The 54,627-nt window shown below is 68.8% G+C and carries 56 protein-coding genes and 2 pseudogenes (1 of these 58 running past the window's edge); 36 read left to right on the top strand and 22 right to left on the bottom strand.

The genetic code is table 11. From position 1 onward, the window contains the following. Positions 1-51: 51 nt before the first annotated feature. Positions 52-501, bottom strand: coding sequence for a peptidoglycan-binding domain-containing protein (locus E0H73_RS07315; RefSeq protein WP_131352726.1), 450 nt, complete (start codon positions 499-501; stop codon positions 52-54). 190 nt (positions 502-691) lie between these two features. On the opposite strand from E0H73_RS07315, the gene E0H73_RS07310 reads away from it, so the two are divergent. Beyond that, positions 692-1,663 carry an aldo/keto reductase gene (locus tag E0H73_RS07310; RefSeq protein WP_131352725.1) on the top strand — a complete coding sequence of 324 codons (972 nt, stop codon included), beginning with the start codon at positions 692-694 and terminating at the stop codon, positions 1,661-1,663. On the opposite strand, the gene E0H73_RS07305 is transcribed toward E0H73_RS07310, so the two are convergent. Both E0H73_RS07305 and E0H73_RS07300 read right to left on the bottom strand, forming a co-directional pair. Next, positions 1,651-2,028: a MerR family transcriptional regulator gene (locus tag E0H73_RS07305; RefSeq protein ID WP_202867240.1), complete on the bottom strand. Its 378-nt coding sequence runs from the start codon at positions 2,026-2,028 to the stop codon at positions 1,651-1,653. The two genes, E0H73_RS07310 and E0H73_RS07305, sit on opposite strands and share 13 nt — an antisense overlap. A gap of 42 nt (positions 2,029-2,070) precedes the next feature. Next, entirely contained in the window at positions 2,071-3,294 is a 1,224-nt protein-coding gene (locus E0H73_RS07300) for an MFS transporter (protein WP_202867239.1), read from the bottom strand. Positions 3,295-3,414: 120 nt separating this feature from the next. Here E0H73_RS07300 and E0H73_RS07295 point away from each other — a divergent pair, with 120 nt between their 5' ends. Then, positions 3,415-4,308 (top strand): LysR family transcriptional regulator, encoded by an 894-nt coding sequence (locus tag E0H73_RS07295; protein ID WP_165555525.1) that lies wholly within the window; start codon positions 3,415-3,417, stop codon positions 4,306-4,308. Here the strand turns inward: E0H73_RS07295 and E0H73_RS07290 are convergent. The 3 genes from E0H73_RS07290 to E0H73_RS07280 are packed head-to-tail and all read right to left on the bottom strand — an operon-like array spanning position 4,277 to position 6,265. Beyond that, entirely contained in the window at positions 4,277-4,957 is a 681-nt protein-coding gene (locus E0H73_RS07290) for a DsbA family oxidoreductase (protein WP_131352723.1), read from the bottom strand. The two genes, E0H73_RS07295 and E0H73_RS07290, sit on opposite strands and share 32 nt — an antisense overlap. Then, complete coding sequence (locus E0H73_RS07285; protein ID WP_202867238.1) at positions 4,954-5,433, bottom strand: pyridoxamine 5'-phosphate oxidase family protein; 480 nt, start codon at positions 5,431-5,433, stop codon at positions 4,954-4,956. The genes E0H73_RS07290 and E0H73_RS07285 overlap by 4 nt, the downstream gene beginning before the upstream one ends. A 10-nt stretch (positions 5,434-5,443) precedes the next feature. Further along, positions 5,444-6,265, bottom strand: coding sequence for a phytanoyl-CoA dioxygenase family protein (locus E0H73_RS07280; protein WP_131352722.1), 822 nt, complete (start codon positions 6,263-6,265; stop codon positions 5,444-5,446). Positions 6,266-6,336: 71 nt separating this feature from the next. On the opposite strand from E0H73_RS07280, the gene E0H73_RS07275 reads away from it, so the two are divergent. Beyond that, positions 6,337-7,173, top strand: coding sequence for a helix-turn-helix transcriptional regulator (locus E0H73_RS07275; RefSeq protein WP_131352721.1), 837 nt, complete (start codon positions 6,337-6,339; stop codon positions 7,171-7,173). Here E0H73_RS07275 and E0H73_RS07270 read toward each other — a convergent pair. Both E0H73_RS07270 and E0H73_RS07265 read right to left on the bottom strand, forming a co-directional pair. Beyond that, the gene (locus E0H73_RS07270) at positions 7,159-8,412 is read right to left on the bottom strand and encodes an acyl-CoA thioesterase/bile acid-CoA:amino acid N-acyltransferase family protein (protein ID WP_165555524.1); all 1,254 of its coding nucleotides are present in this window, start codon (positions 8,410-8,412) and stop codon (positions 7,159-7,161) included. The genes E0H73_RS07275 and E0H73_RS07270 overlap by 15 nt on opposite strands. A 1-nt stretch (position 8,413) precedes the next feature. Further along, positions 8,414-8,992, bottom strand: a complete 579-nt coding sequence (locus E0H73_RS07265; RefSeq protein WP_131352719.1) for an ArsR/SmtB family transcription factor — start codon at positions 8,990-8,992, stop codon at positions 8,414-8,416. A 58-nt stretch (positions 8,993-9,050) separates the two neighbouring features. Between E0H73_RS07265 and E0H73_RS07260 the strand changes: the two genes are divergently transcribed. Then, the gene (locus E0H73_RS07260) at positions 9,051-9,629 is read left to right on the top strand and encodes a dienelactone hydrolase family protein (RefSeq protein ID WP_131352718.1); all 579 of its coding nucleotides are present in this window, start codon (positions 9,051-9,053) and stop codon (positions 9,627-9,629) included. Here E0H73_RS07260 and E0H73_RS07255 read toward each other — a convergent pair. Next, a pseudogene (locus tag E0H73_RS07255) lies at positions 9,604-10,827 on the bottom strand (MFS transporter); the annotation flags it as partial. The gene E0H73_RS07260 and the pseudogene E0H73_RS07255 sit on opposite strands and share 26 nt — an antisense overlap. Before the next feature lie 20 nt (positions 10,828-10,847). On the opposite strand from E0H73_RS07255, the gene E0H73_RS07250 reads away from it, so the two are divergent. The 4 genes from E0H73_RS07250 to E0H73_RS07235 are packed head-to-tail and all read left to right on the top strand — an operon-like array spanning position 10,848 to position 13,390. Then, on the top strand, positions 10,848-11,636 hold the full coding sequence (locus E0H73_RS07250; protein WP_131352716.1) for a cytochrome P450: 789 nt from the start codon (positions 10,848-10,850) through the stop codon (positions 11,634-11,636). 24 nt (positions 11,637-11,660) lie between these two features. Further along, positions 11,661-11,855, top strand: a complete 195-nt coding sequence (locus E0H73_RS07245; RefSeq protein ID WP_131352715.1) for a ferredoxin — start codon at positions 11,661-11,663, stop codon at positions 11,853-11,855. A gap of 53 nt (positions 11,856-11,908) precedes the next feature. Continuing rightward, a complete protein-coding gene (locus E0H73_RS07240; protein WP_131352714.1) occupies positions 11,909-12,256 on the top strand; it encodes a VOC family protein in 348 nt (115 codons plus the stop codon). 3 nt (positions 12,257-12,259) lie between these two features. After that, the gene (locus tag E0H73_RS07235) at positions 12,260-13,390 is read left to right on the top strand and encodes an epoxide hydrolase family protein (RefSeq protein WP_131352713.1); all 1,131 of its coding nucleotides are present in this window, start codon (positions 12,260-12,262) and stop codon (positions 13,388-13,390) included. Positions 13,391-13,468: 78 nt separating this feature from the next. On the opposite strand, the pseudogene E0H73_RS47910 reads toward E0H73_RS07235, so the two are convergent. Then, a pseudogene (locus tag E0H73_RS47910) lies at positions 13,469-13,795 on the bottom strand (GNAT family N-acetyltransferase); the annotation flags it as partial. A 128-nt stretch (positions 13,796-13,923) separates the two neighbouring features. Here E0H73_RS47910 and E0H73_RS07225 point away from each other — a divergent pair. Next, positions 13,924-14,415 (top strand): winged helix-turn-helix transcriptional regulator, encoded by a 492-nt coding sequence (locus E0H73_RS07225; RefSeq protein ID WP_131352712.1) that lies wholly within the window; start codon positions 13,924-13,926, stop codon positions 14,413-14,415. On the opposite strand, the gene E0H73_RS07220 is transcribed toward E0H73_RS07225, so the two are convergent. Next, entirely contained in the window at positions 14,412-15,287 is an 876-nt protein-coding gene (locus tag E0H73_RS07220) for a helix-turn-helix domain-containing protein (RefSeq protein ID WP_238163871.1), read from the bottom strand. The two genes, E0H73_RS07225 and E0H73_RS07220, sit on opposite strands and share 4 nt — an antisense overlap. Positions 15,288-15,452: 165 nt before the next feature. Here E0H73_RS07220 and E0H73_RS07215 point away from each other — a divergent pair, with 165 nt between their 5' ends. Beyond that, on the top strand, positions 15,453-16,283 hold the full coding sequence (locus E0H73_RS07215) for an SAM-dependent methyltransferase (RefSeq protein WP_131352711.1): 831 nt from the start codon (positions 15,453-15,455) through the stop codon (positions 16,281-16,283). 67 nt (positions 16,284-16,350) lie between these two features. Here the strand turns inward: E0H73_RS07215 and E0H73_RS07210 are convergent, their stop codons facing one another. Next, on the bottom strand, positions 16,351-16,902 hold the full coding sequence (locus tag E0H73_RS07210) for a helix-turn-helix domain-containing protein (RefSeq protein ID WP_131352710.1): 552 nt from the start codon (positions 16,900-16,902) through the stop codon (positions 16,351-16,353). A 69-nt stretch (positions 16,903-16,971) separates the two neighbouring features. Here E0H73_RS07210 and E0H73_RS07205 point away from each other — a divergent pair, with 69 nt between their 5' ends. The 6 genes from E0H73_RS07205 (at position 16,972) to E0H73_RS07180 (ending at position 21,175) form a co-directional block, all read left to right on the top strand. Beyond that, positions 16,972-17,658: an AzlC family ABC transporter permease gene (locus tag E0H73_RS07205; RefSeq protein WP_131352709.1), complete on the top strand. Its 687-nt coding sequence runs from the start codon at positions 16,972-16,974 to the stop codon at positions 17,656-17,658. Beyond that, complete coding sequence (locus E0H73_RS07200; RefSeq protein WP_131352708.1) at positions 17,655-17,978, top strand: AzlD domain-containing protein; 324 nt, start codon at positions 17,655-17,657, stop codon at positions 17,976-17,978. The genes E0H73_RS07205 and E0H73_RS07200 overlap by 4 nt, the downstream gene beginning before the upstream one ends. A gap of 109 nt (positions 17,979-18,087) precedes the next feature. Next, positions 18,088-18,744, top strand: a complete 657-nt coding sequence (locus E0H73_RS07195; protein WP_131352707.1) for a hypothetical protein — start codon at positions 18,088-18,090, stop codon at positions 18,742-18,744. Positions 18,745-18,764: 20 nt separating this feature from the next. Then, positions 18,765-19,475 (top strand): tyrosine-protein phosphatase, encoded by a 711-nt coding sequence (locus E0H73_RS07190; protein ID WP_238163870.1) that lies wholly within the window; start codon positions 18,765-18,767, stop codon positions 19,473-19,475. 55 nt (positions 19,476-19,530) lie between these two features. Further along, positions 19,531-20,421: an ABC transporter permease gene (locus E0H73_RS07185; protein ID WP_131352705.1), complete on the top strand. Its 891-nt coding sequence runs from the start codon at positions 19,531-19,533 to the stop codon at positions 20,419-20,421. Further along, positions 20,414-21,175: an ABC transporter ATP-binding protein gene (locus E0H73_RS07180; RefSeq protein WP_202867237.1), complete on the top strand. Its 762-nt coding sequence runs from the start codon at positions 20,414-20,416 to the stop codon at positions 21,173-21,175. The genes E0H73_RS07185 and E0H73_RS07180 overlap by 8 nt, the downstream gene beginning before the upstream one ends. Here E0H73_RS07180 and E0H73_RS07175 read toward each other — a convergent pair. Both E0H73_RS07175 and E0H73_RS07170 read right to left on the bottom strand, forming a co-directional pair. Beyond that, complete coding sequence (locus tag E0H73_RS07175) at positions 21,172-22,182, bottom strand: glycosyltransferase family 2 protein (protein ID WP_131352703.1); 1,011 nt, start codon at positions 22,180-22,182, stop codon at positions 21,172-21,174. The genes E0H73_RS07180 and E0H73_RS07175 overlap by 4 nt on opposite strands. A 6-nt stretch (positions 22,183-22,188) precedes the next feature. Beyond that, positions 22,189-23,673 (bottom strand): LCP family protein, encoded by a 1,485-nt coding sequence (locus E0H73_RS07170; protein ID WP_131352702.1) that lies wholly within the window; start codon positions 23,671-23,673, stop codon positions 22,189-22,191. A 282-nt stretch (positions 23,674-23,955) separates the two neighbouring features. On the opposite strand from E0H73_RS07170, the gene E0H73_RS07165 reads away from it, so the two are divergent. From E0H73_RS07165 to E0H73_RS07155, 3 genes are all read left to right on the top strand, one after another. Next, the gene (locus E0H73_RS07165; protein WP_131352701.1) at positions 23,956-24,819 is read left to right on the top strand and encodes a S1 family peptidase; all 864 of its coding nucleotides are present in this window, start codon (positions 23,956-23,958) and stop codon (positions 24,817-24,819) included. Between the two features lie 62 nt (positions 24,820-24,881). Continuing rightward, on the top strand, positions 24,882-26,978 hold the full coding sequence (locus E0H73_RS07160) for a spermine/spermidine synthase domain-containing protein (RefSeq protein ID WP_131352700.1): 2,097 nt from the start codon (positions 24,882-24,884) through the stop codon (positions 26,976-26,978). 59 nt (positions 26,979-27,037) lie between these two features. Continuing rightward, positions 27,038-27,664, top strand: a complete 627-nt coding sequence (locus tag E0H73_RS07155) for a class I SAM-dependent methyltransferase (RefSeq protein WP_131352699.1) — start codon at positions 27,038-27,040, stop codon at positions 27,662-27,664. Here E0H73_RS07155 and E0H73_RS07150 read toward each other — a convergent pair. After that, a complete protein-coding gene (locus E0H73_RS07150; RefSeq protein ID WP_131352698.1) occupies positions 27,654-28,403 on the bottom strand; it encodes a phosphocholine cytidylyltransferase family protein in 750 nt (249 codons plus the stop codon). The genes E0H73_RS07155 and E0H73_RS07150 overlap by 11 nt on opposite strands. A 66-nt stretch (positions 28,404-28,469) precedes the next feature. Here E0H73_RS07150 and galE point away from each other — a divergent pair, with 66 nt between their 5' ends. The 4 genes from galE to E0H73_RS07130 all read left to right on the top strand — a co-directional run bounded on the left by galE (position 28,470) and on the right by E0H73_RS07130 (position 33,568). Beyond that, positions 28,470-29,426: a UDP-glucose 4-epimerase GalE gene (galE, locus tag E0H73_RS07145; protein WP_131352697.1), complete on the top strand. Its 957-nt coding sequence runs from the start codon at positions 28,470-28,472 to the stop codon at positions 29,424-29,426. A 25-nt stretch (positions 29,427-29,451) separates the two neighbouring features. After that, positions 29,452-29,781: a hypothetical protein gene (locus E0H73_RS07140; protein ID WP_131352696.1), complete on the top strand. Its 330-nt coding sequence runs from the start codon at positions 29,452-29,454 to the stop codon at positions 29,779-29,781. 99 nt (positions 29,782-29,880) lie between these two features. After that, the gene (locus E0H73_RS07135; RefSeq protein WP_131352695.1) at positions 29,881-30,300 is read left to right on the top strand and encodes a Crp/Fnr family transcriptional regulator; all 420 of its coding nucleotides are present in this window, start codon (positions 29,881-29,883) and stop codon (positions 30,298-30,300) included. 46 nt (positions 30,301-30,346) lie between these two features. Then, positions 30,347-33,568, top strand: a complete 3,222-nt coding sequence (locus E0H73_RS07130; RefSeq protein WP_131352694.1) for an AAA family ATPase — start codon at positions 30,347-30,349, stop codon at positions 33,566-33,568. Here E0H73_RS07130 and E0H73_RS07125 read toward each other — a convergent pair. Together E0H73_RS07125 and E0H73_RS07120 are read right to left on the bottom strand one after the other, a co-directional pair. Beyond that, positions 33,543-34,331: an SDR family NAD(P)-dependent oxidoreductase gene (locus E0H73_RS07125; RefSeq protein WP_131352693.1), complete on the bottom strand. Its 789-nt coding sequence runs from the start codon at positions 34,329-34,331 to the stop codon at positions 33,543-33,545. The genes E0H73_RS07130 and E0H73_RS07125 overlap by 26 nt on opposite strands. Beyond that, on the bottom strand, positions 34,331-35,011 hold the full coding sequence (locus tag E0H73_RS07120; RefSeq protein WP_131352692.1) for a TIGR03089 family protein: 681 nt from the start codon (positions 35,009-35,011) through the stop codon (positions 34,331-34,333). Before E0H73_RS07120 ends, E0H73_RS07125 begins: the two co-directional genes overlap by 1 nt. A gap of 66 nt (positions 35,012-35,077) precedes the next feature. Here E0H73_RS07120 and E0H73_RS07115 point away from each other — a divergent pair, with 66 nt between their 5' ends. After that, the gene (locus E0H73_RS07115) at positions 35,078-35,317 is read left to right on the top strand and encodes a twin-arginine translocase TatA/TatE family subunit (protein WP_131352691.1); all 240 of its coding nucleotides are present in this window, start codon (positions 35,078-35,080) and stop codon (positions 35,315-35,317) included. Here E0H73_RS07115 and E0H73_RS07110 read toward each other — a convergent pair. Next, positions 35,258-36,172: a LysR family transcriptional regulator gene (locus tag E0H73_RS07110; protein WP_131352690.1), complete on the bottom strand. Its 915-nt coding sequence runs from the start codon at positions 36,170-36,172 to the stop codon at positions 35,258-35,260. The genes E0H73_RS07115 and E0H73_RS07110 overlap by 60 nt on opposite strands. 70 nt (positions 36,173-36,242) lie before the next feature. Here E0H73_RS07110 and E0H73_RS07105 point away from each other — a divergent pair, with 70 nt between their 5' ends. The 5 genes from E0H73_RS07105 to E0H73_RS07085 all read left to right on the top strand — a co-directional run bounded on the left by E0H73_RS07105 (position 36,243) and on the right by E0H73_RS07085 (position 41,842). Then, positions 36,243-37,076 (top strand): SDR family NAD(P)-dependent oxidoreductase, encoded by an 834-nt coding sequence (locus E0H73_RS07105; protein WP_131352689.1) that lies wholly within the window; start codon positions 36,243-36,245, stop codon positions 37,074-37,076. 92 nt (positions 37,077-37,168) lie between these two features. After that, positions 37,169-38,506 carry a hemolysin family protein gene (locus E0H73_RS07100; RefSeq protein ID WP_131352688.1) on the top strand — a complete coding sequence of 446 codons (1,338 nt, stop codon included), beginning with the start codon at positions 37,169-37,171 and terminating at the stop codon, positions 38,504-38,506. Beyond that, positions 38,503-39,588: a hemolysin family protein gene (locus E0H73_RS07095; protein ID WP_131352687.1), complete on the top strand. Its 1,086-nt coding sequence runs from the start codon at positions 38,503-38,505 to the stop codon at positions 39,586-39,588. The genes E0H73_RS07100 and E0H73_RS07095 overlap by 4 nt, the downstream gene beginning before the upstream one ends. 82 nt (positions 39,589-39,670) lie before the next feature. Further along, positions 39,671-40,735: an NAD(+)/NADH kinase gene (locus tag E0H73_RS07090; RefSeq protein ID WP_131352686.1), complete on the top strand. Its 1,065-nt coding sequence runs from the start codon at positions 39,671-39,673 to the stop codon at positions 40,733-40,735. Positions 40,736-40,744: 9 nt separating this feature from the next. Beyond that, complete coding sequence (locus tag E0H73_RS07085) at positions 40,745-41,842, top strand: mannose-1-phosphate guanylyltransferase (protein WP_131352685.1); 1,098 nt, start codon at positions 40,745-40,747, stop codon at positions 41,840-41,842. A 747-nt stretch (positions 41,843-42,589) separates the two neighbouring features. Here E0H73_RS07085 and E0H73_RS07080 read toward each other — a convergent pair. The 3 genes from E0H73_RS07080 to cofD all read right to left on the bottom strand — a co-directional run bounded on the left by E0H73_RS07080 (position 42,590) and on the right by cofD (position 45,341). After that, complete coding sequence (locus tag E0H73_RS07080; protein WP_238163869.1) at positions 42,590-43,267, bottom strand: DUF3105 domain-containing protein; 678 nt, start codon at positions 43,265-43,267, stop codon at positions 42,590-42,592. Between the two features lie 125 nt (positions 43,268-43,392). Then, entirely contained in the window at positions 43,393-44,367 is a 975-nt protein-coding gene (locus E0H73_RS07075) for a coenzyme F420-0:L-glutamate ligase (RefSeq protein WP_131352683.1), read from the bottom strand. Further along, positions 44,364-45,341, bottom strand: coding sequence for a 2-phospho-L-lactate transferase (gene cofD / locus E0H73_RS07070; protein ID WP_131352682.1), 978 nt, complete (start codon positions 45,339-45,341; stop codon positions 44,364-44,366). Before cofD ends, E0H73_RS07075 begins: the two co-directional genes overlap by 4 nt. Before the next feature lie 114 nt (positions 45,342-45,455). Here cofD and E0H73_RS07065 point away from each other — a divergent pair, with 114 nt between their 5' ends. The 4 genes from E0H73_RS07065 to E0H73_RS07050 all read left to right on the top strand — a co-directional run bounded on the left by E0H73_RS07065 (position 45,456) and on the right by E0H73_RS07050 (position 51,870). Continuing rightward, positions 45,456-46,712, top strand: a complete 1,257-nt coding sequence (locus E0H73_RS07065) for a hypothetical protein (RefSeq protein WP_131352681.1) — start codon at positions 45,456-45,458, stop codon at positions 46,710-46,712. 350 nt (positions 46,713-47,062) lie between these two features. Next, positions 47,063-47,314 (top strand): WhiB family transcriptional regulator, encoded by a 252-nt coding sequence (locus E0H73_RS07060; RefSeq protein ID WP_020389877.1) that lies wholly within the window; start codon positions 47,063-47,065, stop codon positions 47,312-47,314. Between the two features lie 171 nt (positions 47,315-47,485). Next, positions 47,486-50,398, top strand: coding sequence for a glycosyltransferase family 2 protein (locus E0H73_RS07055; protein ID WP_131352680.1), 2,913 nt, complete (start codon positions 47,486-47,488; stop codon positions 50,396-50,398). After that, positions 50,395-51,870 (top strand): DUF5719 family protein, encoded by a 1,476-nt coding sequence (locus E0H73_RS07050; RefSeq protein ID WP_131352679.1) that lies wholly within the window; start codon positions 50,395-50,397, stop codon positions 51,868-51,870. The genes E0H73_RS07055 and E0H73_RS07050 overlap by 4 nt, the downstream gene beginning before the upstream one ends. Here the strand turns inward: E0H73_RS07050 and E0H73_RS07045 are convergent, their stop codons facing one another. Further along, complete coding sequence (locus E0H73_RS07045; protein WP_131352678.1) at positions 51,871-52,254, bottom strand: DUF3499 domain-containing protein; 384 nt, start codon at positions 52,252-52,254, stop codon at positions 51,871-51,873. A 31-nt stretch (positions 52,255-52,285) separates the two neighbouring features. Here E0H73_RS07045 and E0H73_RS07040 point away from each other — a divergent pair, with 31 nt between their 5' ends. The 3 genes from E0H73_RS07040 to E0H73_RS07030 form a co-directional block, all read left to right on the top strand. Continuing rightward, the gene (locus tag E0H73_RS07040) at positions 52,286-52,732 is read left to right on the top strand and encodes a metallopeptidase family protein (RefSeq protein WP_238163868.1); all 447 of its coding nucleotides are present in this window, start codon (positions 52,286-52,288) and stop codon (positions 52,730-52,732) included. 101 nt (positions 52,733-52,833) lie between these two features. Next, entirely contained in the window at positions 52,834-53,922 is a 1,089-nt protein-coding gene (locus E0H73_RS07035; RefSeq protein ID WP_131352677.1) for a Gfo/Idh/MocA family protein, read from the top strand. Further along, positions 53,915-54,627, top strand: partial view of a ThuA domain-containing protein gene (locus E0H73_RS07030; protein WP_131352676.1) — the 5' portion only. Its footprint extends 31 nt past the window's final position; 713 of the gene's 744 nt are visible here — the first part of the coding sequence; the start codon lies at positions 53,915-53,917; its stop codon lies beyond the right edge, outside the window. Before E0H73_RS07035 ends, E0H73_RS07030 begins: the two co-directional genes overlap by 8 nt.

Genomic DNA, 54,627 nt, shown 5'->3' with positions numbered 1-54,627 from the left:
TCAGGCACAGACTTGCGGCCCACTCGGTGCGGGCCGCAAGTCTGTATGTGGTCAGTTGCCGGCCATCTGGTTGTTGCCGTGGACCAGCATCGAGTTCAGCGCGGCGCGGGTCGCGTTGTTCAGCTGGCCGGTCTGCGGAAGGTGCGCGTCGCGCTGCAGATACGTGATCGCGTTGATGGTCTGAGCGTTCTCGTACCCCGTGATGGATCCGTTGTAGTAGTTGAGCTGCGCGAGCTGCTGCTGCAGCAACTTCACGGCGACCGATGGGACCACAACGGGAGTCGCCGGGGTGTTCGCCGGCGTCAGGCCGTGGCCGCCGCTGCCCGGCTGGTACTGGCCGGACGAGCTGGAGCTTGCCGGCGGGGTCGCGGCGCTTGCCTGCGCGGGGCCCTGGAAGCCGATGACGGCGGCGGTGGCGATCCCCGCCACCGCGACGCAGCTGGCGGCGACGGTAGCGATGATCCAGGCCTTCGGCCTGCCGGCTGCGGTCGTGCTGGGCATTTCGGTTCTTCTTTCTCCTGTTGGTCCGGCTGTTCCGTCCCGATAAAGCAACAGTGCGCCCGTCCGGCCGCCCCCACGATCCACCGACCGGCCGACCCCCCGGCTGATCCCCCATCCCCCGATCGGTGGATCTGAGGGGCTGCGGAAAAGGGCTTGAGCTGGTGTGCACTCCAGGTCATAGCGTCAACACATGGACTACAGAAATCTTGGAGCAACCGGGCTGAAGGTCAGTGAGCTGTGTCTTGGCGCGATGATGTTCGGCGGGCAGACGGACGAGCAGGACAGCATCGAGATCCTGAACAAGTTCACGGATGCGGGCGGAACGTTCATCGACACCGCTGATGTGTACGGCGCCGGCAGATCGGAGGAGGTGCTCGGCGGCTGGCTGAAGACGCAGCGGCGGGAGGACCTCGTCATCGCGACCAAGGTCTGGGGCCCGATGGGCTCACAGCCGAACGACCGCGGCCTGTCCCGCAAGCACATCCTCGATGCCGTCGACGCGAGCCTGCGCCGTCTCGGCACGGACTACATCGACCTCTATCAGCTGCATCGATGGGACGACAGCACGCCGCTCACCGAGACGTTGTCGACCCTCGACACCCTGGTGCGGTCCGGCAAGGTCCGCTACATCGGCGCCAGCAACTTCCACGCCTGGCACCTGCAGAAGGCGATCGAGCTGTGCCGGCAGAACGGCTGGGCGTCCTTCGCCAGTCTGCAGCCGCTCTACACGCTGCTCGACCGGAGTCCTGAGTGGGAGCTGCTTCCGGTCTGCCAGAACGAAGGACTTGGTGTGATCACCTGGTCCCCGCTGCGTTCCGGCTGGTTGTCGGGCGCCTTCCGCCGTGGCATGACCGCGCCGCCCCCGAACAGCAAGGCCGCAGGACCTGGAACGCATGCCTGGGACCGGTACGCCAACGACCACACCTGGGGTGTGATCGACGAGCTGGATGCCGTCGCGAAGGACGCCGGAAAGACGATGCCGCAGGTGGCCGTCCGCTGGCTGATGCAGCGTCCCGGCGTCACCGCGCCCATCATCGGCCCGCGGCTGCCGAGGTACCTCGACGATCTCCTCGGCGCGGTCGGATGGTCACTGACCCCGGAACAGCTGGAACGGCTCGACACCGCCAGCCGGCCGGACCTGCCCTACCCCTACTTCCTCTGAGCGGAGTCACCGGCTCCACGGTAGTGGTCGAGCTTGTCGTCCAGAACGCCCAGCGCTAGGTTCATCTTCGCGATCTCGTCGCGCAGCCGGTCGCGGTGGCTCTCGAGAAGTTCGACCACGCCGGCGTTGCCGTTCGTGCGGTTCCGCAGGCTGCCCATGAACCGCTGGAGGTCGGTGATCCCCAGGCCGGCCTGGCGCAGGCAGATCAGCAGCCGCAGCCAGGCCACGTCGTGGTCGCTGTAGATCCGTTTGCCTCCGGTCGTACGCCGTACCGGGCCGAAGAGGCCGAGGCGTTCGTAGTAGCGCAAGGTGTCCAGGCTGAGGCCGGTGCGCTCGGACGCCTCGGCCGGTGCGTATGACGTCATGCGCTCCATCATCCGATCTGGAGTGCGCTCCAGGTCAAGCGATCATTTGTGCCGGCGCGCGGTGACGACGGCGGCGATCGCCCCGAGGGACAGGACGGCGGCAAAGCCGATCATCGCGGGCTGGAGGGCGACCTGGCGGATCACGATGCTGAACGCGATCGACGGGAGGCCCATGCCGAGGTACGCGATGACGAAGAACGTTGCCAGTACGCCGGCGCGTGACGCCGGGGCCGCCGCACCGACGGTTTCGGCGACCGCGCTCTTGAACAGCAGGCCGGCCCCGCTGCCGCTCAAGGCCGCTGCGACGAGCGCCAGCCACAGCATCGGGTGGTAGAGCGAGACGGCGGTGAGAGCGAGCCCGATCGGGAAGGTGATCGTGCCCGTCACGAGTGCGACGGCCTGGCTCGCGCGGAGCAGGGCAAGTTGCGCAAGCGCCGAGGCCGCGAACGCCGTGAACGGCGCCAGCCCCGCGACGAAGTACGACGTGATGCCGAGCTGACCGCGGACGATGATCGCGCCGAGCGACGAGAACAACCCCATCACCGCGAAGGCGAAGAACCCCACGGCAGCCGCGGATCCGAAGGCCGCACCCGCTCCGGGTCGCAGCGCGAACCGGGCCGGCCGATCGTTGCCTCTAGCCTCGATGTCCACCGTCTCCGGCGTCGACAGGACCAGCAGGAGCAGCACAATCATCAGCGCACCGAAGACCGCGTACGACGTTCGCAGCGGAGCCGGTGCCCATTGCGCAAGCGCACCAGCCACCAAGGGACCGAGTGCGAGACCGCCAAGGTTCGACGCCGTCGCCACCAACGCAGGCATGGACGACCGCGGCTCGTCGGGGTGAACGGCGTGATGGAGGTCGGTCAGATAAACAGTCGCCGTGGAAGCCATCAGCCCGACCGCGACACCCGTGAGGACGCGTCCGACCAGTAGGGCCGGCAGCCCTGGCCAGATCGCGAGTACGGCGGCCGACAGAATGCCGGTGAGTAGCGCGGGGACGATGATGCGCCGACGGCCGAGGCGGTCGGAGAGGTGACCGAGTAGGTGGAAGCCGGCCGCGGCGCCGACCACCATCACGGCGAACGCGACGGTCACCGTGGTCGCGCCGAAGTGATCACGGTCCTGATAGATCGGCCAGAGCGGCGTCGGTACGGTCCCGAACGCCATCAGGGTCAGGAACGCGGTGGCGACGAACCAGAATCCGGTCCGGTGCCGGGCTCTCGTCGTACGGGCGATCGTTGGTGCGGCGGTAGTCATCGCGGACATGGCCTCTCTGCAGGGACATCGGTCTACTGAGACCGAACAGGGCCGTGCTGCCCGGGCATACCAGCTCTGGTAGGACAGTTCCAGATGGATTCCATCTCTCGCAGAGATACAGTCGGGAGCATGGAGTTTCGGCATCTGCGGCACTTCGTCGCGCTCGCGGAGGAGCGAAGTTTCACCCGGGCGGCGGAGCGCGAGCACATCGTGCAGTCCGGCCTGTCCACGTCGATCCGCGCGCTGGAGAAGGAAGTCGGTGCGCCGCTCTTCGTTCGGGGTACTCGACCGGTTCGGCTGACAGCCGAGGGACTCGCGATGCTGCCAGCGGCGCGGCTGGCGTTGGAGGCGGCGGTCAACGCGCGGCAAGCGGTGCAGGACACGCAAGGCGTGCTGGCCGGGGAACTGCGGATCGGCGCACTGCAGACGGCCGGGCATACGCTGCCGGTCTCGTCCTGGCTGGCCACGTTCGCCGTTGATCACCCGGCGGTGCGGATCCGCGTGCAGCAACTGCCTGCGCTGGCGATGGTGGAGATGGTTGCCGACGGCCACCTTGACTGTGCGCTGGTGTCACTCGTGTCGGATCGGGTCGCCGGCCTCGAGGTCGTCCCGCTCGTTGCGGAGCCCCTGGTGCTCGCCTGTACGCCGACTCATCCGCTCAGCTCGGCGGACGCCGTCAAGCTCACCGACCTCGCCACGGAGCGCTTCGTCGAAACGCCTCCCCAGTGGGCGATTCGCCAACTGCTCGACACCGCCTTCGATGAAGCAGGCATCGAGCGGGATGTCGTGTGCGAGGTGAACGAGTGGACCATGCTGCTCGACTTGGTCTCGGCCGGCGTCGGTATCGCCCTCATCCCAGAAGGCCTGGCCCTCGACACCTCCGCCGTACGCCTGGTCCCGCTGGCCGGCCCCGACCTCGTCCGCCGAGTAGACCTCATCCTCCCCACCGGCCCCGCCGCCTCTCCAGCCGCCCGCCGCTTCCGCGAGTACGTCACTCACCCCGAGACGCGGCGGCCTGGGTGAGGAGTTGGTCCGGCCAGGTGGGGTTGGCGTTGTGGGCGATGGGGTAGCCGGAGGCGTACGGGCCTTCCCAGTGGACGGTGATGCCGGGGTTGTGGATGTTCGTGCCGTCCGGGAGGAACAGGTGGGGACTGCCCTTGATGGCGTCGGTGATGGCGACAGCGTGGTCGGCCATGACGGTGGCTCGGGCGCGGCCGTCGTCGAGGGCCTCGGCGAGTGCGGTGACGTCGACCGAACCGGCCCCTTTGGCGACGTCGAGGATCACCTGGCGGTGCCCGATCGACAGCGACTCCTGCCAGAAGGCGCAGCGCAGTGCGTAGTCGAGATCCTCCGACTCGCGCAGACCCTGCTCCTTCGCCGCGTGCACCGCTTCGGCCGCGAGCATCACGGTCGACGGATAGGTCCAGTCAGGCTGCGTCCACAGCCGGAACCCGAGCTCCGGCGCCACCTGTCCGAGCCCGACGGCCTCGCTGTCGGTGCCCGGCCGGGAGTGCGGTCCGTTGAACAACTCGAGCGCGAACGTGTGGTGATCGATGGCCACCTGGTCCTCGAGACCGAGCCGCTCCCGCGCCGCCCGGAGCCGATGGATGGCCACAAACGCGAACGGACACAGGAGATCCGACCAGATCTGGATGGTCCCCGGCGCGATCATTCGTCCTCCACGTGGTCGGCACCCGATGGGTTGTTGGTGAAGCGCTCCGGCTTGAGCAGGACCGCCGTACGTCGGTCCGCGACCATCTCGCGGTCGTACTCGTCCAGGTCCGGATGCTGGCCACCCGCCGCGTGGTAGATATCGCGCAACAGCAACCGCAGCTGCTCCGCGTCGAGACCAGGCAGCGCATCGTCGGGCCCGGCGAGCTCGACCGGCCCGCTGACCGCGATCCACTGCCAGCCCGCCCGGAACACGAGCGTCGCGTTCGGATCCCGGCGCAGATAGGTGAGTTTGGCCGTCCCGCCCCGCGCGACCAGGGCGACGACCGGCTCACCGGTGAGCGGATGCGGCAGTACGCCGGCATTCACCACCGAGACAGCCGGCTCCCCGGACCGCCGACGGACGACAAGCACGGCCAGCCAGTAGTCCTGACTGCCGAGCTCCTTGATCAGCTCGAGTCCCGCACGAACATCCATGCCTGCGACATTAACGGACCATGGTCCGGTTCTCAAGCGGCCAGAGCAGGGGCTGGATGGTGGGGTCGGTGTAGTCGGGGGTGGGGTCGTTCCGGACCAGGGTGTCGTTCGGGTGACTCGAGCCGGGGCGCCAGCGGTTGGTGGTGGGTTGGAGGTGGATGGCCAACGCGCGGCGGGGCGCCGTACCGCGGTTGGCGGAGCTGCCGTGGACGGTGCGGCAGTGGTGGAACCTGACCTGGCCGCGGCGCATCCGGGGTACGACGGGAGTCGGGTCGAAGCCCTGCGCGACGATCGAGGCCTCGAGGGCGTCGGCGTCCTGGGAGAAGAAGTCGAGACCGGTGATGTCCCAGCGGTGGCTGCCCGGCAGGAACGACACCGCGCCGTTGACCTCGTCGACGTCGTGGAACCCGACCCACGCGGTGAGCATGTCGTCCGACGTGCACGACTGCCAGTACTGCCGATCCGTGTGCCACCCGACTCGAGCCGAGCCGCCCACCGGCTTCCGGAGCAGCTGGTCGTGCCACAGCCGGATCCCATCCGCACCGGACAGCGCGGCGGCCGTCGCACCGATCGCCGGGTGGCGGACCAGTGCCGCGAGTTCGTCGACCCGGAGCGAGGAATAGTCGTTCTTCCGCAGTACGTCGCCGTCCGACGGCTGCCAGCCCCACGTCGACGGCAGGTTCGGGAGGGCGTGGTCGTGGTCGCCGGCGTAGAAGCGCTCCATGCCGCGCTCGGCCGCGTCGAGTACGTCGGACGGCACGATCACCGGCGAGATCCAGTAACCGTGCTCACGGTAGAAGGCGAGGTCGTCAGGCCCGGGAAGTTCTGTCATGCCGGCAACCGTAGGAAATCGGGGCTGTTCGCCGCGTTGCCGTTGTTCAGGCAACTGGACACAATCTTCAGGTGTCTCTGACTCAGCCTCACGGGCTGCGCGCGGGCTTCCATGCCGACGTACACGACCCTGTCAGCGGTCTCGTGCACGCTGGTGAGCAGTGGGTCCCGGAGCAGTTCCTGATCGAGCCGCACCAGCATCCGGTGTGGGAGATCTACCTGCAGTTGCACGGCGTGACGCGCTGGGCGGCTGGCGACGAGAGCTATCTCCTCCAGCCCGGCCACCTGTTCGCCGTACCTCCGGGTCTCGTACATCACCTGGCCGGTCGTTCGGGCAATCACCACTTCTATTTCGCCGCCATCGACCTCGATCCCGTCGTACGACGCCAGCCCGCGCTGACCCTGGATTGGCCCGCAACCGTCGTGCACCGAGAAGCGGGAGAGGTCGCGCACGCCTTCGCGCAACTCGTCCGGGAACTCACCACCCGCTACGAGTACAACGACACCGGGCTGGCGCTAGCGGTCGACCACCTGGTGCTGTCGGTCGCACGCGCGATGGCGCCGACCGCCGCGCCACAACTGGCGATGCATCCGGCAGTGCGGACCGTCAAACGCCTACTGGAGCAGGAGTTCCACGAACACTGGACGCTCCGCCGACTCGCCGACCGGGTCGGCCTCGCGCCGTCGTACCTGGCCGAACTGTTCGCCGACCACCTCGGCCAGCCGCCGCACCGCTACCTCAACGAGCGCCGCATCGACCGCGCCCGGCAACTCCTCGAATCCAGCGACCTGACCATCACCGCGCTGGCCCTCACCCTCGGCTTCAGCTCCAGCCAGCACTTCGCCCGGGTCTTCCGCCACCACACCGGCACCACCCCCACCGCGCACCGAGCCTCAATGCGTGAGTGACGCGAGCAGCGCGAGGACCGCCGCCCACCCCTGCCGGAGCGCGGCCTCGTTCCCCGCGCGAGTGCCGCCGAGCGTGATGGCCTCGTGGCTCACCGGGTGCACCTCCTTCGTCCCGTGCGGAAGGTACGGCGGCCCGGCGATCCCATGACCGGCCTGCGGGAAGACCAAGGCGCGATGCGGGTAGCGGTTGTGCGCGTCATCGAGCGCGAAGGCGATCCGCGGCGCCGCCCCCATCGACGCCCAGAGTGCGTCGTCGGATCCGGCGATCGCGAGGACCGGACCGCTGACCTGGTCGACCGGGATCGAGGAGTCGGGTGGCAGTTGCTCGCCGACCAAGGTCCAGGCCGCGCCGCCGACCGCCGGGAACGACCCGACCACCACATCGGTCGGTGCATAGAGGACAGCGCCGTGCACCAGGTCGGGGAAGTGATCGCTCAGCAGCAGGGCGGCCTCGGTGCCACGTGACGCGCTCAACGCGATCACGTGAGCCGGATCCACTCCTGGCTGCCGGGCCAGCCAGCGGGCTGCGGTCGCGAAGTACTCCACCGGGATGTCGCGAAGCTCCTGCGGTAACCCCGGCGCGTGGAAGTACGCCACGGAGAGCGCGGGATACCCGTGCGACGCCAGCAGTTCCGCGATGGACTCTACGGCGTTGCCGCCTTCGGAGCCGCCGAACAGCAGTACGGCGGGATGCTTGGTGTGATCGGGTGGCGGAGCGCGGTAGACCCCGCTGACCTTGTCCGTGGCCGGGGTCAGCTTTCTGGACGTGACCCCCGAGGTCGCCCACTGTCTGGTCAGCGTCGTCCTCGCCAGCGTCTTGTCGTCGCGGTGGACCTGGATCTCGACCTGCTCGATCAGCCGGTCGCCCTGGACCGGCGGAGCGTACGCCTGCTGGTCCGGGTCGCCGTCCGGTGGGTTCATCGACCAGAACAGGCCCATGCCATCGACGCCCTGGTAGCTACCGCCGGCCGGGCTGCTGCTGTCGAGATCGATCGCACCGTGGTCGTCGGCCGTGAACGTCGCCTCGGCCCGCCAGGTCTTGCCGGCGCGGTCGTTCGCCTGCGCGCTCACGCTGACCTTGGCGTGCGACTCGAGTCCGCCGACGGTCAGGTGGACGGCCTGATCCGCCGGCGCCGTGGTGTGGTCGACCTGGATCGTCGCGTGGTCTGTCCCGCCCGAGCTGCAACCACCGGCCAGCAGGCAGGCGGTCGTGACCAGGAGCATCACGCGACGGAGCATGTCAGTCCTCGGGCGGTGGGGGCAGCGTTGGGTAATCGATGATGGGGTAGAGACCGACGGTGAAGCCATAGGTGGTGTCGCCGGAGCGCGGCAGTTCGTCGAAGCTGTGGATGAGCCGGTCGACCCCACGCCAGAACTCCGCCGCGCGCTCCTCCGGGATCCGGGCATGGCGGATGAACGACCGCAGCTGTCCGGCGTCGTACGCCGTCCTGGACTCCTCGGCGGCGACCTCGAAGTCGTTGAAGTCCGGCGGCAACTCGACCCCGTCCACCCGCCGGCCGAGGCCGACGTAGAACATCCGCGCGGCCCGGCCGTAGAAGCGCTCCTCGATGGCCCGGACCCGTCGGGTCCGGACGACCTTGAGGATCCCCGCGTCCGCGAGCACCTTCACGTGATGAGCCACGGTGCTCTTCGGGCGTTTGACCGCCGTGGCCAGCTCGGTCACGGTCGCGGCGCGCTCGTGCAACAGGCCGAGGATCGTCGTCCGCAACGGGTCGCTGATCGCCCGGACCTGCTCGGCCGTTGTCAGCTCGATGGTGTCCTCGAGCTCGTAATCCGGCACCGGGCTGTTGATCGACATGGTCGGATTAGACTAGCATCACGGATTGTTCGAAATATCTGGATCATTGGAGCGGATCATGGCCGAGGTCGTGCTGTACCACCACGCGCAGGGACTCACCGACGGGGTGAAGACCTTCGCCGACGAGCTACGGCAGGCGGGTCACACCGTCCACCTGCCGGATCTGTACGAGGGGCGGACGTTCGCCACCCTCGACGAAGGCATCGGGTACGCGCGGGAGACCGGCTTCGGCGTGGTCAACGAGCGCGGGGTGCAAGCCGCCCAGGGACTCGGCGAAGGCCTCGTCTACGCGGGCTTCTCGCTCGGAGTGATGGCGGCGCAGCAGTTGACACAGACGCGGCCCGGGGCGAAGGGCGCGCTGTTCTTCGACGCCTGCCTGCCGGTGTCCGAGTTCGGGACCTGGCCGGACGGCGTTCCGGTCCAGATCCACGGCATGGACGAGGACCCGTTCTTCAGCGAGGAGGGCGGCGACCTGGACGCCGCCCGCGCCCTGGTCGCCGCCACCGATCAGGCGGAGCTGTTCCTCTACCCCGGCAAGGTGCACCTGTTCGCCGACTCCTCGCTGCCCGGGTACGACGAGTCGGCGGCGAAGCTGATGATGAGCCGGGTGCTCACCTTCCTCGAACCGATCCGCTGACACCGCGGGCCGGGATGAACGAGGCGATGGCCAGCGCGGACAGGGCCGCGCCGGCGCCGATGATCAGGACCACGCGGAAGCCGGTCTGGGACGGCAGCGTGTAGCCGCCGAGGTTGATGGTGAGCTGGGCCAGGATGACGCCCGCGACCGCGCTCGACACCGACGTACCGATCGAGCGCATCAGTGTGTTGAAGCTGTTCGCGGCCGCCGTCTCCGACACCGGGACGGCGGCCATGATCAGTGCGGGCATGGCGCCGTACGCGAGACCGATGCCCGCGCCGATCAGCAGTGACACCAGGACGAGCTCCCACACCGAACCCATCAGCACGCTGCCGAAGCCGTAGCCGGCCGCGACGACGACGGCGCCGAGCATCAGCGTGACCTTCGGCCCGCGGGTGTTCGAGATCCGGGCCGACAGCGGCGCGGTGAGCAGCATGACCAGACCGGACGGGCCCATCACCAGGCCGGACGCGAGCATCGACTGCCCCAGTCCGAAACCGGTTGCCTTTGGCATCTGCAACAGCTGCGGCAGGACCAGCGACATCGCGAACATCGCGAACCCGAAGACCATCGACGCGAGGTTGGTCAGCAGCACCTGCGGCCGGGCCGTGGTCCGCAGATCGGCCAGCGGCTCGGTGGTACGGCGTTCCCACCAGCCCCACACCAGCAGCACGGCGATCGCGAACGCGAACAGGCCGAGCGTCCGCCCACCGGTCCAGCCCCAGCCGGCTCCCTGAGAGATTGCCAGCAGCAACGAGATCAGTCCGGCCGACAGACCGACACCACCGAGTACGTCGAACCGCCCGCCGGACCGCACCGACGACTCCGGCACGAACCGCAGGACCAGCCCGAACACGATGAGCCCGAGGCCGGCCGACACCCAGAACAGGTTGTGCCAGTTGGTGTTCTCGGCCAGCAGTGCGGCCGCGGGCAGTCCGAGGGCACCGCCGACGCCGAGGGACGCGCTCATCTGGGCGGTCGCCGTACCGAGCTTCTCGCTGGGGAGTTCGTCGCGCATGATGCTGATGCCGAGCGGGATGACTCCCGAGGCCAGGCCCTGCATCGCGCGGCCGACGATCATCGGCGTGAGCGAACTGCTCAGCGCCGCGACGACGGAGCCCGTGACCAGCATCGCGACGCTGATCAGCAGCATCCGGCGCTTGCCGTACATGTCGCCGAGCCGGCCCATGATCGGCCGGGCCGAAGCCGGTCGACCTGATGGAAGCGTTCGCGCTGCCGGTGCCGTCGCTGGTGATCTGCCAGTTGCTCGGTGTGCCGTACGCCGACCACGACTTCTTCCAGCAGAACAGCAAGCAACTGATCAAGATGGCCGCGACGCAGGAGCAGCGCGCCACGGCGCACGGCAACCTGGCCGCCTACCTGGACAACCTGGTCGGGGAGAAGCTGGACAACCCCGGCGACGACCTGCTGTCCGGGCTGACGGAGCGGATCAGGACCGGTGAGCTGACCCGGCAGGATGCGGCCGGCATCGGCGTACTGCTGTTGCTCGCCGGGCACGAGACCACCGCGAACATGATTGCCCTCGGCACCCTCGCGCTGCTGGAGCACCCCGAGCAGCTCGCCGTACTGCGGGAGACCGAGGACCCAAAGGTGGTCGCGGGGGCGGTCGAGGAGCTGCTGCGATACCTGAACATCACCCACAACGGCCGGCGCCGGGCCGTGCTCGAGGACATCGAGCTCGACGGGCAGGTGCTGAAGGCCGGTGACGGCGTGATCTTCCCGAACGACATCGGCAACCGCGACCCGGGCGTGTTCCCGGATCCGGACGTGCTCGACCTGCATCGCGACGCCCGGCGGCATGTCGCGTTCGGCTTCGGCGTACATCAGTGCCTTGGGCAACCACTCGCGCGGATGGAGCTACAGGTCGTCTACAGCACCCTCTACCGCCGCATCCCGACCCTGCGGCGCGCGGCCGAGCTGGACGAGATCCCGTTCAAGCACGACGGAGCCGTGTACGGCGTCCACTCGCTGCCCGTCACCTGGTAGCCCCTACTCCCGGAAGGTCACCTCATGAAGATCATCGTCGACCAGGACAGGTGCGTCGCCTCCGGCCAGTGCGTCACGGCCGCCGCCGACGTCTTCGACCAGCGCGACGAGGACGGCATCGTCGTCCTGCTCACCGACACCCCGCCCGAGGACCTCGCCGCCGACGTCCACCAGGCCGCCGCGGTCTGCCCGGCCCTCGCCATCCTCGTCGAGGACTGAACTGAACTGGTCGGCCCGCGCGCAAACCGCGCGGGCCGACTACAGTGCGGAAGATGATCAACGGTGCGCATGTGATCATCTACAGCCGCGACGCTGAGGCCGATCGGGACTTCTTCCGGGACGTGCTCCGCTGTCCCCACGTGGATGCCGGACGCGGGTGGCTGATCTTCAAGTTGCCGCCGGCCGAGGTTGCCGTGCATCCGGCCGAGGTGGACTCGCACGAGCTGTTCCTGATGTGCGACGACCTCGACGCGACGATCGCCGAGCTGACGGCGAGCGGGGTGGAGTTCGTGAAGGAGCCGGAGCGGCAGCCGTGGGGCGTGCTGACGTCGATCCGGCTGCCCGGTGGAAGCGAGCTCGGGCTGTACGAACCGTTGCATGAGCGCGCGCACGATCTCTGAGACGTGATCGATTTCAGGATCGACGTTCCGGACGCCGCCCTGGAGGATCTCGCCACGCGCTTGCGGCAGATCCGGTGGCCGCGGCAACTGCCAGGCAGTGGGTGGGATCGCGGCGTACCGGTCGAGTACCTGCGGGACATCGTGACGCGGTGGCAGGTGTACGACTGGCGGGCGTGGGAGGCGCGGCTCAACGCGTATCCGCAGTACACGACGCGGATCGACGAGCAGACGATCCACTTCCTGCATGTTCGGTCGCCAGAGCCGGATGCGTTGCCCTTGATTCTCACGCACGGCTGGCCGGGGTCGGTCGCGGAGTTCCTCCCGATTCTCGGCCCGCTCACCGACCCCGCGTCGTACGGCGGGGATCCGCGCGATGCCTTCCATGTCGTAGCGCCGTCCGTGCCCGGACACGGCTTCTCGGTCCCGCTCGAGAGCCCCGGCTGGAACCACCGCCGGATCGCGCAAGCGTGGGCGATCTTGATGCAGGAGTTGGGCTACCAGCGGTACGGAGCCCAGGGCGGCGATACGGGATCCGTCGTGTCCCCGCTGCTCGGGTCCGTCGATCCGTCCCACGTCGTCGGCGTACACATCAACGGCGGGCTGGCGTTTCCAGCGATCCTGCCAGGTGACCTCGAGCACCTGACCGACGTCGAGCGGGAGCGGCTCGCAGCAGCCGAACGACTACGCGAGGTCGGGACCGGGTACGCCGACCTGCAGGGCACGCGACCGCAGACGGTGTCGTTCGGGTTGAGCGACTCGCCGGTCGGGCAACTGGCCTGGATCCTGGAGAAGTTCTGGGAATGGACGGATCCGGCGCGTGCGCTGCCCGAGGACGCGGTCGACCTCGACCATCTGCTGACGGACGCATCGATCTACTGGTTCACCAACACGAGTGCCTCATCGGCCAACCTGTACTACGAGAATCGGGTCGCGGCCGACGAAGCGCTCGAACCGTCCGGAGTGCCGACCGGTGTGGCGGTGTTCCCGACCGACCCGGCGATCCGGCGGGTGCTAGACCGCCGGCACCGCATCATCCATTGGTCGGAGTTCGGCCGCGGCGGGCACTTCGCCGCACTCGAGGCGCCGGACCTGCTCGTCGACGACCTGCGCGCCTTCTTCCGGCTGGTCCGTTAGGCGGGCCGGAACGACGAAGTTCAGCAACGTGCCGTCGCGTTCGACCGTTGCCTCCGGCCACCGGCGGCGGATCATCCGGAGGCTCCGGTCGTTCGCGGGACTGACCACGAACAGGAACCGGGTGGCACCCGCCGCGATCGCTCCGGCCGCGGCCGTCGCCAGCATCCGGACGCCGAGCCCGCGGCCTTGCTCGTCCTCGCTGATGATCACCGCGAGTTCGGCGGTCGCTTCGTAGCCGTGCGCCCACGCCCACATCGAGTGGCCGACGATCGTGTCACCCCGGGTCGAGACCCAGGACGCGCCGGTGGGACAGAGCAGCCGGAGCAGGAGCGCGGGCCGGGGTGGCCGGCCGATCGCGGTCTGGAACCGGAAGTAGAGGCTGAGGTCGGTCAGCCCGGTCAGCATTCGCGCCAGCTCGTCCGCGTCGGGTTCTCCGGCGCGGCGGATGAGCGGCGTACCCATCTGAGTCTGGTTCACGGATTCAGGGTTGCCCGGGTTGGCTGAGTCTGTCAAGCGGACTTATCCTGGATCTCATGAACGAGCAGGTGCCCGAGGCGATGCGCTGGTCGACCGAGAACTGCACGATCTCCCGGACGATGGAGATCCTGGGCGACAAATGGACGTTCCACGTGCTGCGTGAACTCTTCGTCGGCGTACGGCGCTTCGAGGACATCCGCACGCGGGCCGGCGTACCCCGCCAGGTCCTGACCGATCGGCTCGCGGCGCTGATCGAGCGCGGGCTGATCCGCCGGCACCCCTACCGTCTGCCCGGTCAGCGGGAACGCTACGAGTACCGCCTCACCCAGGCGGGCCTGGACCTGTATCCCGTGCTGGTCGCGATGATCCAGTGGGGCGATCAGTACCTGCCGCTGGACGGCGGTCCGCCGCTCGAGTCTCGCCATCGCGGCGACTGCGAGGAACGCGTCACGGTCGTCCTCCGCTGCGAAGCCGGCCACGAACCCACACCGCGCGAAGTCGCCCTCCGCCCCGGCCCAACAGCCAAACCCCGAGCCCTGGCCGGCTAGCAGAGCTCGTCGATTGCGGCCCGGATCAGGCTCTCGGTGTGCCGGGGTTGGGCGGCCGCGATGGACAGCGCGTCCATGGTGACGACGTACGCGTCGAGTTCCTCGCGTTTGTCGAGGTAGACCGCACTGGTCAGATGCTCGATGTAGACGATGTCCGGCAGGTCCGTGTCGGTGAAACGGAGCAGCGTGAAGGCTCCACCCGTCGCGGTGTAGCCGCCCTTGTCGAACGGGATGATCTGCAGCGTGACGTTGTGCCGCTTCGACGCCACGATCAAGTACTCCAGTTGCTCCTTGAGGACCTTCGTGCCACCGATCGGCCGTCGCAGTACCGCCTCGTCGATGACCGCCCACAACCGTGCCGGGCGCTGGCGGGTGAGCACCTGCTGGCGGGTCGTCCGCAGCGCCACCAGCCGGTCCTCCTCAGCCTTCTGCAGTGGCTCGTCCAGCCGGCCGAGGCTGAGCACGGCGCGCGCGTAGTCGGGCGTCTGCAGCAGGCCGGGCACGAACTGCAACTCGAACGTACGGATCAGGTCGGCCGCCATCTCCAGGCCGAGGTACGAGTGGAACCAGGTCGGCGTGAGGTCGTCGTACCGTTGCCACCAGCCCGGGTTGTTCGCGTCCCGGGCGAGGGTCAGCAGGCGTTCGCGTTCGACCTCGTCCTCGAGTTTGTAGAGGGTGAGCAGGTCGTCGACGTCGCGCACCTTGAAGCCGACCCGGCCGAGTTCGAGCCGGCTGATCTTCGATTCCGAGCCGCGGATCGCCCAGCCGGCGTCGGTCCGGCTGATCCCGGCCTCCTCGCGCAGCCGGCGCAGGTGCACGCCGAGCATGATGCGCAGGGCGGTAGGACCGCCGTACGCGCCCGGTTCCGTCACGCCTCGCCTCCCACAGCAAGCTACCCGGTGCAGACAGCAAGTAGATCATTTCACAACGGAACGTGAACGCGTGCACCGCGACGCGCTTACACCATGTGTCCACCGCCCCCTACTGTCAGTAGAGTCGTCCCACAGACATCCCGATCATTTTGCGAGGTCCTGCCGATGCCCGATGCCACCAAGGCGCCCAGTTCGATTCCGGTGGGGGTGGACACCACGAGGGCCAGCATCGCCCGGGTGTACGACGCCGCGCTGAACGGCAAGGACAACTTCGAGATCGACCGCGAAGTGCTCCGGCAGGTCGCCACCGTCGCACCCCAGGTCAACGACCTGGCCTGGTCGAACCGGAACTTCCTGATCCGGGCGTGCCGCTTCCTGGCCGGTCAGACCGACATCACGCAGTACCTCGACTGCGGTTCCGGCCTGCCGACCGCGGAGAACACGCACCAGGTGGTGCAGCGGCTGCGGCCGGAGTCGAAGGTTCTCTACATCGACAACGACCCGGTGGTGCTCGCGCACGGCCGCGCGCTGCTGGAGGAGAACGAGAACACGCTGTTCGTCAGCGCCGACATCTTCGACCCCGACGAGGTCCTCGGCCGCGACGAGGTGCGGGAGTTCCTCGACTTCAGCAAGCCGATCGCCCTGATCCAGAACGGCACGCTGCACCACTACATCGGCGACGACGGCCCGCAGATCATGCAGAAGTACGTCGACGCGGTCGTGCCGGGGTCGTACACGGTGATCGCGCACTTCTACGACCCGCAGACGCCGGAGCACTCCGAGGTCGCGCGGAAGATGGAGGAGCGGTTCGTCCACAGCCCGATGGGCAGCGGCGTGTTCCGCACCCGCGAGCAACTTCTCGACCTGTTCCCCGGCCAGGAACTCGTCCCGCCGGGCCTGGTCCTGTGCGACGACTGGTGGCCGGACGGACCGCGCATCAAGCCGCTCAACCAGGTCGAGGAGTGCATCGCCGGCGCCGTCGGCCGCAAGCTCTGACACCCGCAGTACGCCGAAACGCCCGGAACCACTGTGGTTCCGGGCGTTTTGTTGCTCGGGGCAAGCGTCAGACGTGTTCGGAGACGAGGACGGCAGTGGATTCCTCGAGCGCCTGGAAGATGTGCGGGAGATCGCCGGGGTAGGCGAGGTAGTCGCCGGGCGTGAGTTCGATCGGGTCGTCGGCCGGCCCGACCAGGGCTCGGCCCGAGCTGAGGACGACATGCTCGACGACACCGGGCATATGCGGCTCGGACTTCCGGCCCGGGCCGGGGGAGGCGACGATGCGGAAGATGTCGCGGCGGGCGTTCGGCGGGCAGGACGCGACCAGGGTCGCGCTGTACTCGGCCTGGTCGGAGTAGATGACCGGTCCCTCACCCGCGCGGACCACCTGCACCTTCGGCCGCGGCGGATCGAGCAGCGTGGCGAACGGCGTGTCCAGCGCGACCGCGAGCGCCCACAACGTCTCCACGCTGGGGTTGCCGGACCCCGACTCCAGCTGGGACAGCGTGGACTTCGCGACCCCGGCCCGCTTGGCGACCTCGGTCAACGACAGTCCGGCTCGCGCGCGATACCGGCGCAGCGAGGCCGCGATCACGTCGAGCGGTGCCTTGGTGTCCATCCGTGTTCGCTCCATCGGTCTGGTTGTTCGGCTTGACGAACGCTGGGCGTGTTGTTCATCATAATGCTCATGCGTTCGATCTGGCGAACACTCGACCGTGGGCTGGCCCGAGACATCGGGCTGGTCTGCCTGGCCGACGGCGTGGTCGGTCTCTCGTACGGCGCGATCAGCGTCGGCGGCGGGCTGTCGTTGTGGGTGCCGGTGCTGCTGTCGCTGGTGGTCTTCGCGGGCGCGTCGCAGTTCCTGTTCGTCGGGATCGTGGCGGCCGGCGGCAGTCCGATCGCGGCGATGATCGCGGGCCTGCTGGTGAACACCCGGCACGTCGCGTTCGGCCTCGCGGTCAGTGACGTGATCGGTAGCGGCTGGCGGCGTCTGCCGGGCAGCCACCTGATGACGGACGAGAACGTCGCGTTCGCCATGGGCCAGGACGACCTGCGGCAGAGGCGGGCGGCGTACTGGGCTGGTGGGATCGGCATCTTCGTGTGCTGGAACATCGGCGTGGTCGTGGGCGGTGCGGCCGGATCGGTCATCACGGACACGGACGTGTTCGGGCTGGATGCCGCGTTCCCGGCGGTGCTGCTGGCCCTTGTTCTGCCTGCATTGCGCGATCGTGCGACGCGTACGGCGGCCTTGATCGGGGTGGTGTTCGCGTTGGCTGCCACTCCGTTCTTGCCCGCCGGTCTGCCTGTGTTGCTTGCACTGGCAGGCATGCTCTTCTACCGCGCGGGCAAGCCTGCGCTGGAGGTGTCGCGATGACCAACACGCCGCTGGTGCTGGTCGGCATCCTGATTCTTGCCGTGGGCACCTTTTCGCTGCGATTCGCCGGGCCGGTGATGCGGAGCCGGTTCGAACTGCCTGAGCGGGCGCAGCAGGTCCTTGCCGCGGCGGCGATCGTGCTGCTGACCGCCTTGGTTGCGACCTCTGCCTTGACTGACGGCCACGGGCCGGCTGGGGTCGCGCGACCGGCCGGCGTACTGGTCGGTGGTGTGCTCGCGTGGCGGAAGGCGCCATTCGTGCTGGTCGTGGTGGCGGCTGCCGCGACCGCGGCCGGTCTGAGGCTGCTCGGCGTACCATAGCGGACCGTTCCAAGGACTACCGTGCTGCCATGAACGAACGTAGTGAGTTCATCATCGAGCGCAGCGCCTGTTGTGTCTCATCCGCGCCCGGAGCGAAGCGAGGACGTGGATGAGCACTTATCCCGGGCAGCCGGCTGCGCCGAAGAAGACGCTGACCTGGATCGCGATCGCGTGCTTCGCGATCGGTGCCCTGCTGACCTTGTTCTTCGTCTGGCGGATCGTCCAGACGGTGCCGGAGACGCCGCAGTCGATCGAGGGCGGCGTGGTCCACCTGACAGAAGAAGGGCTGACGATCTACTCGTCCGTCCCGGTGCTCAATCCGCCGTGCGAGGCGAAGGATGCGTCCGGTGGCGACGTACCGCTGAAGGCGCCGACCGGCTCCGAGCAGATCACGATCAACGACGAGACCTGGTACGTCGTCGCGCGGTCGGTGGACACCGTCCCGGCGGGGGACTACAGCATCTCGTGCACCGACGACACGACCGGAGCAACGTACGCCGCCGGACCGAAGTCGTCGGTCGTGGCGTTCGTGCTGTCGATCTTCGGCGCGATCGGCTCCTTCCTGATCTTCTTCATCCTCGGCGGCGTCCTGCTCACCATCAGCGCCGTCCGCAACCGCCGCCGCAACCGCTCGCCGAACACCTACCCGCCCCAGCAACCACCAGGTGCCCCCGGCAATTACCCGCCCGGCCCCCGGACCAACACCTTCCCGCCCCCACCCCCGTACAACCCCGGCCCCAACCCGGACCGCCCCCAGGACCGCTGACGCGCAAGGTTCCTGTTTGGATGGGGTGCATGGATCTTGACTGGCCGGGGTGCCGGAATGCACGGGATGTGGGTGGGTTGCCGACGGCGAATGGTGGCACCGTTCGTGACGGGGTGCTGATTCGGTCGGACAGCCTGCACTACCTGACTGCTCAAGGAGTCGACGCGGTACGGCGTTCTGGGGTCAGCCGGATCCTGGACCTGCGGGGTGAGGCAGAGGCGGCGGCCGCGCCGAGTCCGTTCGTGGGGGACCCGCTGCTGGTCGCGCAGTCGCTGCAGGATCCGGCCGACCCTGACCACGGGCAGCCGACGATCGTGGCGGCGTGCACGTGGATGCTGGATCGGCGGCCGGAACTGTTCGCGGCCGCCGTGAAGGCGATCGCGGACGAGCCCGACGGTGCAGTCGTCGTGCACTGCCACGGCGGCAAGGACCGGACCGGCATGGTGGTCGCGCTGGCCCTGAGCATCGCCGGCGTACCCGAGGACGAGATCGTGGCTGATTACTTCCTCACCCAGGAGCGGATGGCCGGTCTGCTGGCCGAGCAACTGGCGGCCGAACCGGACACCTCATTGCATCCGGAGCTGATCGAGTTTCGCGACACCAGGGCCGAGTCGATGGTCGCGATCCTGCGTCATCTCGACGAAAAGTACGGCGGCCCCGAGGCATACCTGCGGCACGGTGGTCTCACCGACGACGATCTCGATCGCCTGCGCCGACGGCTGATCGGCTGACGTCCGAGCCGACCGCAGTGATGGCCGAGTCGCGCAACGCAGTACATTGTCGCTCATGCCGACCGCCGCAGAGCCGACCGGGGCGACCGACCCGGCGGCACTGGCCGAACGCTACGGACTCTCCAAGAGCTCGATCCGCCCGCCGCTCAACTCCTACCTGCGGGAGTTGTGGAGCCGTCGCCAGTTCGTCCTCAGCTATGCCCGAGCCCGCACCTACGCCATGTACGCCGGGGCCCGCCTCGGGTCGTTCTGGCAGGTACTGACACCGCTGCTCAACGCGGCGGTCTACTACCTCGCCTTCGGTGTCCTGCTCGGCACCAAGAACGGGATCGACAACTACGTGGCGTTCCTGCTCACCGGGATCTTCGTCTTCACGTTCACCCAGCGCTGCATGACCGACGGCTCCCGCTCGCTGGCGCTGAACCTGTCGCTGATCCGCACCCTGCACTTCCCGCGTGCGACCCTGCCGCTCGCCTACGTGCTGAACGAGCTGAACCAGATGCTGGTCTCGCTCGGTCTGCTGTTCGTCATCGTCGGCTTCACCGACGGAGTCACCTGGCGCTGGGTGCTCGTCGCACCGGCCATGCTGCTGCAGACCATGTTCAACATCGGGATCACCCTCGTCTGCGCCCGCGCCGGCACGTTCGTGTCCGACATCAGTCAGTTGCTGCCGTTCATCACCCGCACCTGGCTGTACGCGTCCGGGATCTTCTTCTCGCTGCCGGCCAAGCTGGCCGCTTTGGACGCACCGAGCTGGGTGATCAAGGTGCTCGCGCTCAACCCGATCTCGGCGTACATCGACATCGTCCGGAGATCGCTGCTCGCGGAGCACCAGGCGAACCAATTGCCGAACGCGTGGAAGATCGCGATCGTCTGGTCGTTCGTGATGCTGGCCGGCGGTCTGGTCCACTTCTGGCGCGCGGAGGACCGTTATGGCCGTGGCTGATTCAGAGGCCGAACCGACCGTCGTCGCGGACCACCTCGACATCATCTACAAGGTGATCGCCGGGCAGGGCGGCAAGGGTACGGCGGCCACCGCATTCCGGCGGATCCTGAAGCGGCAGGACCGGCCGACGATCCGCGAGGTGCATGCGGTCAAGGACGTCAGCTTCATTGCCTACAAGGGCGACGCGATCGGCGTCATCGGCCGCAACGGCTCCGGCAAGTCGACGCTGTTGCGGGCGATCGCCGGGCTGCTGCCGCCCGCGTCCGGCGTCGTCTACACCGGTGGGCAGCCGTCGCTACTCGGCGTGAACGCGGCGATGATGAACGACCTGACCGGCGACCGGAACGTCGTCCTCGGCTGCCTCGCGATGGGCATGTCGGCGGCCGAGATCCAGCAGCGGTACGACGACATCGTCGAGTTCTCCGGGATCGGGGAGTTCATCGACCTGCCGATGTCGACGTACTCGTCCGGGATGGCGGCCCGGCTGAAGTTCGCGATCGCGTCGGCGAAGATGCACGACATCCTGCTCGTCGACGAGGCCCTGGCCACCGGGGACGCCGAGTTCCGGGTCCGGTCGGAGCGCAAGATCCGCGATCTGCGCGACCAGGCCGGCACGGTGTTCCTGGTCAGCCACAGCCTCGACGTCGTCCTCGACACCTGCAACCGGGCTCTCTGGCTGGACGGCGGCGTACTGCGCCTGGACGGGACCGCCGAAGAGGTGGTCGCCGCCTACACCAAGTTCGCCCGGGGTTAGGCGGAGACGGCCTTCGGCTGCTCGCGGAGGCCGACGAGGAAGCCGAGGCCCCAGGAGACGTGCATGGTCGCGCAGACCAGCGGCATCCAGAGCAGCGCCTTCCAGGGCAGGTAGCGGCCCTCGACGGCCGAGCCGGCCAGCAGCAGGATCGCGTAGCCGAGCGGGGCCAGGAAGCCCAGGTCGAGCCAGCTGCTGCCGGTGGCGAGGCCGATGATGCCGAGGATCGTGCCGAGGGCCAGCAGGATCACCGCGATCGGGGGCGCCAGGTATCGCTTGTTGGCGGTCTCGGGGTGCCGGCGGATCACCTCGCGCCGCCACTGGCCGGTGTGGAAGAACTGCTTGGCCACCGCCGACAGCGACGAGCGCGGACGGTACGTGACGGACAGGTCCGGGGTGAACCAGATCAGGCCGCCGGTCTTGCGGATCCGGTAGTTCAGCTCCCAGTCCTGGGCCCGGTGCATGGTCTCGTCGAACCCGCCGACCCGCTCCAGCGCGGCCCGCCGGAACACGCCCAGGTAGACGGTGTCGGCCGGCCCGGCCTTGCCGCCCTGGTGGAACGTCGACGCGCCCAGCCCCAGCCGGGACCGGTACGCACAGGCGACCGCCATCTCGGTGGGCGTGCGGCCCTCGGCGGCCATCACGCCGCCGACGTTGTCCGCACCGCTCTCGTCCAGCACCTCGACCGCGCGGGTGATGTAGCCGTCGGTGAGGGCGCCGTGGCCGTCGACCCGGACCAGGATGTCGTGCCGCGCGTTCGCGATGCCGACGTTCAGCCCGGCGGGCGTCTTGCCGGTCGGGTTCGGCACGATGCTGATCCGCGGGTCGCGGTCGGCCAGCTTGTCCGCGATCTCCTGGGTCCGGTCCTTGCTCGGACCGATGGCGAGCACGACTTCCAGCTCGCCGGGGTAGTCCTGCTCGAGGACGCGGCCGACCGCTTCTTCGAGGTGACGTTCCTCGTTCAGCACGGGCATCACGACGGACACGGGCGGCCAGTGGGACAGCGGCATATCAGGTCAGGCCTTACAGATCGAAGCGACGTCGTCGACGCCGGTGGCGGGTTTGGTCGGTGAGTTCGACGGACTGCTCGTCTTACTCGGCTTCTTGGTCGTGCCGGTGGTGGGCTTGCTGGTGGAACTACTCGGAGTGCTCGGCTTCTTACCGTCTCCTCCCGAGCCCGCCTTGTCCAGCGCTTCCGACTTCCCGATGGCTTCGGCGACCTTGGTCCGGATCAGCTCGAAGTCCGGGTCACCGGTGTGGATCAGCGGCGGGACCGCGGAGAAGCTTGACACCGGGAGCTTCTTCGCGTCCAGCGCGAGGTCGGTGAAGGTCCCCAGTTCGCCGGCCGGAATGTCGGTCTGGACCACTTGTTTGCTGGCCTTGGCGATGCCCTGGAACTTGGTCAGCACCGTCTGCGGCGACAGTTGGTTCAGCATCGCGGACATCACGCACTTCTGCCGGGCCATCCGCTCGTAGTCCGACGACTCGGCCCGCGACCGGGCGAACCAGAGCGCGTGGTAGCCGTCCAGATGCCGGTCCTTGCCCGCCTCGATGTAGCCCTTGATCGGCGAACTGCCGCCGCCGATCGGGACCCGCTTGCCGATGTCGAGGGTGATGCCGCCGACCGCGTCGAGCAGGTCGCGGAACCCGGCCAGGTCGATCAGCACGAAGTAGTTAACCTTCAGCCCGGTGACCGCCTGGACCGCCTGCCGGGTCGCGGTCACGCCGGGATTCGGGTCGCCGGGGAACAGGTCCTTGTGGTTGGAGGCGTAGGTGTAGACGGCGTTGATCAGGCACTCGGCGCCACAGTTCTTCCACTGGAAGCCGTCCGGGAACTGCTTGGCCATCGCCGTACCGGCCGGGAACGGGACCTTCGCCAGGTTCCGCGGCAGGCCGATCAGGACGGTCCGGCCGGTGTCGGCGTCGACGCTCGCCAGCGTGATGCTGTCCGGCCGGGTGCCGATCCGGTCCGCGCCGGAGTCGCCGCCGAGCAGCAGCACGTTGTAGCGGCCGTGCTCGGCCTTCGACTTCTGGCCGTTGCCGAAGATGCTGGCGACGAGATCACGCTGGGTGTTGACGATCGTGCTCGCGTAGATCAGTGCGCCGGCCACCACCAGCACCATCACCCCGTCCAGGATGCTGGTGGTCAGACGGTGGTTGCGCTCGAGGGTGAGCGGCTGGCCGAGCCGGTAGGCGTCGATGAACAGTGCGGCCCAGCCGATCGCCAGCACGATCAGCAGCACCTGGACGATCCGCAGGGTGCCCGGACGGGCCAGCAGGTTGATCGTGCCGGAACGCCAGACCAGGCCGAGCAGGATCAGGAAGATGACGATCGCGATCAGTCCGGCGACGATCCGCCAGGCGTACCGCCCGGCCCGCTTACTGCCTGCCACAATCTGCGCCGACCCGGGCAGGACCAGGGTCATCAAGACCAGGGTCAGCGCCCGCTTGAACCGCACCGGCTCGCTGAGACTGCGCAGGTCAGGTTTCTCCTGCGGCATGACGTCCTTCCGTTCTCTGAGCTCACGCGGCACGGCGGGCCGATATTTCAGTCGACCGTACCTTGTCGTCCCCACCACCACTGGGTACGACGTGCCGGACGCGGTGATGGTTCGAGCCGAGGCGGATCCGGAGACGAAGAGTAGCAGTCCCTTCACACAGCGCAGGAAAACCCGTGCAGACACCCGGTGATCACCCGGTTTCACACGGTTGTGATGGTTGTCGGTGGGCGGATCGGTTACGAAAGCTCCAGACCCATCCAGTGAGGACAGGAAACCGCCCCCATGAAACTGTTCCGTACGTTCCTGGCCGCTGCCGCGGCCGGCACGATCGCACTGCTCGGCACCAGTTCGGCCCAAGCCTTCGAGGCCGCGCCCCAGCGGGCCTCCGTCCAGGCCCCCGGTGCGGACTTCACCGGGATCGCCGCGCTCAGCAACTGTTCGGCATCCCTCGTCCGGTACGCCGAATCGGTGGGCACCGACAAGGCGCTCGTACTGACCAACGGCCACTGCTACGAAGGAGGGTTCCTGAACCCGGGCCAGGTGCTGGTGAACCGTGCGTCGACCCGCTCGATCACGCTGCTGCGGCCGGACTCCAGCCGGGCCGGCACGGTCCGGGCCAGCCGGATCCTGTTCGGCACGATGACCAAGACCGACATGATCGTGTACGAGGTGAACGAGACCTACGCGTCGATCCAGAGCCGCCTGAACGTCACGCCGCTGACGTTGGCCAAGCAGGGCCCGGCCAACGGCGCCGGCATGGCCGTCGTCTCCGGCTACTGGAAGCGCATCTACACCTGCTCGGTGCAGGCCACCATCCCGCAACTGCGCGAGGGCGACTGGTCCTGGCAGAACTCGATCAAGTACCAGCAGCCGGGCTGCGAGACGATCGGCGGTACGTCGGGATCGCCGGTGGTGAGCACGTCGACCGGTGAGGTGATCGGGGTCAACAACACCGGCAACGAGGACGGCGAGCAGTGCACGGTGAACAACCCGTGCGAGGTCGACGCCGACGGCAACGTCACCGTCGACCAGGGCGCGGCGTACGGCCAGCAGACCTGGTGGCTCTACACCTGTCTGACCGCCGGCCGCACCATCGACCTGAACAAGGCCGGCTGCGAGCTCCCGAAGCCGTCCCGCCGGCACTGACAGCCGCGGGCTGAGCGTGCGGGGTGACGTAGACCACTTGCGATCAGGTAACGTCGCCCCGCATGGCAGTCGACTCCTCCACCGACCACGTCAGTACGACGAAATGGCCGAGCCCGTTCGGGGTCCGGACCCGGCTGGTCGCGTCCAGCGCGCTGATGCTCTTCACCGAGCTCGCGCTGATCCGCTGGACCGGCTCGAACGTGGTGCATCTGAGCTACTTCTCGAACTTCGTGCTGCTCGGCTCGTTCCTCGGCATCGGGATCGGCATCCTCCGGTCCGGCCGGGCCAAGCGGCTGCCGTACTACTCACCGGTGATGCTCGGCCTGCTGGTCCTGGTGATCGCGTGGAAGCCGGTCACGGTCGACCGTGGTACGTCGTCCAGTGTCATCTACTTCACCAGCCTGAACACCACCGGACCGCCGGTCTGGGTGATCCTGCCGATCATCTTCATCGCCGCCGCGGTCGTGCTCGCCGGTCCGGCCGAGCTCGTCGGCCGCTGCTTCGCCGAGTTGCCGCGACTGACGGCGTACCGCTATGACCTGATCGGCAGTCTGGTCGGGATCGCGGCGTTCACCGGGCTGTCGTTCCTCGGTGCGCCGCCGATCTGGTGGGGCGCGATCGTCACGGTGATGTTCGCCGCGCTGATGATCCCGCGGCCACGGTCCGCCGCTCCCACCGGCCGCAGCCTCGTCGCTGCCGGGCTGAGTGGGGCGCTGGTGCTGGCGCCGTTGCTCGTGATGGTCGGCGTGCTGTTCCACGAGTCCACGCGGCCGGAGAACAGTTGGTCGCCGTACTACAAGGTGCAGACGAAGGCGTTCACCTGGCAGAACGTGCCGTTGCTGACGATCACGGTGAACGGTGTGCCGCACCAGCAGGCGATCCCGGCCGACGCACGGTTGCAGTGGGAGCCGCAGTACGGGCTGCCGTACGAGCGGGCGAACGTCGGCAAGACGCCGAAGAACGTGCTGATCATCGGTGCCGGATCCGGCTCGGACGTCGCGATCGCGCTGAAGAAGGGCGCGACGCACGTGGACGCGGTCGAGATCGACCCGCGGATCCGCGACCTCGGCAAGGCGCTGCACCCGGACCGGCCGTACCAGGACCCGCGGGTGACGTCGCACATCGACGACGGGCGGGCGTACCTGTCCCGGACCGACAAGAAGTACGACCTGATCCTGCTGGCACTGCCGGACTCGCTGACGCTGGTGAACGGCGCGAGTTCGCTGCGGCTGGAGAGCTACCTGTTCACCCAGCAGGCGTTCGAGTCCGCGCGTGATCACCTGAATCCGGGTGGCGCGTTCGCCATGTACAACTACTACCGCGAGACCTGGCTGATCGACCGGCTCGCGTCGACCGCGCAGTCGGCCTTCGGGCACAAGCCCTGTGTGGACAAGGTCGGCGACGACCTGCAGCAGGCGGTGGTGACGGTCGGGCTGACCGAGGCCGACCAGACCTGCAACGGTGAGTGGGGCGGACCGAGCGCGATCACGCCGCCGCCCGCGACCGACAACCGGCCGTTCCTCTACCTGTTCACCGACCGGATCCCGTCGCTGTACCTGATCACGCTCGGCCTGGTCCTGGTCGCGGGTCTGATCGGAGTCGGGATCGCCGGCGGCGGATCGTCGTACCGGCGGATGCGTCCGTACACCGACCTGTTCCTGCTCGGCGCCGGGTTCATGTTGCTGGAGACCAAGAGCATCACGGGCTTCGCGTTGCTGTTCGGTACGACGTGGGTGGTCAACGCGATCGTGTTCGCCGGCGTACTGGTCGCCGTACTGGCCGCGGTCGAAGTCACCAGACGGTTCAAGACACCACCGTTGAAGGTGATGTACGTCGTCCTGTTCGGTGGACTGTTGTTGTCGTGGGTGTTCCCGGACGAGTGGCTGCTGTCGATGCCGGTGGGCTTGCGTGCACTGGTCGCCGTGGTGATCGCGTTCCTGCCGATCTTCGCCGCGAACGTGATCTTCGCCAAGCGCTTCACCGACACCGCGGACGGCACGGCGTCGTTCGGTGCCAACCTGCTGGGCGCGATGCTCGGCGGCTGTCTCGAGTACGCCGCGCTGATCATCGGCTTCGACGGCCTGCTGATCATCGCCGCTCTGCTCTACCTCGGTGCCTTCCTGCTCCGCCCGAAAACCCCTGCGGTGGTGCGCAGTTAGCTGCTAGGTTCTGATGTCTGGGTCGTCCGGACCTCCTCGAACCGACGGAGGTCAAGGCGATGAGCGAACTTGCGGACTACTACCGGGACCGCGCCGCGGAGTACGACGCGGTCTATGACAAGCCCGAGCGGCAGCAGGACCTGGCAACTCTGAAGGAACTGCTGCCGCCGCTGGTCGCCGGGAAACGGGTCCTCGAGATCGCGGCCGGCACCGGCTATTGGACCCAGGTGCTGGCCGAATCGGCGCAGTCGATCGTGGCGACGGACCTGAACGACGAGACGCTGGCGATCGCACGGTCCCGGTCGTACGTCTGCGAGGCTGTCAGCTTCCAAGTTGCCGATGCGTTCCGGCTGGACGAGATCGCCGGCGAGTACGACGTGGTGTTCGCCGGCTTCTTCTGGTCGCATGTGCTGCGCCAGGACGCGGCTCGGTTCGCGCAGTCGCTTGTGCAGCGGGCGGAACGAGTGGTGCTGGTCGACAACAAATATGTCGCCGGCAGCAACTACCCGATCAGCCGGACGACTGCCGACGGCGACACGTATCAGACCCGACAGCTGACGGATGGTCGTACGTACGACGTCCTGAAGAACTTCCCGCCCGCGGAGCAGTTCACGGCCGACGTGGCACCGGCTGACGTCACGTGGACCGACCTGACCTACTTCTGGCTGGCGACCGTCACCGGGTAGTCCGCCGGCGCTGGACGATCTCGCGGGCTCGGGCGAGGTCGGCGTGGTTGTCGATCTCGACCCAGTCGGTCTGACCGATGGAGACCGTGTCGATGCGGAACCCTTGGTCGATCAGGAGTTGGTACGCGTCCTCGTAGTACAGATGAGGATCGCGACGCCAGGTCTGCTCGAGGGCGGTGGTGAGGTCCGCGGCGGCCGTGGGCTCGATCAGCGTGAGGCCGATGTACTCGCCGGTGGCGGTCGCCGGGTCCAGCTGCTTGGTGATGCGTTCGACGCCGGTGGTGTCGGAGCAGATGACCTTCATTTCCTCGTCGGCCAAGGGTTTCTCGGTGTCCAGGGCAAGGATGATCCGGCGGTCGTCTCCGCGGGCGTCGAGGAGGGCCTGCTGGACCGAGGCCGGGTGGACGGTGTCGCCGTTCGCCAGCAGGACGCCGTACTGCAGGTGATCGCGGGCGCACCACAGTGAGTAGGCGTTGTTCCAGGTCTCGCCCTTGTCGTTGTGGACGAGTTCGAGGCGGACGCCGTACTGCGTCTCGAAGTCCTTCACCCGCGCCTCGACAGTGCCGGCGGCGTACCCGACCACGATCGCGATCTCGGTGATGCCGACGGCCGCGTAGTTGGCCAGCGTCAGGTCCAGCACGGTGACGCCGGGCACGATCGGGACGAGTGCCTTGGGCAACTTGTCTGTCAGCGGCAGGAGGCGGCGACCGGCACCGGCGGCGAGGACTAGTCCGATCATGGCTCATGGTACGGGTTCGGCCCGTCCGGTGGGGATGCGTCGCTGCGTGGTGGCAGGATCAGGGACATGACGTGGCTCGTGACTGGTGGTGCTGGGTACATCGGGGCGCATGTGGTGCGTGCGTTCCGCGCGGACGGGATCGACGTGGTGGTGATCGACGACCTGTCCAGTGGAAAGGCCGAGTTCGTCCCGGACGGCGTTCCGTTCGTGCAGGCGAACCTGCTCGACGGTACGGCAGTCCGCCGGGCCCTGGAGGGGGTCAGCGGGGTCGTCCACCTGGCCGGGTTCAAGTACGCCGGCGTATCGGTGGACCGGCCGCTGCACACCTACACGCAGAACGTGACCGGGATGGTGTCGCTGCTGGAAGCGATGGCGGACAAGGACATCCACAACATCGTGTTCTCGTCCAGCGCCGGGGTCTACGGCACCCCGAAGGACGAAGTGGTGACCGAGCAGACCCCGCCGGACCCGCAGAGCCCGTACGGCGAATCGAAGCTGGTCGGCGAGTGGCTGCTCCGGGACCAGGCACGCGCGGTGGACCTGCATCACACGTCGCTGCGCTACTTCAACGTGGTCGGATCCGGGGATCCGGCGGTGTACGACGCGAGTCCGTACAACCTGTTCCCGATCGTGTGTGACCTGCTGTCGCAGGGCAAGACCCCGCAGATCTACGGCACGGACCACGCGACGCCGGACGGTACGTCGGTCAAGGACTACGTGCACGTGGCCGACCTGGCTCGTGCGCACGTCGCCGCCGCCAGGGCGCTGGATGCGAGCAAGACTCTAGAGCCCGTCTACAACTTGGGCAGCGGCACCGGCACCTCGGTCCGCGAGATCATGGACGCCGCCCGCCGCGTCACCGGCATCGACTTCACCCCCGAAGAAGGCCCGCGCCGCCCCGGCGACCCGTCCCGTGTCGTCGCCAACGGCGACCTGGCGACCCGGGATCTCGGCTGGCAGAACACCTACACCGTCGACCAGATGTTCGCCACCGCCTGGGAGGCCTGGCCGAGTAAGTCCTGACCCGCCGGGTCTGCACACTGCACGCATGGCCCGAGACCCCGCCGCCGATGCCGCCGAGGCGTGTTCGTGTGGGCAGGGTGCCCGGCAACCGTGGCGGACCCGGGATGCGTTGTGGAGTCCGGCGTCCTTCATCGGTGGTCTGGTCTGGGTGGCGCTCGGCGTGGGATCGATCGTCGGCGGATGGACCGTGTTCGGGACGAGCTTGCTCGGGGTACTGGCCATCTTGGTGGTCGGTGCACTGGTCTTGCAGGCGATCCGTGGGCACCGCGGGAGGTGCCTGCTCACGCGGGGAGTGTGGTTCGGACTGGCGGAGCCGGGACTTCCGCTGCGGGTGACCTTCTGGTTCTCGTTCTGAGCTGGACCGAAAACATGGTCGGCGATCCTGTCCGGCGGTAGCCTGTGGCGCAGTTCACAGTGCCACCCGCCCCGCGGGTGCCGAGGGAGGGCCCGAACCATGAGTCACGAAAGCCTGCCGCAGTTCCTGGCGAAGATCGATCTCTTCCAAGGACTGTCCCAGGACACGCTGTCCGATCTGATGGCGCGCGGTACGACGCTGACGATCCCAGCCGGTCAGCACGCGGTCGAGCAGGGCGCGAACGACGCCGGCCTGCAGGTGGTGCTGGCGGGATCGGCCGAGGTCACGGTGCACGGGACCGACCGGGCACCGCTCGTACCGGGCGACTACTTCGGCGAGATCTCGCTCGTCGACGGCCTGCCGCGCTCCGCGACGGTGGTGGCCGGGCCGGACGGTCTGACCACGTTCGCACTGTCGTCGCTCGCCTTCGCCCCGGTGGTCAAGGAGAACTCCGACGTCGCGCAGGCACTGCTGAAGGCGCTGACTGCCCGGATCCGCTCGCTCGAGGCCCAGAACTGAGCCCAGCGGCCCGCACGAAGGGCGGGAGGGCCCGAAGGACGTGGACGTGATCGCACCGGTCGAGGAGCGCAAGGTCGTCACGGTGCTGTTCTGCGACCTGGTCGGCTTCACCACCGCGTCGGAGTCCGCCGATCCGGAGGACGTCCGGCGCTGGCTCGCGCCGTACCACTCGACCTTGCGAGACACGGTCGAGCAGTACGGCGGGACGGTCGAGAAGTTCGCCGGTGACGCCATCCTGGCCGTCTTCGGGGCGCCGCGCTCGCGGGAGGACGACGCCGAGCGGGCGGTCCGGGCCGGGCTCGCGATCCTCGATGCGGTCGCGGCGCTGCCGTCCGGGCCGCTGGAGGTCCGGATCGGCATCGAGACCGGTGAGGCGCTGGTCCAGTTGAGCGCGCGGCCGGAGCTCGGCGAGCCGTTCGTCACCGGCATGGTGGTCAACCTGGCGGCCCGGCTGCAGTCGTCGGCACCGATCGGCGCCGTCGTGGTCGGCCCGGGCACGCATGCGGCGACCGACCGGGTGTTCGGCTACGAACAGCTGGAACCCGTTGCGGCGAAGGGGATCAGCCACGACGTCGACCGCTGGCGGGCCGGGCCACCGCGGGCCCGCTTCGGCGCGGACGTCATCCGTGACCTCAGTACGCCGATGGTCGGCCGCGAGCGGGATCTCACCCTGCTGCGGACCGCGTTCGACAAGGCGGTGGCCGAGCGCCTGCCGCAGTTCGTCACGCTGCTCGGCGAGCCGGGTATCGGCAAGTCCCGCCTGGTCGCCGAGCTCGGCGCCTGGCTGGATCGTCACGACGAGCTCGTCACCTGGCGCGAGGGCCGGTGCGTGCCGTACGGCGAGACGCCGTTCTGGCCGATCGCGGAGATCGTCAAGGTCCAGGCCGGGATCCTCGACACCGACGGTCCGGCCGAGGCGGCGGACAAGCTGGACGCGATCCTGCCCGACGACGGCGATCGCGCCTGGTTGCGGGCTCGTGTCGGACCGCTGGTCGGCGCCGTATCCGGCGTATCTGCGGGGGCCGGGACCCAGGAGGAGTCGTTCGCGGCCTGGCGGCAACTGCTGGAGTCGTTCGCAGAGCAGTCGCCCGCGGTGCTGGTGTTCGAGGACCTGCACTGGGCGTCCGACGCACTGCTGGCCTTCATCGACCACCTGGCTGAGTGGACGACCGACCTCCCGCTACTGGTCGTCGTCACCGCCCGCCCCGAGTTGCTCGAGCGCGGCCCACGCTGGACCCGCGCAGTGCAGAACTCGCTCACCATCGGACTGTCGCCGCTGAGCGAAGCCGAGACCGGACGGCTGATGGACCGGATGTTCGGTGCCGAGGAGGTCCCGACCGAAACGCGTGGGCGGCTGGTACGACGGGCCGACGGCAACCCCTTGTACGCCGAGGAACTCGCGCGGATCGTGACCGAGTGCGGCGTCGACCAGGCCACGTCCGGTGAGCTCCCCGCTGGGATCGCGGCCATCATCGCTGCCCGCCTGGACACACTCGATCCCGAGCGCAAGGCCTTGCTGGCCGACGCCGCCGTGGTCGGCCGGGTCTTCTGGGCCGAGGCCGTCGCCGCACTATCCGGCCGGGACCCGGCGTACGTCGTCCAGGCCTTGCAGGAGCTGGTCCGCAAGGAGCTCGTGCGCCCGGTCCGGCGGTCGTCGATGCTGGGTCAGCACGAGTACGTCTTCTGGCACGCGCTGACCCGCGACGTGGCCTACAGCCAGGTGCCGCGGGCGATCCGGGCCGACCGGCACCTGGCAGCCGCCGACTGGCTGGATCTGCGCTGCGCCGCGTGCCAGGCCGAGACTCCGAGTCTCATCGCACACCACCTCACCACTGCCCTCGACCTCGCTGCCGCCGCCGGCGACACGGAGGCGGTCGCCGCGATCACCCCACGGGCTCGTCGTAACCAGTGCAAGGCCGCGGAGCTCGCGATGAACCTCGATGCCGGCCAGGCGCTGACGCTCCTGGATCGCGCGCTGAGCCTGACGCCGCAGGACGATCCGGATCGGCCCGAGGTGCTGGCCCGATGGGGCTGGGCTGCCTTCCTGACCGGGCGGCTCGATGATGCGCGGACTGCGTATCGCGAGGCAGTCGCCGGTTTCGAGGCCGCCGGCGACATCCCGGGGATGGCGAGAACCTTGCGCGCGTCGACGTACGCGATGAGCAGCATGACCGAGAGCCTGGCGACGATCGAACGGGTGGTCGCGATGCTGACGGAGCTCGGTCCGAGCGAGGATCTGGCCGGTGCCTTGGCAGGCCAGGCGAGCATCCTGCTGGTGGCGAGCCGCCGGACCGAGGCGATCGTGTCCGCCGATCGATCGCTGCGGATGGCCGCCGAGCAGGGGTACGCCGTACCGCACCGGGCGCTGGAGTCCCGAGGACTGGCTCGGGTCGGCGAGGGAGACACCGGCGGACTGGTCGACATCAAGGACGCGCTGGCCGCGCTGATCGAGCTCGGGCAGGGCCGGGACGCGGCCGTGACGTGGTTGAACTACGGCTTCGTGGTGTGGCAGATCGAGGGGCCTGTGGTCGCGTTGGCGACGCTTGCCGAAGCGCGTGAGTTCTCGGCTCGTCGTCGGCTGCTCGAGCTGGAGCAGCAGATCAGTTGCACCGTTCTGCAGTTGATGATCGAGACCGGTCGCCCGACGGAGGTCGCGACGTTGTGCCGGGCCCAGCTCGATCACCCGGGTCCGGCGTTCATCACGCTGCGGCGGATCGAGGTGCTGGCTGCGCTGGCGGCCGCGGAGCTCGAGCTCGGCATCGGGACTGCCCGGGAGCATGCCGAGGATGCGTACCGGTTGGCCGTCGAGGCGGGCTGGCCCGACTTCGTCACCATCGCCGCGGCGCCGACGGCGGCGGCTCGGGCTCGCGAGGGCGACCGGGACGGCGTCCGCGAGATCCTTCAGCGGTTGCGCTCACTGTCGGAGCTGCCCGGCAGCCATGAGTTCGCCGCGCGGGTCCCAGGTCTGGTCCGGTCAGCGCTGGTCGTGGGGGAGACCGAGGCTGGTGCTGCGCTGGCTGACCTGCTTGTCCCGCTGCTGCCGATGCGGGAGTACTCCGCGACCACGGCGCAGGCGCTGCTGGACGAACAGCGGGGCGATCAGGCGGCCGCGGCGAACGGATTCGCCCGCGCGGCTGCGGATTGGGGTGCCTTCGGCAACCAGCTCGAGCAGGCCCATGCGCTGCGCGGCCTGCACCGCACCACCGGCGATCCAGCGGCCCTGGCGCAGGCCGAGGAGCTGTTCACTGCGATGGGTACTCCTTCGTGAACGGTCCCGACGTGCTGAGGTCGAACAGGCCGGGGCCGGTGAGGATGCCGCCTTCCACCGGGAGGGTGTGACCGGTGATCCAGGACGCGTCGTCGGAGCCGAGGAAGGCGACCGCGGCGGCGATGTCCTCGGGCTCGCCGACCCGGCCGAGCGGGTACATCGTCGCGAACCGCTCCAGCGTGTCCGGCTGGTTGTCCCAGTTCGGCGTCCGAATGGTGCCTGGGGCAACCACATTGAACCGGACGCCGAGGCCGCCGTACCGGGCCGCGTAGTTCACCGTCATCGCGATCTGGCCGGCCTTGGCCGCGGCGTACTCGATGTTGCCGAACGCCGCCAGTCCGTTGACCGAGCTGATCGTCACCACGTTGCCGCGCGTCTTCACCAGGTGCGGCAGCGCAGCCTGAATGCACCGGGACGCGCCGACCAGAGTGAGGTCGAGCTGCCGGTGGAACTCGTCCGCGGTCGCGTCCTCCGGCACCGTGCTGACGATGCAGCCGCCGGCGTTGTTCACGAGCACGTCCAGCCGCCCGAACCGCTCGGCCGCGGCCGAGACCGCCGCGTCGACGTCCTCGCGACTCGTCACGTCCATCCGCAGGCCCAGCGCCCGCGCGCCGATCTCCTCCGCGACCTGGCCGACCTTCTCCTCCTGGAGATCGGTCACCACCACGGCGCCGCCTTCGTCGGCGATCCGCCGAGCCACCGCCGCGCCGATCCCTTGCGCGCCTGCCGTGACCAGCGCGACCCGCCCCTCGAACCGCAGCATCAGTCCTCCACCACTCGGTCAACCTTCTCGTCCTGCACGCGCCGGTCCAGCTTCGCCGGGTCCAGGTTGCGACAGAGGACGATCGAACCACCTCCGGAGATCACTCCGACCAGCAGTCTCACCCCGTCCCGGGACGCCAGATCCCGGGTGACCAGGATCCGGTCGGCGACGGGCTCCGCCGTACTGATCAGGTCGTCGTGGGTGATTTCGTCGTACGCCGGTGACGCGGGCGACGGCGGGTCGAACGGGACGAACACGTCCGGGTGGTTGTAGACCTCGGCGCCGTAGTCGTGGACCCCGTCCGGCAGCGGCTCGCGGAATCTTCCGCCGAGCGGCAGCAGCGCGGACGCGACGGTCTCCCGCTCGCCGCGGATCGCGAAGTCCGGGCCGGTGATCGCGAGGGTGCCGGTCCCGGTGGTCAGGGAGGCGCCGACCGACCAGGTGGACAAGGCCCAGACGACGCCGAGCCAGTGCGGCGGCAGGCCGATCGCGACCGTCTCGCCGGACTCCAGGTCGTACTCGTCGACGAGCAGGTTGGCGGTCTTGGCCACCCAGTTCGCGGTGGTGACGGCGCTCAACTCGATCCGCTCACCGGTCGAGTCGTCGTAGTAGGTGAGGAACGGGGCGCCGCCGTCCCGGCGTACCGCGGCCGCGAACAGCTCGGGCAGAACTCGTGACATATGGCCCACCCTACGGTTCGGGCGGCGACGTAGCGTGGAGGGGGATTCCCGGAAAGAAGGCTTGTCATGGTGCCATACCTGGCGCTGCCCGAAGGCGGCGAGTGGATCGTCATCCTGGTCATCGTGGTCCTGCTGTTCGGCGCGAAGAAGCTGCCCGAGCTGACCAAGAACGCCGCCCGCGCGATGAACGAGTTCAAGAAGGTCCAGAACGGCGAGGACGACGAGAAACCGGCGGTCGAGCCGTCGTCAACCGAGGCCGGGAACCGCGGCGCGGAGGGCGTCCGCGAGGAGCGCGGCGGGTCCTGACAACCGGCCGGGAAGCCGGGCCAGGATCGTCCGGCGCAGTTCCTCGGGGCCGCCGCGGACGGTGAGGACCCGGACACCGGGCGGTATGGCCGAGGCCATCGACGCGGAGATCGTGGTCAGTCCGGCGCCGGCGGCGACCAGGTGGAGTTTGGCGAGCCAGTCGCGGACGGTGTGCGCGACCTGGGGTCGCTCGTCCAGCCCGGGCCACACGCCCATCAACAGCTCCTCGCCTGCGGCGGGTGCGGCGATCCAGCGCTGACCTCGCAGTTCGGCCACGTCGACCGAATCCCGGGCCGCCAGTGGATGAGTGGCCGGGACCGCGAGGCGCAGGCTGCGCTCGGCCAGCGTCTCCAGCGTGAGCGCCGGCGACTCGGCGTCCGGTGGCCGGAAGGGCGGGGCTGAGGCGATCAGGGCCAGGTCGATGCTCCCGGCCCGCAGCGCCCGGACGAGCGCGGGGGTCGAGCCTTCCCGGGTGGTGACCGCGATCGACGGATGCGATCGGCGCAGTGCACTGATTGCCCGCGGCAGCAGAACTGCGCCCGCGCTCGGGAACCAGCCGAGCCGGACGGTGCCACCGGCGGCCGGGAGGCCGGCGAGCTCGCGCGCGGTCGCGTCGAGCTGGTCGAGGACGACGGCGGCGTTGCGGAGGACGACCTGGCCGGCCGCGGTCAGCCGGACGCCTTCGCGGCGGCGTTCGAGCAGGGCCGAGCCGGCGGCGCGCTCGAGGGACGCGATCTGCCGCGACACGGCCGACTGGGTGTAGCCGAGGGCGGTCGCGGCGGACGTGAACGTGCCGCGCTCGGCGACCTCGCGGAACACCCGCAGCGCGACCAGGGAGACGTCGGAGAAGTCCATGACGTTTACGCATACTAGCTGTGCCGAAGTCTCGTTGGAGTCATGGCCGGTCCGAACCTACGTTGGCTTCATGACAACCGAACGCATCGCACTGGTCACCGGCGCCAACCAAGGCATCGGCTATGCACTCGTCCAATCCCTCGCTGCCCGGATGAATCCCCAAGACCTGGTCCTGCTCACCGGCCGTGACCACCAGCGGGTCGCCGACGCGGTCGCTCACTCCAAGGGGGTGGCCCGCGTCGAGGGGCGGGTGCTGGACGTCGCCGACGGCGAGGCGGTGCGGGCGCTGGCGGAGGAGCTGGGAGGGGTGGACATTGTCGTGTCGAATGCGGTGGGGCCGTTGGTGCCGGACCGGGGGCAGGCGGAGCAGGCGGATGTGTTCATCGATGTGGCCAACCGCGGAGCGCAGGACGTGCTCCGGGCGTTCGGGCCGGTATTGCGGCCTGGTGGGCGGCTGATCGTGGTGGCCAGTTCGCTGGGCACGCTTGATCACCTGCCCGAACAGCTGTGGCCGCGGTTCGACGGCGTCACGCTCGACGAGGTGGAGCAGGCCGTCGAAGACTGGCGGACTGCGATCCACGACGAGACCGCCGCGGCGCAGGGCTGGCCGGAGTGGATCAACTTCCCGTCGAAGGTGGCCCAGGTCGCCGCCGTCCGGGCAGTGGCCGCGGAACGCCGTACCCAGGACCTGGCCGACGGCACGTTGATCGCGTCGGTCTGTCCCGGGCTCGTCGACACCCGCGCGTCGCGACCCTGGTTCGACGACTTCAGCCAGGCCAGGTCGCCGGCCGACGCGGTGGTGCCGATCGTCGACCTGCTCCTGTCCGATCACGTCGATCCGTCCCAGTACGGCGAACTGATTCAGGACGGCAAGGTGCTGCCCTGGAAGCCGTCCACCCCCTGATCACCCCAGCCGGTCGCCGGTCGCTCGCGGAGGTCCTCGACACCTCCGACCCTGCGGTACTCCAGGGCCTGGAGTTCTCGTAGCCTCTGTACATGTTGATCCTGGCCGGCCTGGCTCTGATCCTGGTGCTGACCGTTGCCACTGGCTACTTCGTCTCGCTGGAGTTCGCGTACGTCGCGGTCGACCGCAGCCGGCTGCGGTCGCTGGCCGAAGGTGGTGACGCGGCGGCCGCGCGCGCACTGAAGGTGACGAGCCGGCTCTCGTTCGTGTTGTCCGGCGCCCAGGTCGGGATCACCATCACGGCACTGCTGGCCGGGTACTTCGCCGAGCCCTACCTGGGTGAAGGCCTGTCCCACGTGCTCGGTTCGGCCGGCGTACCGGAGTCGGTCAGCCTGTCCATCTCGGTGATCCTGGCGTTGCTGGTGGCAACGATCATCCAGATGGTCCTCGGCGAACTGGCGCCGAAGAACCTGGCGATCGCGAAGTCCGAGGCGATCGCGCTCCGGCTGGCCCGGTCGACGCTGATGTACCTGACCATCGCCGGACCGCTCATCCACGTGTTCGACGCGACGTCGAACCGGATCCTGCGCCGGGTCGGCATCGAGCCGGTCGAGGAGCTGCCCCAGGGTGCGACCGCGCAGGAGCTCGACCGGATCATCGTCGAGTCGTACGAGCAGGGACTGCTGGACCAGGACACGATGCGGCTGCTCGACCGCGGTCTCGACTTCCGCCACCGGACCGCCGACGAGGCGATGCGCCCTCGGGTCGACGTGATCACGGTGTACCAGGACGACCCGCTGACCCGGGTCGTCGAGCTGCAGGAGACCGGCCACACCCGGTTCCCGGTGATCGCCGACTCGGTCGACGAGGTGGTCGGGGTGATCGGAATCGGTGATGTCGTCGAGGTCGAACCGGCGGACCGGTCGTGGGTCACCGCGGGTTCGCTGGCGACTCCGGCGGTCGTCGTACCGTCCACGCTGCCGCTGCCCGCCGTACTGGAGCGGCTGCGGACATCGCACCGGCAGTTGGCGATCGTGGTGGACGAGTACGGCGGTTTCGCCGGGATCGTCTCGCTGGAGGACATCGCCGAGGAACTGGTCGGCGAGATCCACGACGAGGACGACCTGCCGGAGACCGGACTGGTCCAGGGCGGCGACGGTTCGTGGGTGGTGCCCGCGCGGTGGCGGCTGGACGAGGTCGAAGAGGCCACCGGGGTCGCGCTTCCCGAGAACGACGACTACGAGACGGTGTCCGGTCTGGTCATGGCGCGGCTCGGCCGGGTCCCGGTCATCGGTGACCAGGTGGCGGTGGAGCTGCGCCGGCGGTTCGACCACGACGGGCGGCCGGTCCCGCAGGAGTTCGTCCGGCTGACGGTCCAGACCGTCGTACGGCATGTGCCTGGTCTCGTCGTGATGGAGCGGTTGCCATGAGTACGCCGCTCGCTCTGCTCATCTCGGCCGTGCTGCTGATCCTGAACGGGTTCTTCGTCTCCGCGGAGTTCGCTCTCGTCGCGTCGAAGCGGCATCGGCTCGAGCAGGCCGCGGCGTCCGGCAGCCGTTCGGCGCGGGCCGCGATCGCCGGTGTGAGCGAGTTGTCGCTGATGCTCGCGGGTGCGCAGCTCGGCATCACGCTCTGCACCCTGGGTCTCGGCTCGCTGGCTGAACCCGCGGTCGCGCATCTGCTGCATCCGCTGTTCGAGCTGATGCACATCCCCGAAGGTGTCGGTCATGTGATCGCGCTGATCATCGCGGTCGGCGGCATCGGCTTGCTGCACGTGTTGCTCGGCGAGATGGCCCCGAAATCCTGGGCGATCAGCAACCCCGAGCGTTCGGCTTTGCTGCTGGCACTTCCGTTCCGCGGCTTCACGTACGTCTTCCGGCCGCTGCTCCTGGTGCTGAACTGGATCGCCAACGCCTGTGTGCGTCTGGTCGGAGTGACTCCGCAGAACGAGCTGGCCAGTGCCCACGGCCCGGACGAACTTCGGCTGCTGATCGAGTCGTCCCGCGAACACGGCACGCTCGAAGACCCCGAACACGACCTGCTCACCGCGATGCTCGCGCTCCAGAACACCACCGTCGCGCAGGTGATGACCCCGATCTCCCAGCTCGTCACCGTCCCGGCCGAGGCGTCGGCGCGCGAGGTCGAACTCACCAGCCGCCGCGAGGGTCGCTCCCGCCTCGCGGTGGTCAGCCCGGGTACGACGATTTGCGGCATCGTCCACGTCCGCGATGCGGCCCGCGCGACCACGGCCGGCGGTACGACGCTGCACGCGTCCGAGCTGATGACGGAGCCGTTGCGGCTGCCCGCAGAGACCCCGGTCGCCACGGCGATCCGGGTGATGCGCGATCAGCGGTCCCAGTTGGCCGTCGTACAGGGCGGGGAGCATCCACTCGGTGTGGTGGCGCTGGAGGATCTGCTCGAAGAGGTGATCGGGGAGTTCGACGACGAGACCGACCCGATCGTCAGTGCCGCGGCGGAGTCCAGGGGCAAGGATGTTGCTGAGGGCAACTGAGTGGTGGCGGGAGAGCGCCGTACCAGGCCGGGTTCGCCGGGGCGGCTACCGTTGAGGCAATAACCGTCCGGAGGAGGATGTCGTGCCTGTGCGCCGGCTTGGACTTGTTGTTCACGAGGGGCGTCCGCTGGCGGTGCGGACGGCCGCGACGGTGCGCGCGTGGGCGGACCGGCACGGCATCGGCTGCACCGACATCGACGTGTGGAAATCGCATGAGGAACGGCGCGGCGGCATGGACGAGCTGCACCACGCCGGGGACCCGGATCTGGTCGTCACGCTCGGCGGCGACGGCACGTTCCTGCGCGGGGCCAGGATCGCCGCGAAGAACAACGCGTCGGTGCTCGGGGTCGATCTCGGCAAGGTCGGGTTCCTGACCGAGGTGGCCTGCAGCGACGTCGAAACCGCGTTGGAGGCCGTGCACCACGGCGGCGCGACGATCGAGGAGCGGATGACGCTGACCATGCGGGCGTCCCGTCCGCTGGAGATCCCGAGCGGGATCGAGTCGCTGCTGCGCTACGGACACGGCCCTTCGCTGCCGCCGCCGGCCGTGCGCCCGGAGTCGACCGAGGGCGACGGCTGGGGCGTCGCACTCGACGTCACTGCGCTGAACGACGTCGTACTGGAGAAGCTTGCGCGGGACCATCAGGTGGCTCTGGGTGTGTACCTTGCGGGCCGGCTACTTGCGTCGTACTCCGCCGATGCTGTGATCGTGGCGACGCCGACCGGGTCGACGGCGTACAGCTTCGCGGCAGGTGGGCCGATCCTGTCGCCGAACATGGAAGCGGTCGTGTTCACTCCGGTCGCACCGCACATGACCTTCAATCGAACGGTTGTCGCAGCACCCGACGAGCCGGTTGCGCTCCGGGTGCTGCCGCACTCCGGGCAGGCCGCTGTCAGCATCGACGGTCAGCTGCGCGGTGTCCTCGATCCGGGTGACTGGATCGGCGTCTACGGTTCGCCGCGACGGCTGCGGCTGGTCCGGCTTGGGCCGACCGACTTCTACGGCCGGCTGCGCGATCGTTTCCGCCTGACTGATGCGCCCGCGACCGCACTCGATGGCGAGTCGGAGGCCTTCTGGCGGACGACGTCGCCGGTGCCGCCGGATCTGGCGCACCTACGGCTGCCACCACCCGTCGACGCCGGGTAGGGTCTCCCAATGCGAAACGTGGTGATCCTGGCCGGGGGCGCGGGGACGCGGCTGTGGCCGATGACGAGGGACGACAGGCCGAAGCAGGTACTGCCGTTGGCGGCCGGGGAATCCTTGCTGCGGGTGGCGTACAACCGGCTGCGCGGGCTGGTCGAGCCCGAGCACATCTACGTGTGCACGGTCGGTGCGTACGGCGATGTGGTCCGCAAGGAACTGCCGGAACTGGGTGAGCACAACATCATCGGTGAGCCGGCCCGCCGCGACACCGCGAACGCGGTCGCGCTCGCCTCCGCGGTGGTGGCCCGCAACGATCCCGATGCCGTGGTGGCCTTCGTCGGGTCCGATCACCTGATCAGCCCGGAGGACGAGTTCCGGGCCGCGATCGTGAGCGGCTTCGAGGTGGTCGAGCAGCGGCCGCGGTCGCTGGTCACGTTCGGGATCGAGCCGACGCATCCGCACACCGGCCTCGGCTACATCGAGCGCGGTGCGCCGATCGACGGCACCAAGGCGTACGTCGTCGACCGGTTCCGGGAGAAGCCGGACCGGGCGACCGCGGAGGAGTACCTGGCCACCGGGCGGTTCTGGTGGAACTCCGGGATGTTCGTCTGGCGGGCCGAGACGGTGCTCAGCGTGTTCGACGCGCTGCTTCCCGAGTCCGCGACGAACCTGCGTCAGGTCGCGTCGGTCTGGGACACCCGTTCGCGGGATGCGACGCTGGAGGAGATCTACCCGAATCTTCGCAAGATCAGCGTGGACTATGCGGTGATGGAGCCGGCCTCACAAGGCAAGGTGGACGCCGACGTGGTCGTCGTACCGATGCCCGTGCACTGGCTCGACGTCGGCTCCTGGGCCGCCCTGGCCGGCACGTACGACGCCGATGCCTGCGGCAACCGTACGGACGGCACCACCCTCAGCTGCCTGCTCGACTCCCACGACAACATCATCGTCACCGACGACCCCGACCACCTGATCGCCGCGGTAGGCCTCCGCGCCCACATCATCGTCCACACCCAGGACGTCACCATGGTCTGTCCCCTGGCCGACGGCGAACGAGTCAAAGACCTGGTAGCCCAAGTCCAATCCGACCACGCCGACAAGTACCTGTAGTCCCCGCGCACCCCGCCGGACACCGCCTCCAGCGGCGGCAGCGCTTCCAGCCTCCTCCGTCGGCGCCGCCCACCGCTGACACGCTTTGAACGCACTCGGCGAACATCACGTGATCCCACCCCTGGCAGACCAGATCGCCCGCGGCGCTGGCGATCTGTTGGGTTGAACGCGGAGCCGAGGTGCCGGGGATCGGCCGGAGGACCTCAGCGGCCGACCGCCGAAGCCGTGAACAGCATGCGGTGGCCGTGAACAGTCCAGGACCTGTTCACAGCCACGAGAAGGTGTCCGGTCATGTGCAGGTGGACAGGTAGTGCGCCGGCGATACGCCGTACGCGCGGTCGTCTCAGGCTCACGTGTACTCCGGCCCGCCGGACACCTCCTGTCCAAATGTCCACCTCCGGTCCCGGTGCCTCCGGGACGCGCTCACACCACCCACACCGCAGGAGAGCCGGATATCCGTCGGGGTTGTGGGTTCTCTGCTTGTGTACGAACGGAGAACCCACGACGCGAAGGGATATCCCCCGAACGTGTGCCGGGTGGGCGTGGTCAGTCGCCGTTGGGTTCGGCGGTCTCTCGAGCTCCTGCGGCGGTGGTGGCGCATGCGCTCGTCGCGCGTGTTTCTCCTTGTGCACAAGTGTTTCGCCGGTCACGTGAGTTGGTGTACGCGTTTGGCGACCTGCCGCTGAAAAGCAGCCGCCGCCGAAGGTGGTGTCCTTCGGCGGCGGCTGGTTGATGTGTGCGGGTTGCTCAGCCGCCGTTGGGCTCTTGGGCGTCGGAGGCGGGGTACTTGTCCAGAAACTGCTGGAGGGACTCGCCGCTGACGGAGCCGCAGAACTGGCGGTGGCCGAAGGACTTGTTGTCGGCCTGCGGGGCACTCCAGTGCGCGAAGGCGACCGTCTTGCCGTCCGGCCAGGGCTTGCCGTCGGACTCCTTGAACGGCGCCGCGATGAACTTGCCCATCGAGCCGTCCGGCAGTTTCGCCTTGGAGATCTTCTCGATCTCGTCGATCTGGTCCTTCGGCAACGTGTCGCGGTACCACATCAGCGTGTAGCCGTGCTCGAGGTTGTGCACCAGGTTCTCCACCGGCGGCCGGTCGTCGACGGTGTAGAACTTCTTCCCGAACGGCGCCCAGACCGCGTAGTGCGGGCCCGACGACGGCGGGGAGACCGGGTAGGCGATCTTCTCGCCGTCCGGCCGGTGGTCCTGGGTGCCGCCACCCTCGTCGTTGGTGGGCGTATCGCAGGAGGCTGCCGAGGCGGCCACCCCGAAGTCGGTGATGGCCTGGTTCTTGGTCCGGGAGTCCTGGATCAGCCGGATCGCCGGGTAGGCAATGATGGCCAGGCCAACGACGATCGAGGCGATCACGATGAGCATGGTCCGCCGCTTGTCCTGGCGAGCCTGGTCCCGCTGCATCTTCTCGATCATTTCGCGGCGCGACTGCTTCTGCGACGACGCTTTACCCACAGTGTTGGTCTTCCCGGATCGGGGCGGCCACCGCGCCGCCGTGCGGATGCAGTGTACGCAGCGACCCTGAGAGGTTGCCTAGAAAACTACCTCGGTCGTGAGCCGAACGTGACCGTCGCCTCACTGCCAGGCCCGGTCCGCACGGAGACGCCGTACCCCTCCGCGTGCAGCAGCACCGCGAGCCGCTCCGCGATCACGCCGACCGCGACCGGTTCGTCGCCGAAAACCGTGACAGCGTTGTCAAGCACCTCGAGGTGAATGTCCTCGACCTCGTCCAGCAATCCGTCCCACAGCGCCGGGTCCACCTCACGCGGCCCATCGGGCGTAACACGATCCAGTACGGCGGCCCGTGCCGCCTCCCGGGTCCCCAGGCTGAACATGTCCGACGCAGCATCCCGCACCAACGCTCGCGCGCCCGGACCATGCTCGCCAACAGGCAGTACGACGTCGCCCAGCCCACGCAGTACGGCGACCGGTACGCCGTCCGCCTTGCCCTTGACCAACTCGCTCGCACTGGCGATCTCGTCGGCCAGAGCCGGCTCCGTCACCGCGAGCACGTTGCCGTGGCTGTCCGTCGTACCGCGGAGGTCTTCCACCACGCGCAAACCGGCAGCGCCGATGGCCAGATCGGTCTGGCCGTTGCGCCACGGGCGGCCGAGCGTGTCAGTGACCACGATGCCGACGTTCACGTCGTACTGCTGCTTCAGAGCCTCACGCAGCTGCCGGGCCGACGCATCCGGGTCGATCGGGAGCAGCAGGACCGTGCCAGGCGCGGTGTTGGACGTGTCAGTCCCCGCGGCAGCCATCACCAGGCCGTGGCGGGTCTGCACGATGCGGGTCTCGCCACGCTGGGCCACGACGCGCACCAGCTCGGCGTCGATCGCCTCCTGCCGGGTGCCGTGGGTCAGGCGCCCCTCTGCCTTGCTGACGATCTTGGAGGTGACGGAAACCACGTCACCGTCCCGCAGGTCCGCCCCCTGGCCGATGAGCTCCGCCAAGTTGTCTCCGGCCGCCACCTCGGGCAGTCCGGTCACCGGGAAGACTTCCAGGTGCTTCCTCATCGCCGTACGGCCTCCGCGAGGTTCAGTGCCGCGTCAGCCATCGCGGCGGTTTTTGTCTCGTCCGTCATCCACAACGGCACCGCCTGCACGTGAATTCCGGCTCCGGCGATCGAATCCTGCTGGGCGTAGTCCGACAGGTCGATCAGCCACCCGTCCAGTACGCCGCCCGTCGCGCGCGAACCGTAGTACCGCGCGACCGCCGAGGCGGTGGAGGCCACACCGACGGCGGCCAGCACCTTGTCGGCCATGCCGCGGACCGGACCGCTGCCGATGATCGGTGAGAGGCCGATCACCGGAGCGGACGTCTCCCGGACCGCATCCCGGATGCCTGGGACGCCGAGAATGGTGCCGACCGAGACCACCGGGTTCGACGGCGGCACGATCAGTACGTCGCAGTCGGCAATGGCCTCCAGTACGCCGGGCGCGGGCTTCGCCTTCTCCTGGCCGACCGCGATGATCTGGTGCGCGGTGATCTCGGCGTGGTGGCGGACCCAGTACTCCTGGAAGTGGATCGCCTTGCGCCGGCCGGGGTTGTCCGGGTCGTCGACGACCACGTGGGTCTCGACCCGGTCGTCGCTCATCGGCAGCAGCCGGACCGGCAGTTTCCAACGTTGGCATAGGGCTTCGGTGACCGCGGTCAGGCCGTATCCGGCGTCGAGCATCTGGGTCCGGACCAGGTGGGTCGCCACGTCCCGGTCGCCGAGGCCGAACCAGGTCGGCTCCACGCCGTACGCCGCCAACTCCTCCTTGATCACCCAGGTCTCGTCCTCGCGGCCCCAGCCGCGCTCGGCCGAGATACCGCCACCGAGGGTGTACATCACCGTGTCGAGGTCCGGGCAGACCCGCAGCCCGAACAGGGTGATGTCGTCCGCGGTGTTCCCCACCACGGTGATCTCGGCCTCCGGGCGAGCCTTGAGCAGCCCGCGCAGGAAGGTGGAACCGCCGACGCCACCGGCCAGCACTGTCAATCGCATGGGAAGAGTCTGCACGAGTCGTCAATGCATCGGACCACCGCACGACTATGCTGCGGTGGGTCCGAACATCCGCACAGCTCAGTTGTACGGCCCCCAACATCCCGAGGAGCCCTCGTGGTCACCGACGCAACCAAGAAGCTCAGAGAGCCGGTCGCGTACATCCTGCTCGCATTCGCCGGTCTGATCGTGCTGGCATCGCTGATCCGGCTGTTCGTCGGCGGCGCCGGATTCACCGCGGCCGCCGGCGGAGTGCAGAGCATTCTCACCCCGCCATCCTTCGGTGCAGTGCTGCTCCTGATCGCACTGACCGCCGCGGTCTGGCTGGTGAACGAGGCAGGTGAACGGACAGCGAATGCCCGGACCGTGACCCTGGTCGCGCTCGTGATCACTGGTGTGGCCCTGCTGATCGGCCTGATCACGGCCTTCGCGGGCTTCGCCGAGACCAGCACCGCCGGTCTGAAGATCGTCGGTTTCGTCTACGCGCTCGCCGGCCTCGCCCTGTACGGCGCTGTCGGCCTCTACGTCATGAAGACCTTCCAGGCGCTGCCGGTGCCGGTGCGTGCGCCGAAGCCGGGGCAGTTCGCCCAGCAGCAGGGTGGTCAGTACCCGCAGCAGCAGTTCGGCCAGCAGCAGGCGCAGTACGGTCAGCAGGCCGGCTACGGCCAGCAGCAGGGCCAGCAGGGCCAGTACGGCTACGACCAGGGCCAGGCCCAGGGTCAGTACGGCGGCGGTTATGGCGCGGCGGCCGGTGCCGGTGCGGTCGGTGGCTACGCGGCGGCGCAGGGCGACCAGCAGTGGCCGCAGGAGCAGAGCTGGAACCAGGGCGAGCAGCAGCAGAACTGGTCCGCCGGCGAAGCCGAGGCGCAGCAGGCCGGTCAGCAGCCGGCTGAGCAGGCCTGGCCCGCCGCCGAGGCCCCGGGCGCCGAGCCGACCCAGGCGTGGAGCTCCGAAGGCCAACAGCAGTGGGGTGGCCAGGACCAGGGTCAGCAGTGGCCGCAGGAGCAGCAGCAGTGGGGCGGCGCCGACGCCGGTCAGCAGCAGTGGTCCGGCCAGGACTACGGCCAGTCCCAGCCGGCTGCCGACGAGTACAGCCAGCAGGCGCAGCCGGAGTGGCCGACCCCGCAGGAGCAGAGCCAGCACGAGCCGGCGCAGCCGGAAGCACAGCCGTCCTGGCAGCCGGGTGAGCAGTCCTGGCAGGCCGAAGAGGCACCGGCCGCCGAGCCGGCGCCCAGCGCGGAGCCGGAGCAGCCGCAGGCGACCGAGGCCGCAGCCGACGAAACCCGCGTGGATCCGCGCGTTTCCGAGGCCGACAAGGACGATCAGGGCCAGCAGGGCCAGGGGCAGCAGGGTTGGTGGTCCCAGCCGTCCTGAGCTGGTGGACGCAGCGGGGCTGAAACGCCTTGCTGACAAGGCAGCAAGCCCTTACCGAGCCGGTGGCGAAAATTCTTCACCCCGGTTCGTGCGGTAGCACACGAAGACGAGAGGCCTGTGCAGACAGGCCTCTCGTTCTTTTGCAGCCGTGTTGCGGATGATGCCAATAGCAGACCACGGCTTGACTTTCGTGGATTGCAGGAATGTAATTTCAACCGTGTCGTTCGTTGGACACTCGGTATCGGGGACCGTTGCAGAGCGCAGGACGGACGAGGTCAGGCATGTGGACCGCAAACCCACATGTACAGGGGAACGAACAGGGTCGAGGAGGTCGTACCGTGACAGAGCTGATGGCGATTGTCGACGGTGAGGCGATCGAGGAGGAGCCGAACTGGCAGGAAAGGGCGCTGTGTGCCCAGACCGACCCGGAGGCTTTCTTCCCGGAGAAGGGCGGTTCCACCCGCGAGGCGAAGAAGGTCTGCCTCGGCTGTGACGTGCGGGGCGAATGCCTCGAGTACGCACTGCAGAACGACGAGCGCTTCGGGATCTGGGGCGGCCTGTCGGAGCGGGAGCGCCGCAAGTTGAAGAAGAAGGCCGTCTGACGGTCGAAACCCGGCACACAACTTCATCAGGACTTTCCGCGTGGCCCCGCCGACGTACAGTCGCCGGGGCCCGCGGCTGTCCGGGGCCTGGGCCGACGGCTGTATGGTGAGTCCTCGCTACGACTCCGGTCGTGGTGAGGCATTCCGCAACCATCGAGGTCAACGCTCCGCATGGAACAAGAAGCTCCGGCCGGCTGGGAATTCTTCGACTCCGTCGATTTCCCGACCGACCACATCGACGACCCGATGGGTCGGCCGCGAGTCCGGCACGTCGTCACCGCGGTCGTGGTCGGGCACGAGGGCGCCGCTTGGCTGCCCAGGTTGTCCGAGGCGCTCTGGGCGCTGAACCCACGCCCGGACCGGCTGATCGCGGTCGACACCGGCTCCACCGACGAGACGGCCGAACTACTGGCCGCGATGCCCGGTGCCGAGCCTGTTGTCAGCGTGTCCGCACGGACCGGATTCGGCGTGGCGGTCGCGCGCGGCCTGGAGGCGGTCGGCTTCGCACCGATACCGTCCGCGGTCGGCCCGTACGGCGACGACGGTCACATGCCAGTGATCGAGTGGCTGTGGCTGTTGCACGACGACTGCGCACCGGCTCCGAAGGCGCTCGAGCAATTGTTGCTCCAGGCCACTATCACACCGGCCGTCGGTGTCTGGGGCCCGAAGCTGCGGCTCTGGCCGCGCGACCGCGAACTGCTCGAGGTCGGCGTCACCACGTCGCTCGGCGGCCGCCGCGACACCGGCATCGAGACCGGTGAGCTCGACCAGGGTCAGCACGACCAGCCGCGCAATGTCCTCGCCGTCAGCTCGGCCGGCATGCTGGTTCGCCGCGATGTCTGGGAAGCCTTGCACGGCTTCGATCCGCGGCTGCCGATGTTCCGCGACGACATCGACTTCGGCTGGCGGGCGAGCCGGGCCGGCTTCCAGGTCGGCGTCGCTCCCGACGCGGTCATCTACCACGCACAGGCCGCCGCGACCGGCGAGCGCGCGCTGGCCGGCACCCGACGCCATGCCTACCAACTCGACCGTGCTCACGCGTACTACACGGTCCTGGCCAACGCGCCCGGCAAGCTGCTCCCGCTGCTGATCCTGCGCTTCCTCTTCGGGACGATCACTCGCTCGATCTGGTTCGTCATCGGCAAGACGCCGTCCGGTGCGGTCGACGAGTGGACCGCGTTGCTCGGCACACTCCTGGCCGGCGGCTGGACGCAGGCCCGCAAGAATCGCCGCAGCCTCGATCGCGTCCCGTACGACGACATCAAGGGACTGTTCTCCCGGTCCGTGCACGCGTTGCGGCACAACCTGGAGGAGACGACCGGCACGATCTCCGAGCGGATCCGCGAAGCCTGGGCGGACGAGCCGGAAGAGCAAGTCGTCACCAGTGCCCGGCGAGCGAAGTCGACCGCCCGCGTGGCCGCCGACAAGCCGCGCTGGCGCCGTCAGCTGATTCGACGGCCGTTCCTGGTCGCGTGGGTCGTCCTCGCGCTCGGTGCGTTCATCGCTGCCCGCAGTCTGATCGGTGGCGGCGTACTGCGCTCCAACGTCCTGCTGCCGGCACACGAAAGCCTTGCCTCGCTGTGGCATGCGGCCTCCGCCGCGCCACCGGGAGTCACGCCTCCTGCATGGCTGGCGCAGTTCTGGGCCTTCTCCACCGTGATGTTCGGTCCGACTGGTGCAACGAACATCCTGCTCCTCGGTGCTGTCCCGCTGGCCGGCCTGTCCGCGTGGGTGCTGTTGCGTGCGTTCGTCGTCGACCGTGTGGCACGAGCTTGGGGCGCGTCGGCGTACGGGCTGGCTGTGTTCACGAACGGCGCTATCTCGCAGGGCCGGATCGGGACGTGTGTGGCCGCGATTGTGCTGCCGCTGCTGGGTGCCGCGGTCCACACCATCGCTCGGCGGCGTCGAGTGGTCGTCCAAGGCAGTTGGCGGGCCGCGTGGTTCGCGGGTATCTGCCAGGCCGTGCTGTTCGCGTTCACACCGGCGTTGGGGCTGCTGGTCGGCATCACTCTGGTGTTCGGCGGCGTACTCCGACTCGGTTGGCGTCGGCAGGGTCGCCAGCTCGTCTTCTCCGTCGTACTTGGTCTGCTGCTGGTGCTGCCGTGGACGATCCAGTTGGTGCTGCACCCGGCGAAGCTCGGCCAGGAGGCCGGTGGTCCGCCTACCGCCTCGATCGGCCCAGGCGACAGCCTGCAGCATTTGCTGACCGGTACGCCGCTCGGTGCGCCCGCGCCGTGGTGGTTCGCCGTACCGCTGATCCTGGTGGCGTTGGTCGCTCTGCTGCGGCAGTCGCGGCAGCGGTACGAGCTGCTCGGTTGGTTCGCCGCGCTGGCCGGACTGGCCGGGACACTGATCGCGAGCCGGCTGGGCGGTGGCAGTGGACCGCTGATGTTCCTGATGACCGCGGGTTGGATCATCGCGGTGGCGGTGGCCTGGGACTCGGTCGGCAAGTCCACCGAGATCATCGTGCAAGGTGTGCTCGGGATCGTGCTGGTGACGACGATCGTGACGGCCGGATTCTGGCTGGTGCGCGGCGCCGATGGTCCGTTGTGGCGTGGCCCGGCGCAGGACCTGCCGGCGTACCTGGCGTCCTCGCAGGCGCCACCACAGGATGCGTCGATCCTCGTTGTGCGCAAGGACCCAGGCAACGCGATGCGGTACTCGCTGGTGAAGGACGGTGGCCCCCGGATGGGTGCGCTGGAGGCGGCGCCGACCGCGGAGCAGTCCAAGCCGATCACCGACGTGCTGTCGACGCTCGGTGGTGGCGGTAGCGGTGAAGAGGGACGGCAGCTGGCCGGACTGGCGATCGACTACGTCTATCTGCCCGCTCCGGTCGACCAGAACCTGCAGTCCACGCTGGACTCCCTGCCCGGTCTGACCCGGGCCAGTGCGGCCGACGGCGATGCGTCCTGGCTGGTGGACCGGTCGAAGATCAAGGGCGAGACGCCGTTGCACGACCAGACCCACACGCTGTGGCGGATCCTCGGCATCATCGCCTGGATCATCGCGCTGATCTTCTGCCTGCCGACCGTACGGCGCACTGTCGCGGTCCCGCACGGCACCCACGCGAGGAGGGACCGGTGAGCCGGTTGCTGTCGGACGTGCGCGTCCGGGTCGGAGCCTGTGTGCTGGCGATGGCTGCCATCGGCGGTCTCGGTGTGGTCACCCAGGCGAAGGAGCCGAAGGCCCGGGCCGAGGGCGTCACCGAGCCGGCGCGTTCGGTGGTGAACCGTACCGCGTTGTCCTGCCCGGCGCTGGCCCCCGGCGGCAAGACGTCCAGCATCGTGAGCGCGGTGTCGCCGACCCTTCCGGAAGGCACGCCCGTCGCGGCGGGCAAGGAGGTGCCGCTGCAGATCACGCCGCTGCCCAGCACCGCGAATCCGGTTGGGTCGGTGCTGGTCCGCGGCAAGGTCGGTTCGACCGGTGCGGTCACGAAGCCGGCTGAGCTGTCGATCCAGGGCACCGGTCCGCTTGCCGCGGGCACGGTCGGCACCAGTACGACGGTCTCCGGCGAAGGCGTGAACCTGGGCATGGCGAGCGCACCGTGCCAGGTCCCCGGTTCGGACTTCTGGTTCGCCGGGGCGAGCACCGACCGGCGCGACGCGCTCGTGCTGACGAACCTGGACAGCATCAACGCCGAGGTCAACGTCACCGTCTACTCGAGCAACGGTCAGTTGGACCTGCCGAACGCCCGCGGTCTGGTCGTGCCGGCACGCGGGACGATCCCGCTGTACCTCCGGCAGATCGCGCCCGGCGCGAAGGACGTCGCGCTGCACGTCCAGTCGACCGGCGGCCGGGTGGCGCCCGCGCTGCGGAGCAATGCGACCAAGTCGAACGGCGAGCCCGGCGGTGTGGACTGGCTGAACCCGTCCGCCGCGCCGGCGACGAAGGTGTACGTCCCGGCTGCCGCACCCGGCGCCGGACTGCGGATGCTTTCGATCGCGAACCCGACCGATCTGCAGGCGACGGTCAGCCTGACCGTCAACGGTCCGAACGGTCCGTTCAAGCCGGCCGGACTGGAGACCGTGCAGGTCCCGGCCGGGGCGGTGAAGACGATCAAGCTCGACCCCGTGCTGCATGGTGACGCCAGCGCGATCACGCTGGCGTCGGACGAGCCGGTGACCGCGGCGATGCGGATGGTGGATGCCAGTGGGAGCGACTTCGCTTCACTTGGGTCGGCCGAGCCGCTGACCGGACCGGCGTACCTGGTGCTGCCGTCGCACCGGCAGCCTGCTGTGCTGCAGGTGACGGCACCGGGCAAGCCGGCGAGCGTGAAGTTCGAGCTGCGGGACGCGGCCGGGCGAGTGCTGAGCACGCGGACGCTCGACGTCCTCGGTGGTGTCACCACCCAGATCCCGTTCAAGGCCCAGCCGCGGCCGACGTACCTGATGGTGGAGGAGACCCGCGGTGAGATCGTGGCCGGGGTGACGCTGATGCCGGCTGCGAAGCCGGACGACGACGACATCGCGCAGGTGGCGGCGTGGCCGCTGACGACGTCGTTGGTGTTCCGGGCTCAGCTGGGCGCTGAGCCGGATGCGCGGGCTGCACTGAGGTAGTCAGCCCTCGGAGGTGTTGGCGCCCGGGTCCTGCAGCATCCGGAGGTGTCTGCGGCGAGCGACCTCCACAGGCGCGCCCGGCGTACCCGCACCTGGCTCCCTGGGCGGCAGTGGGCGAGCCGCTTCGCGGACCGCGTTGGCCAGCGCCTCCAGGTCATCCGAGGACGGTCCGGCCGCAGCGGGGTCCGGAGCGAGCCGGATGACCTCCCAGCCGTTCGGAGCCGTCAGCCGATCCGCGTGGTCGGCACACAGGTCGTAGCAGTGCGGTTCGGCGTACGTCGCCAACGGGCCGAGCACACAGGTCGAGTCGGCGTACACATAGGTGAGCGTCGACACGGCCGGCCGATGACAGGCGGCGCGCGAACAGATCCTGGCGATGCTCACGACCAGACATTACGCCCACTAGGCTGAGCGCGTGACCGAGGCTCGCCGTCATCGCAGGCACATCGACCGTCATGGCCGCGGCATGCTCGGCCCGATCAGCCGGCCGAGCCGGTTCGCGCCACGCGGGCTGCCGTTGCAGCGGTCCGGCGCCGCGCAGTTCGACGAGGTGGTCGCGATCGAGGTGACCCGGCTGGAGAAACGGCTGCCGCAGGTCGTCGCCCGGGTCGAGTTCGCCATCGAGGACGTGCCGAACCTGGACCTGGACGCGAGTGAGATCCCGCTCACCCACTCCACCGGCGGTACGTCGCACGAGCCCTACCGGATCGTGGTGTTCCGCCGCCCGATCGAGCTGCGGGCCGAGCGCTCCGCCACCAGCCTGGCCTGGCTGGTCCGGTCCGCGCTGGTGCTCGAGCTGGCCGACGTCCTGGCCCTGTCCCCGGAGCAGATCGACCCCGACTTCGACGCCGACGACGACTGAATCCGGCGCGACAGGCCCGTCGGTCCGGCGGTGTTCGAACATGTTTCGTACTGTGGGAAGCGGTTTGTGTCCGTCGTTGTCAGTGCGAGAGGATCGTGGGTGTGAACGATCAAAAACTGCGGGTCGGGGTTGTCGGGCTGGGCTTCGCCGGGCGTACGGCGCTCGAGGCTTTCTCGGAACTGCCGGACGTCGAGGTGGTGGCGCTGGCCGGGCTGGAGAAGGACCTCCTGACCACCCTCGGCGAGAAGCACGGCGTACCGCACCTCTACGAGAACTGGGAAGACCTGCTCGAGACCGAGGGTCTCGAAGCGGTCAGCATCGGTACGCCGACGCAGCTGCACGCCCCGATCGCGCTGAAGGCGCTGGGCAAGGGCCTGCACGTGCTGTCCGAGAAGCCGCTGGCCCGGACGGTCGCCGAGGGCACCGCGATGGTCGAGGCCTCCAAGCAGGCCGGCCGGGTGCTCAAGGTGGTCTTCAACCACCGTGAGCGCGGTGACGTCGCGGCGCTGAAGCACCAGATCGACGAGGGACAGCTGGGCCGGATCTACTACGCGAAGGCGCACTGGATGCGCCGCAACGGCATCCCTGGCATGGGCGGCTGGTTCACCAACCGCGAGCTGTCCGGCGGCGGCCCGCTGATCGACCTGGGCGTGCACATCCTCGACCTCGCGCTGCACCTGCTGGGCGAGCCGTCGGTGACCACGGTCTCGGCGAACACCTTCGCCGAGCTCGGTCCGCGCGGCCGCGGCAGCGTCAGCAGCGCGATGCGGCCGACGGTCGACACGCTCGGTTCGAAGTTCGAGGTCGAGGATTTGGCCACGGCGTACCTGCGGCTCGAGGGCGGCGGCGCGCTGCAGCTGGAGACCAGCTGGGCCACCTACCGGGCGCCGGGCGACAACTTCGGCATCGAGCTGTTCGGCACCGAGGGCGGCGCCAAGATCGAGGTCCAGAACTACACCACCGAGGACACGCTGAAGATTTTCACCGACGTGGCCGGCATCCCGGCCGAGGTGAAACCCGCAACCGGTGCGGGACTCGGCCACCGCGGAGTGGTGCGGGAGTTCGTCCGGATCGTCCGCAGTGGCGACTGGGAAGGTCAGAACGGGTCCGAGGCGCTGCTGAGGACCGAGGTCATCGACGCCTGCTACGCCTCGGCGAAGGCGGGACGAGAGGTTGTTCTCCATGACTGATCCGATTCGCGTCACCGTCTGGGGCGAGAACGTCCACGACCAGCGCGACGCCTCGGTGCAGAAGGTCTACCCGGACACGATGCACGAGACGATCGCGGCCGCGCTGCGGGCCAAGCTGGGCCAGGACGTGGTGGTCCGGACCGCGTGGCTGCAGCAGCCCGAGCACGGCCTGACCGAGGAGGTGCTCGCCGAGACCGACGTACTCACCTGGTGGGGTCACGCGGCGCACGGCGAGGTCGACGACGCGATCGTCGAGCGGGTACAGAAGCACGTGCTGTCCGGGATGGGCCTGATCGCGCTGCACTCGGCGCATTTCAGCAAGATCTTCATCAAGCTGATGGGCACCACCTGCTCACTGGACTGGCGGGCCGAGAACGACCGCGAGCTGATCTGGACGGTCGCGGCCGGCCACCCGATCGCGCAGGGCATCCCGCACCCGCTCGTGATCGAGCGCGAGGAGATGTACGGCGAGCTGTTCGACATTCCGCAGCCGGACGAGCTGGTGTTCGTCAGCTCGTTCAGCGGCGGTGAGGTGTTCCGGTCCGGCTGCTGCTACCGGCGCGGCCAGGGCCGGGTGTTCTACTTCCGCCCGGGCGACCAGGAGTACCCGACGTACCACCAGCCCGAGGTGCAGCAGATCATCGCCAACGCCGCCCAGTGGGCCGCCCCGACCAGCCCGCGCCAGCTCCCGGAAGTTCACCACCG

This window comes from Kribbella pittospori (genome assembly GCF_004331465.1).
Lineage (GTDB): Bacteria > Actinomycetota > Actinomycetes > Propionibacteriales > Kribbellaceae > Kribbella > Kribbella pittospori.
This window is presented reverse-complemented; position numbering and strand designations above follow the sequence as displayed.

Coding starts and splice junctions, on each gene's coding strand:
- E0H73_RS07315 (WP_131352726.1), bottom strand. CDS start 501: ATGCCCAGCACGACCGCAGCCGGCAGGCCGAAGGCCTGGATCATCGCT.
- E0H73_RS07310 (WP_131352725.1), top strand. CDS start 692: ATGGACTACAGAAATCTTGGAGCAACCGGGCTGAAGGTCAGTGAGCTG.
- E0H73_RS07305 (WP_202867240.1), bottom strand. CDS start 2,028: ATGACGTCATACGCACCGGCCGAGGCGTCCGAGCGCACCGGCCTCAGC.
- E0H73_RS07300 (WP_202867239.1), bottom strand. CDS start 3,294: ATGTCCGCGATGACTACCGCCGCACCAACGATCGCCCGTACGACGAGA.
- E0H73_RS07295 (WP_165555525.1), top strand. CDS start 3,415: ATGGAGTTTCGGCATCTGCGGCACTTCGTCGCGCTCGCGGAGGAGCGA.
- E0H73_RS07290 (WP_131352723.1), bottom strand. CDS start 4,957: ATGATCGCGCCGGGGACCATCCAGATCTGGTCGGATCTCCTGTGTCCG.
- E0H73_RS07285 (WP_202867238.1), bottom strand. CDS start 5,433: ATGGATGTTCGTGCGGGACTCGAGCTGATCAAGGAGCTCGGCAGTCAG.
- E0H73_RS07280 (WP_131352722.1), bottom strand. CDS start 6,265: ATGACAGAACTTCCCGGGCCTGACGACCTCGCCTTCTACCGTGAGCAC.
- E0H73_RS07270 (WP_165555524.1), bottom strand. CDS start 8,412: ATGCTCCGTCGCGTGATGCTCCTGGTCACGACCGCCTGCCTGCTGGCC.
- E0H73_RS07265 (WP_131352719.1), bottom strand. CDS start 8,992: ATGTCGATCAACAGCCCGGTGCCGGATTACGAGCTCGAGGACACCATC.
- E0H73_RS07260 (WP_131352718.1), top strand. CDS start 9,051: ATGGCCGAGGTCGTGCTGTACCACCACGCGCAGGGACTCACCGACGGG.
- E0H73_RS07250 (WP_131352716.1), top strand. CDS start 10,848: ATGGAAGCGTTCGCGCTGCCGGTGCCGTCGCTGGTGATCTGCCAGTTG.
- E0H73_RS07245 (WP_131352715.1), top strand. CDS start 11,661: ATGAAGATCATCGTCGACCAGGACAGGTGCGTCGCCTCCGGCCAGTGC.
- E0H73_RS07240 (WP_131352714.1), top strand. CDS start 11,909: ATGATCAACGGTGCGCATGTGATCATCTACAGCCGCGACGCTGAGGCC.
- E0H73_RS07225 (WP_131352712.1), top strand. CDS start 13,924: ATGAACGAGCAGGTGCCCGAGGCGATGCGCTGGTCGACCGAGAACTGC.
- E0H73_RS07215 (WP_131352711.1), top strand. CDS start 15,453: ATGCCCGATGCCACCAAGGCGCCCAGTTCGATTCCGGTGGGGGTGGAC.
- E0H73_RS07210 (WP_131352710.1), bottom strand. CDS start 16,902: ATGGACACCAAGGCACCGCTCGACGTGATCGCGGCCTCGCTGCGCCGG.
- E0H73_RS07205 (WP_131352709.1), top strand. CDS start 16,972: ATGCGTTCGATCTGGCGAACACTCGACCGTGGGCTGGCCCGAGACATC.
- E0H73_RS07200 (WP_131352708.1), top strand. CDS start 17,655: ATGACCAACACGCCGCTGGTGCTGGTCGGCATCCTGATTCTTGCCGTG.
- E0H73_RS07195 (WP_131352707.1), top strand. CDS start 18,088: ATGAGCACTTATCCCGGGCAGCCGGCTGCGCCGAAGAAGACGCTGACC.
- E0H73_RS07190 (WP_238163870.1), top strand. CDS start 18,765: ATGGGGTGCATGGATCTTGACTGGCCGGGGTGCCGGAATGCACGGGAT.
- E0H73_RS07185 (WP_131352705.1), top strand. CDS start 19,531: ATGCCGACCGCCGCAGAGCCGACCGGGGCGACCGACCCGGCGGCACTG.
- E0H73_RS07175 (WP_131352703.1), bottom strand. CDS start 22,182: ATGCCGCTGTCCCACTGGCCGCCCGTGTCCGTCGTGATGCCCGTGCTG.
- E0H73_RS07170 (WP_131352702.1), bottom strand. CDS start 23,673: ATGCCGCAGGAGAAACCTGACCTGCGCAGTCTCAGCGAGCCGGTGCGG.
- E0H73_RS07165 (WP_131352701.1), top strand. CDS start 23,956: ATGAAACTGTTCCGTACGTTCCTGGCCGCTGCCGCGGCCGGCACGATC.
- E0H73_RS07160 (WP_131352700.1), top strand. CDS start 24,882: ATGGCAGTCGACTCCTCCACCGACCACGTCAGTACGACGAAATGGCCG.
- E0H73_RS07155 (WP_131352699.1), top strand. CDS start 27,038: ATGAGCGAACTTGCGGACTACTACCGGGACCGCGCCGCGGAGTACGAC.
- E0H73_RS07150 (WP_131352698.1), bottom strand. CDS start 28,403: ATGATCGGACTAGTCCTCGCCGCCGGTGCCGGTCGCCGCCTCCTGCCG.
- galE (WP_131352697.1), top strand. CDS start 28,470: ATGACGTGGCTCGTGACTGGTGGTGCTGGGTACATCGGGGCGCATGTG.
- E0H73_RS07140 (WP_131352696.1), top strand. CDS start 29,452: ATGGCCCGAGACCCCGCCGCCGATGCCGCCGAGGCGTGTTCGTGTGGG.
- E0H73_RS07135 (WP_131352695.1), top strand. CDS start 29,881: ATGAGTCACGAAAGCCTGCCGCAGTTCCTGGCGAAGATCGATCTCTTC.
- E0H73_RS07125 (WP_131352693.1), bottom strand. CDS start 34,331: ATGCTGCGGTTCGAGGGGCGGGTCGCGCTGGTCACGGCAGGCGCGCAA.
- E0H73_RS07120 (WP_131352692.1), bottom strand. CDS start 35,011: ATGTCACGAGTTCTGCCCGAGCTGTTCGCGGCCGCGGTACGCCGGGAC.
- E0H73_RS07115 (WP_131352691.1), top strand. CDS start 35,078: ATGGTGCCATACCTGGCGCTGCCCGAAGGCGGCGAGTGGATCGTCATC.
- E0H73_RS07110 (WP_131352690.1), bottom strand. CDS start 36,172: ATGGACTTCTCCGACGTCTCCCTGGTCGCGCTGCGGGTGTTCCGCGAG.
- E0H73_RS07105 (WP_131352689.1), top strand. CDS start 36,243: ATGACAACCGAACGCATCGCACTGGTCACCGGCGCCAACCAAGGCATC.
- E0H73_RS07100 (WP_131352688.1), top strand. CDS start 37,169: ATGTTGATCCTGGCCGGCCTGGCTCTGATCCTGGTGCTGACCGTTGCC.
- E0H73_RS07095 (WP_131352687.1), top strand. CDS start 38,503: ATGAGTACGCCGCTCGCTCTGCTCATCTCGGCCGTGCTGCTGATCCTG.
- E0H73_RS07085 (WP_131352685.1), top strand. CDS start 40,745: ATGCGAAACGTGGTGATCCTGGCCGGGGGCGCGGGGACGCGGCTGTGG.
- E0H73_RS07080 (WP_238163869.1), bottom strand. CDS start 43,267: ATGATCGAGAAGATGCAGCGGGACCAGGCTCGCCAGGACAAGCGGCGG.
- E0H73_RS07075 (WP_131352683.1), bottom strand. CDS start 44,367: ATGAGGAAGCACCTGGAAGTCTTCCCGGTGACCGGACTGCCCGAGGTG.
- cofD (WP_131352682.1), bottom strand. CDS start 45,341: ATGCGATTGACAGTGCTGGCCGGTGGCGTCGGCGGTTCCACCTTCCTG.
- E0H73_RS07060 (WP_020389877.1), top strand. CDS start 47,063: ATGGCGATTGTCGACGGTGAGGCGATCGAGGAGGAGCCGAACTGGCAG.
- E0H73_RS07055 (WP_131352680.1), top strand. CDS start 47,486: ATGGAACAAGAAGCTCCGGCCGGCTGGGAATTCTTCGACTCCGTCGAT.